Genomic DNA, 57,671 nt, shown 5'->3' on the forward strand with positions numbered 1-57,671 from the left:
GGATGGAGTGTTACGGGCACGATGATTAGTTCTTCATGTGGCATAGAAAAGCACCTCCTTCAATTGATATTTCTATCTTAGCAAGAGGTGCTTCATTTTTGTATGCGTTGTTTGATTACGGGTTTACCAGACTGTTTCAGTAAGTAATATACTTCTCCTGAATAATCAACTTAGATTCTGCTAAAATTTTTTCTATAACCTTATTATTTGAGTGATAAAAAGTTAATGAAATGTGTTCTTTAAATAGTGTACTGTCAAATTTTGATATTTCTAGGCCTATAAAATAATACAAATAAATTCAATAGTGAGTGGTCATTTACAAAAGAAAAGAAAAAACACTTGCAAAATGAAATCATAGGTTGTATGATGATAATCAAATAATAATTTGATCGACTTTCTCAACAACAAGGGAAAAACCCAAGAGGAAGTAGTGAAATATGCACATATTTTGTGTATATATTTTGCTACGTCTGTCTTGGGTTTTTCTCTTTTTTTTGAAAATCCTAAAAGCAGGCGTGGACGGGGAGATGATATTCAGGAAACCAAAGTTAATGAATGGAAAACATATTAAGTGAAGGGAGAATGATTCAATTGCCGAAAATAAAAATGGCTGTCATCAGAGAGGATTTGGTCGTACTAACAGGCAGTATGGAAGAGGCCGTAATATTAGGTCAATTAATTTACTGGATAAATCGTATGAAAGATGCTGGTAGATATAAACTTGAAGAAAGAGAGCGCTTAGAAAATGATTCAGCAGATTCTTTTAAACATGGTTGGATTTATAAAAAAGCAGATGAGTTGGCTGAGGAAGTAATGCTCGGTGTGTCGCCTAATACGATTAGAAAGTATTTGGGTAAAATAGTAGAAAAAAATTATGTTAAAAGACGAAATAACCCTCGGTATAAGTGGGATAAGACATTACAATATCGTGTGAACTTAGTGAAAGTAATCTTAGATTTAAGTAATTTAGGATATCCAATAGATTATTACAAACAGTTATTACAAATTGAAGAAACTGATGCTTCAAGTAAACAAACTGTTTCTCCGAATGTCGAAAATAGTGATTCGAAGCTCAATGGTTGCGCTGCAATACCAGAGATTACTTCAGAAATTACTCCAAAAATTAATTCAGAGACTTCTTCATCAAGTGAATGGATTGAAGATGACAATAATGTTTATGATTCAAATCAATTTGAATTAATTAGTAAGACCTACTTAGATCTTAGTAAAAACAAGCAGTTATCGTCTAATGACGAAAAGGCGATTAAGGATGTTGTTGGAGAGAATTGGGAGACTCATCGAGTTATTGGTTGGATAAAAGAGTGTTTCAATAACTTTAAACCAAAACACAAGTTAGATAATATCCGGTCCTTTCGGTATGTTGCTAATTATATATTTGATCAAGCTTATAAATTTGAACAGGAGGTACTAGAAGATGAACAAGCTACAGGATATATTGTCCAAGACGAATACTTCCAACGATACGGTTGAGTTATTATACAAGATGCCGGGGAAATTAACAAAGGCAACAGATGATTGTATGTACAGAGAATGTGATGGATCTGGACTAATTCATGTAATAAGAGAAGACGGTTCTGAGGTCATGGTGATATGTAAATGCAGAGAACATAAAGAACTGTTGCGAAGAATTAAGACTGCTAGAATTCCAGATGACTATTTAAGTAAAAGAATTCATGATTTTCATACGAAAATCTATCAGGTAAAGGAAAGTGTGGAAGTAGCGCAATATGCTAAGAGAATTGCAACACGCTATGTTGAACAATATGGGTAAAGGGCTATACTTTTACAGTAATAAAAAAGGGTCTGGAAAAACACTTTTATCAATTGCCATCGTCAATGAACTTATCATCGAGTACAAGATTAAGCCAATTTATATTTCCGTAGTAAATATGCTAAATGAGATGAAGCATTCATTTTCTAATAAAGACCCTAATAGAAACTTTTATAATTTAATAGAATCATTTATGCAAGTTCCAGTGTTAATAATGGATGATTTAGGTGTTGAGAAAACAACAGATTGGTCAGAGGAAGTATTAACACAAATCTTAGATGAGCGAATGAGTTATAAAAGACCAACTATTATTACTTCGAATATGCCAATACGGTTACTCCAAAAGAAGTATCCTGCTGGGAGGATAAAAAGCCGTATTGTTATGCCTGAAGAGAGTGTAAGAGAAATACTTGCTAATCAGGAAAATGAAGAAATAGCCAAGATGTTTTCTAAATGAAGTGGATTTATGTGTTTGATCTCTTAAAATATAGAAAAAGATTGTTAGAATATAGTTGTAACGGTCAAAAAATGGAATTGAATATGGGCTTAATAAGGGAAAACCCCATTTCTATAGAGTGACAGCATTGTGTGTGCTGCAGTCTTTTAAAGGTGGTTTTCTCTTTTTTATTTATATTGAAGAACACGCACTTAACAAAAGGAGGGAAAAATTTAAAAATGAAAATCGTTGTTAAAGATTCCGATAAACTACGAGCAATGTTAATTGAAAAAGGGTTTTCCCAACGTGAGTTTTCGAGACATACTGGATTAAGCGAAAATTACTTTAACCAAATTGTTAATCATAAGAAAAACCCTAGTCCAGCGGTGGCAAAGAAAATTTCTCAGCAATTAGATCTGGAATTTCATGATATTTTTCAGATTGAAAAGTAAAGAGAGCGAGAAGAGAATGTAAGTTCAATCTTATAGAGTGCATCTATAGATATACTAGATAAAAGTAACTGTTCTAAAATTAGTTAATTTAAAGGGAGCGATTTATATTATGAAATGTGCAGCATATGTAAGAATATCATACAAAGAGCATAGTAAGTATAGTTTATCAATACAGGTGAAAGCGATAGAGGAATATATCGATAATCAAAATTGGCAGTTGTGTAAGATTTATAAAGATGAAAATAGTTTGGGACCGGGATTAAATGTGGGACTCCAGAGAGCGATAAAAGATGCTAAAGAAGAGCAAATTGAGGTAATCATTTCTATGACAGCTACTCGTTTATTCAGATACTACGAACAAGCAATACCTTTACAGGATCTTTGTCAACAACAAATGGTTAATATTATTACATTAGATAATTGTGTTAATACTTTTGAAGGGAAATATGGGTTAATTCATAGCCCTTTATTCATGATTAACTTGGATATATCTAAATAATAAGAAATGGCCTTACAATGAAATGGGTAAAAGTGTAAAAATAAAATAACTCTAATAACTAATAACCAATCAATCCGTAGTAATCATTTAGTCAAAATTAAATAATTGCTACGGATTTTTGACTTTAAAACGATGCAACAGAACAAAATGGCAACCAAAGACTGAATTACTATTAATTTATTTATCCCACTAAATCTGTGTGGTTCAAATTTTACCGAAATACACTAGAAAAGATGGATGTCAAGCTATTTGCCTTTGTTTAACCACCATTTTGTGACATAATAGAATAGAGTATATCTACATATTTAAACATATTTCAGAGGTGGCTCAATGATGAAAAAAATTTACGATCTAATATTAAATAACATTGAAGATAGCGATATACAGGATCGACGTGTTTCAAAAAGAAATTTAGCAAAAGTTATTTATTATCGACTAATGATAGCGCGACTTGGTGAAGAAGACAATAACTTTTGGTGGGAATCCCGTATCTTAGGTACAGTAGGTAGAATGAATCTTATGCCTTTTTTACCACGCACTTTTTACCAACAAAGACTAGATATGGCTCAAAAAAGTGTTCGGCAGAAAGAACTTCATAGTATAAGTGTTAATAAGGTAATAACCCTATTTCACTTTGGATATGACTTTGAAAAAAAAGTATATGAACCAGCTGTGAAAATGCTCGCGTCAAGAAAAGAATGGAAGGATATCCTTCATGAAATAGAAACAATAGAAAATTATTCATTCGAACCACACTGGGCTAGGGACTTTTTTAATGAACCACGTTTGGATACATTTGATAATGTATCAGGGGAGTCATATGAATTAGGCTCGAAAAGAAGGCATTTTTATATACATAACGAAGAATTAGAAGAGGTTATCCATCAATTAATTTCTGTCTATGATTATGCTAAGAAAGGCCAAGTCACAATACCGTATTTTAAAAGGGTTGCTGTAAATTAATGATTAAGAAATATACTGCAGATTTAAAAACAACTGGAGCAGTTCTTGAGGATTCACTTAGAATTCTTATTAGATTGTCCGAATTGAATAGCATTGAGGCATTGGAAGATGAATTATTTGAGAATAATTTGTTGCTTAAAGCATCAAAACGCCGGATTGAGAATGTATACGGTTCAATTAAAAAGAGGTATTTACAGGACCTTCAAGATAAACCTGTATCTGAAGCTCCACTCTTATTGGCGATACAAAATATGAGTAAAGAAGAAGCCTTTTATCTTCTTTATTATCACATGTGTTTATCCGATAACGTATTGTATGACTTTGTTGTTGAAGTAGTTTTCCAAAAGTACATCAAGGGCTTTTTAGGAGTCTCAAGTGATGATGCGGGAGAATTTTTAATAACTTCTTCTATAGAGCATGAAGAAATGAAAAATTGGTCTGAAAGAACCTACAAGGATTTAAAAAGTGCTTTGATAACCGTTTTACTTGAAACAGGATTCCTATCAAATAGACGTAATCCAGTATTTAATGAAAATGTATATTTTTCAAATAGAATCTTTGGTTATGTACTTTATTTTAATCAAGATTCTATTTTGACACTTGACGACTATTATAACCACAATGATTTCAAATTATTTTTACAAGATAAACAACAAAGAAAGATGATGTTAAAGGAACTAGAGCTAAGTGGAGTCATTTACTTAGAAGAAAATAAAGAGACTGAAATACATTATAAGTTTCCATCTTTAAAGGAGTTTGTTGTCCAATATGTTGTCGGAGAAAATTAATCAAGTCAAAAATATGCTTCTTAATGATCAAATAGCATGGAGCCGCCAATCAGGTGTACCTTTTATGCTTGTTGCGATTAGTCCCAGTGAACAATTATATATAAAGCCTAAACTTGAAGAAATAGAGCAGGAAGGTAAAACGCAAGGATATACAGTCGAAGTTGTTAATCTGGAAAAATTACTTTATAAACTCTTATTAGAAGATGAGAACGGTGATTTAACAGAGCTTTATGAATTTGAAAAAGAAGATTATCCTGAATTTATGAAGGAATTGCAGAATACGATGCTTAACATCCTATATGAATGGATTTTAGAAAGAGCTGAAAAATTGGGTGAAAAAGGACGAATAATATTCACTCGTGTCGGTTGTACAGCACCACACTTTAGACTCATTCAATTACTTTCTAAACTAGAAAATAAGATATCGATACCGCTATGTTTTTTTGTTCCCGGTACAGTTAATTCAAGGAAGTTTATAATGCTCGATGATGTTGATATTAGTGGATCTAGAGCATTTTATTTATAAAGGGGTGAGACGATTGACTAAGATACATGAAATATTTCGGGAAAATATTAATCGTGATATTAATCCAGTAGTCAAAGTTCAAGATGAAAATTTAGCCCATATTCGTCAGGAGCTAAATGAGTATGTTATAACAGATCAAATACGAGATCACTTTAAAAAGGCTTTTACTAATTATTTGAATGGTAATGATTATTGTTATTGGATTTCAGGCTGGTTTGGGTCTGGTAAATCCCATTTCACTAAGCTGTTAGGACATGTTCTTGGAAATTATGAATTTGGAGATTCAACTAGTTCGGAAGTATTCTTAACAAGAGATGAATCAAAAGATCTTCAAACACTTGTTGAAGAAATCCGTACCAACTATGAAACAGAAATTCTAATGTTCGATATCTTGGAGGAAACTGCTTATGACAGTAATAATCAACAGCAAAGTATTTCTATTACTATTTACAAACAGTTTCTTTCTTATTTAGGTTTCTATAGTCATATTCTTTGGGTTGGTGAATTAGAGTTTGATTTATATGAGTCCGGGTTATATGAGGATTTTAAAAAAGAATTCGAAAAGATAAGCGGTAAGACTTGGGAGGATGCACGTAAAAAGCCTTCTCGCCAAAAAACTAAAATTGCAAAGACACTTTGCAAGATTAGACCGGATGACTATCCTTCTGAGACAATTGCGATGGACATTATTAATGATATTAAAGATGACTTTTCTATGTCTCCAAAAAGATTAATTGAAATATTCAAATCCTATATTGAAAAGGAAACCGATGATTCAGGAAAGGAGATTAGGTTATTTCTGTTAATCGATGAAATGGGACAGTTTATGGCAAGAGATGATCAAAAAATTAGTGAGCTTCAAGGGATAGCGCATCAGGTTGAGGTAACCGGGCAAGGAAAGATATGGCTTGGTGTTACTGCACAAGAAGAGTTAAAAGCCGTTGTTGAAGATGCAATTAAGTTTAATACGGAATTAGGGAAAATTGCTGACCGCTTTGGAGTGAAGATACACTTAACACCTGAGAACTTAGATACAGTTCTTTATGAACGTGTATTAAAGAAAACTTCAGAATCAAGTTCAATTTTAGAAAAAGAATATGAGGAGTATTCGGGAAAGCTTGTTTCTGTGTTACAATTTCCTGATGCTGATCGGAAGTTACCAGAGTTAACAAAAGAATACTTTGTGAAGGCGTATCCGTTTTTCCCTTATCAGTTAGGAATAATAAAAGATATTTTTGTAAAGTTTCTACAACGTACAGAATCAAATAAAAAACATGGCGGAACCAATCGTAGCATGATTAAAACAACTCAAGGAATAATAATAAACCCGGAGAATCACTTTGATGCAAGGGAAATCGGTAGTTTCGTAACGTTAGATCAGGTCTATGCTGAAGCAAGAGCTTCTGATTTTGTTCCTTCAACTGTTATTGATGCTATAAACGAAGTCGATAAAGCTGATCCGGAAAACCCTGATTTTACAAAAAAGGTGTTGAAAGTATTATATCTCCTTGATTCAATTAACTATTTACCGAAAACATTAGATAATTTAACGAAAATGCTTTTCAGTAGTATAGAACTTAATTTTCATGAACTTAAAAAAATGGTTGAATCTTCTCTTCAAAAACTCAGCAAGGCTGGTTTTGTGGAGAGAGAGGGTGAAGTATATAGTTTTCTATCACCGGAAGAGCAGAATTTCCGTCATGAAGTACTTGCGGAGCAGGAAGAAATTCGAACAAGAGATATTATGAAATATGTAAGGGATACAGTAAAAGATATATTTAACCAAAATAGAGTTTTATATAAACAAATACGTCCTTTTCCTATTAATCTGATTGCAGATGATGAAAAGTATGCCAATGGTACGGAAATTTCATTTGAAGCCCTAAGTCCGGTAATCTTATTTAATGATGAGACTCTACGTGATAAAAAGAAACGGGAATCAATTAGAGAAGAAAAACGCATTTATTGGTTATCTCATCCTAATGAAGAGATTGAAGATATGATTAAGGAATATCTAGCACGTCAATCTACAATAGGTAAACAAAGGGAAAAAGCAGATGAAGAAAGAATGTTCTTTTTACGAAAGGAAGAGCAAAAAAATCAAAATTTGGCTTTAGAAATTAAAAGGAAAACAAAGGTATCCTTTTTAGCGGGATCGTATTTATTCAGAGGAAAAGAATATGATTTACCAAACGGAGAAGAAGTTAAAACAATATTTGATTCATTAATAAGTATTGTAATTCCAACAGTTTATACGCGTTTTGACGATGCAGCAGTAAAAATTAATGTTTCACATATAGATGAAGTATTTAAACAAAATATACACTCGGCATCTGAAGTATTTAAGCAATTAAATATTTTGGATAATGAGCATCAAATAAATTCAAGTTCAAAGGTATTAAATGAAGTTTTAACAGAAATTAAGTCTCGCTATAAGCGATTTGGGGTTTGCACTGGAAGCGATATTTTGGATTACTTTCAAGGAAATCAATATGGTTGGGATAGTATGGCCATTAGATTTTTTGCTGCAGCACTGCTTCGTGGAGGTTTTATTGAACTAGAACTAAAGGGTAAATCAATCAGAAGTTATACTGAATCTGGTGTAAAAGAAATATTTGAGAAAGAACCACATTTTAAGTCATGCCAGTTCATAGAAGTTAAGAATGTTGATCCGGCAATACGTCAGCAATGCAAAAAAATATTAGAATCAGAATTTGAGGAAAACGTTTCGGCTGATACAATTCCGGAATACTATGATAAATGTATTAAAGTCTCGAACAATATTTTAATAAAAATTAGAGGTTTAATTGTTACAGCGAAGGAAAATCGGTTATCGATTATTGATCAACTACAGAAATTAGAAACAGCCTATAAGGAAATTGTTAATAAAAATCATTCTAGTGAAGTCATTATTTCTTTTGTAGATATGTATCAACAATTAAAAGATGAAATGAATTTCATGAAAAAATTTGACCACTTTGTTGAAAATGGTCAAATGGATTCAGTACAAGAAATGGTAAAGTTTATTTCAGATGTATGGTTGTCTCAACATTTTCCAAAGGGTGAGGAGCAAGAAAAAAAAGTCCAATCTATACTTAGTGAGTTATCATCAAATGGATTCATTGATAATTGGGTAAACATTCAAGGTGATTTTCTAAATATCAAAAGTTATTATGAAAAGCATTATAAAGAGCTTCATTCTAGAGTTATGAATAAAATTGAAAATATAATGAATGAAATTGAGCAATTTCCCAAATTTGATTCATTTGATGTGTTTCAACAGAGAGAAATTCTAAATCCATTAAGTAAGCATTATGAGAAGGAAGTTCGACAGAACCGTCGTAATTATGATTACTTAGAACAATTAGAACACGCATTACCAAGCTATAAACAGAATTCTATTGGAATCTATGGTGAGTATCTTGAAAAATTACGACAGCCTACTAATTTAACATCAGATGATGATGATAATAATCGTGTAGTAAAGAAACCTACTTTTAAACAGGTTGAAATTAGAGACATTATGAAAATGAGGAAAATCTCTTCGGAAGAAGAAATTCAGGACTATTTAAAATCATTAGAAGAGAAACTGAAGGAAGAATTGAAGCGTGTTGACTATTTCTTCTTATCTTAATTGAGATAGGAAAGGGTTGGTAAAATGAAACCAGAACAAAAAAAGGCAATCAATCGTACCATATTAAAATGTAGGGGTATTTTAGAAAGTGATATAGAAAATCGCCTTGTTACTTATGGTATTCTACTAGACGAACCTTGGATTGAAAAAGATAAATTATCACTTTCAGATGAAGAGGAGCAAATCTATAAGGACCTTCGTGATGCTATTTCTAAGGAGATGAAGGGTGGGCTTTCTGAAAGGGAGGCCCTTATCTCCTATATTCGTGAGGTTACTTATACATATTTAAATCGTATAGCCGCTCTCCGTGTTATGGAGGTTAGAGGGCTAATGGAAGAAGTACTTATTCAAAGGGAAGAATACAGTAATCGTTCATATGGACATCGGAACTTTTTTGAGGTTGCACGTGAATTTTGCAAGTCTCAATCAGACGAGGGGTTGTCTTATTTTATTTCTTTGATATTCAATGAAATTTCGTCCGATATAGGACTTTTATTTAATACGGAAGATGAATATTCAATAATTGGGCCAAGTAACCAAGCATTATTGGAAATCATTCATCAATTAACTACTGAAATTGATGAAGAGTCATGGAAACAAGATGAGATAATTGGTTGGATTTATCAATATTTCAATGAAGAAGAAAAAGATGATGTTTTTGACCGTCTATATAATAAAAAAGAGAAGATTAAAAGTATTGATTTACCGGCAGCGACCCAATTATTTACTCCTGATTGGATTGTTGACTGGATTATAAACAACTCATTAGGGAAATTACGTAAAGAAATAATAAATGGTGAAAGAGAGCATAAAAAGCTTGAGGAAATTAAACTATTAGACCCCGCATGTGGTAGTGGTCACTTTCTTATCAAGGCATATGATTTATTCTATAAATACTATGTTGAAGAAGGTTATCCAAAAGAAAAAATTCCGTTTTTAATATTAAGTAATAATCTTCATGGGATAGATATTGATGCTAGAGCAATTCAGCTCACAGCACTAATATTGTATATAAAAGTAAGGGTATCATTAAAAGAAGCGGGAATAAATGAAATAAAAGAAAATCACATTACAGTAAATCTTGTATGTGCCGATGCAGTTCTATTAAATGGCGATCGTTTGGCTAAAATGAGAAAACAATTTGAAAATAATCCTACAGTTCTTCAAATGATTGAAATTATTTATGATGAGTTTACTGATACACGTTTAAAGGGTAGTCTAATACAGCCTGAAAAGAGGTTGCTCCCTTTAATTGAAGAATATAAGTTGAAGAAACAAAAAGGATTAAAAGGAAAGAAAGCAAATGAAGATTTAGGGCTATTCGAGGGGCTTGATGAATTTAGTGAAGAACAAGAAATGTCAGTTCTTTCTAATAGTGAAAAAGAATTATTTCAGTATTTGGAGCAAATTTATACTCAGGCTACAAAAGCTAATGATATTAACAATCAGTTATTTGCAAATGAGGCTAAAAAGTCCCTTTCCTTACTAAATATCTTTATGACTAAATACGATGTTGTAGTTACTAACCCACCTTATATGGGTAAAAAGAATATGAATAGTAGTTTGATTAAATTTTTTAATGAGAATTATAAAGGGTTTGATGAGGATTTATACTCAGTTTTTATGAGGAGATGTCTTGATTTTTTATCACCTGAAGGTCTGCTATATATGATAACTCAACATACATTTATGTATATTAAATCATTTGTAAAGTTGAGGCAATATATTCTTGAAAATCATTACATAGAAAAAATCGTATCACTTGGTACAAGAACTTTTGACGATATATCAGGGGAAAAGGTTAATTCTGTAATTATAGGTATAAAAAATACAAAAGCAAATAGAGATTCTACTTTTATCCGCTTAGTCGATCTTAAAAATGTAGAGGAGAAAAAGAAAAGATTATATGAAGTTTCCAGAAATCCATCTGAATTTTTAGGGAGAAACTTTTTTAAGAAAAACCAAAATTCCTTTTATAATATTGAAGGTTATCCATTTATATACCAATTAAAGGACAAAGTTGTAGAATTATTTAAAGTGAAAGATAACTTAGGAAACTTAGGCTTGTCAAAAATAGGATTCCAAACAGGAGAAGATAAAAAATATCTCTTTAGGTTTTGGGAAGTTGATTTTAATAATGGAAATTGGGCTTGGTATACGAAGTCGGAGAACTTTGCTAACTTTGAAAACAAGTATTATAATTTCACTTCGCTAGTGATTAAGTGGGATCAAAAAACGCAAAATGAATTATCAAAGTCTAGTAAAGCTCGGACGAATTACCTCTCTAGCTATTTTACAACTGGAGAAAAACAATTTATCTTTAGAGATGCGCTTACATTTACGCTTTGGGGTGCTAAAGACTTTGAAGCGAGAAAATTACCAGAAGACAGTATTTTTGATGTAGCTGGGTCTTGTATCTTTTTACCAGAAGAATACTTTTATTATGTATTAGGGTTTCTGAATTGTACAATCGGAAACTACTTAATGAATACCCTAAATCCAACTTTTAATTACCAAAAATGGGATTTAGATAGATTACCTATAGTGCTAAGTGATCAAAATAATATTGATAAGATTAATGAGTTGGTTAAAGAAAGTATAGCTATTAGAATGAAAATCACTGAAAGCATTGAGATAAACCCAGATTTTAATGGTCCATTACTATATCGATTTAATAAAGATAATTTAAAATTGAGTTATTTAAATGCATTCAAGGAGATGGGTTCTAAACTAATTCGATTAAATAATATTAAGGAAGAATTAGATGAGATATTTTTAAAAATTTATGACTTGGATAAGCAGGATGTAATTCTAAACTATGATGAGGCTTTCACACAAGAAATTGACTTCATTTCAAACATTATGTATGGAGCATATCATGCCTTGATGATGGCCGGATTTAATTTCTTCGAGTCCTGGAACAAAAAACATAAACGCTGGCCAACAGGAAGGGCCATGACAGTGGTGTCTATCGTCATCACTTTCCATGTCGTGTGTTTCGGTTTCTATCTGTTTTCCGGCAGACCATTTCAATAAAAGGGGAATATAAATATGGATTTTAAAGAGAAAGTATTAGAAGTTATTGCAGAAGTTTGTGAAGATGATGTGGTGAAAGAAGAGCATGATTTGGATATATTTGAAGCAGGATTGATTGATTCATTCGCGACCGTGGAATTACTTGTTCAATTTGAGGAGCAGCTTGCTATTAATGTACCAATTACAGAGTTCGACCGAGAGACATGGAATACACCAAATGCTATCGTTGATCGTCTGAATGAGCTGAGATAATGAAGAAGAAGTATTTGTTTGGACCGATCATTCTGGCATTGGTCCTGTTTGCCGGGGTCGTATTCGTACCTGTATCATGGCTGGCTAAGTTAGTTCCAGCAGACCGTTTGGCGGAATCGGCTATCAGCTTGGAGCCGAATATGTTCCAGGGAACCTATTTGCAAAGTGAAATGCTCCGTAATTCAGAGTATGTTCCAATCTATGGTTCCTCCGAATTGTCACGCTGGGATCCATTCCATCCATCGAATTATTTCGAAACGAATGATGCTGCCTTTACACCCTACTTGGTAGGAAAAGGCGGAATGACCTCGATTATTCATGATTTAAACTTTGCAACACATGCCAATCAATTGAAGAACAAGAAGATGGTCATTATCGTATCGCCACAATGGTTTGTAAAGCATGGTACAGACGAACAGCATTTTGCACCAAACTATTCCTCACTCCAGGCGTACCAGCTTCCTTACAATGAGGAAGTGGACGAAGAGGTGAAGCGAAAGCTGATGCAACGCCTGATGACGTATGAGGCAGTTAAGAACGACACCATACTTTATCAGCTTTATGATGCATATTTGAATGACAATAAGATTATGTTTAATATCTTGTCCGTGCCTGCAGAGGCATATATATCCATACTGAAGAAAAAGGATCTATATTTCACTATTATGAAGGATAAACCAACGAATCGACATCAGTCAGATGAAGTGAAGGGCAAGACATGGGAGGAGCTACGGGAACAAGCGGATGCTTATGGCGAGAAGCGGACACAGCATTCCCAATTTTACATTGAAGACAGCGTGTATAAGCGTAAGAAGGAGTATATCAAGGGAATGGAAGGAAAGAATAAAACCCATTCCTATGCCGAATCACTGGAGTACGATGATTTCCAACTGATGTTGGATATTCTGAAGGAAGCAGGTGCTGAACCGCTATTTGTCATTATCCCTGTAAATGGGGCGTATTATGACTACACAGGCTTCCCGGAAAAGGGACGGCAAGACTATTACAAGCGAATAAAGAAACAGATTCGTGATAGCGGCTTTTCTTACGCCGATTATTCCGACCATGAATATGATCCGTATTTTATGCGTGACACGATTCATATTGGTTGGAAAGGCTGGGTTTATTTAGATGAGGATATCCAGAAGTTTGTAGAAAAACAATAGTAGGTGGGAGCGCTTTGTGTGATGGGCAGTCACACGTTCTCAAGCATTGGGGTATAAGATAGAAAAGGGCTGTGGCAGAGGGGGATAAAAACCCACTGCCACAGCCCTTTTCCTTTTATCATGGAGGCTTATTTCGTATTCGTAAACCCGCCATCAATACGGATTACTTCACCATTAATATATTCTGCTTTAGAAGTAAGTAAGAAAGTAACAAGCTCAGCCACTTCTTCAGGCGTTCCTAGACGTTTCTGTGGAATTCCACCTGTTGCATTTTCCTTCATTTTCGGATTTGCTTCGTAGAACTCTTTTACCATTGGTGTTTCAGTAGGTCCTGGAGCAATAGCATTAACGCGCAAGCCATCTTTTGCATATTCTGCTACCATACTCTTCGTTAGCCCAACAATTCCGTGTTTTGTAGCGGAATAGGTAACAACAGAGTCTTGTCCAATAACACCTGCACTAGAAGCGGTGTTCACAATGGAGCCTCCGCCATTTTCTAACATTGCCTTCGCTACATAATGTACACCGTAAAAGGCACCCATTAAGTTAATGCCAACGATATTATCAATTTCTTCAATAGAGGTATCTAAGAAATATTTTCCGCTACCTGATATTCCAGCATTGTTAAAGAAATAATCAATTTTACCGAAGTGTTCCAGTGTTTGATCGACATAATGTTTTACGTCTTCTTTTTTGGATACATCCGCTTTAATGAAAATGGCATCTACGTTATGTTTTTTCACTAATTCTACTGTTTCATTTCCACCTTGTTCATTAACATCTACTACCGCAATACTAATTCCTTCCTGTGCCAATCGGACAGCTGTTGATTGACCTAATCCACTACCTGCACCAGTAATAATTGCAACGTTACTCATCTATGAAAACTTCCTATATAATCAATTGGTAAACCAATTTTTCATCGGGTTCATTTCCACCGTATTACCTGTTAGCTTTACCATTGTATAACCAACTATGCGTCTAGCAAGCGTATATAGTCGAAAAATGGATCCGTACTTCAAGGGTAGAACTAATATTTCAATAGGTCAACTATAGTAAACTGTTACTTCTTTTCTGAGAATTTCTAAAAAATTGATTGGAAGTATGGAGCGGCTCAATAGATAACGTTCACCTGAAGTTCGTTTCTTTAGAATATCAGCGAAATAGAGAAGGCATGTTTCCGGAAATGGTACGTATACACACTTCCCTCTCCAAACAGATAATTTGTATTCTTTAAAAGCGAGTATTATAATTTCCAACACAATGGAATGCATTTCATTATCCAAAACTTGTTATGGAGGGAAATGTGACATGACAAGAAATGCTCGATTCAGCCTATCGCCGGATAGGATAATGAAGAATGTGGGAAAACGCTAGTGCGAGCATTTTCCTACAGTTGTACAACCTTGGACGTTCTGAAGGCTATTGCGATTCGATTGGCTAGGTGTAAGTTATATGTGTTTTATTGGTTAACTTATCAATACTAAAGAGGAAAAGCTTGCCCGGATAAGCGGTGCAAAAAGCCATTGGCCATGTTTAAACGCTCAACGCAAGGTCAGTTTAACTAAACATAGAAGGAGAGATTCTTTTCATGAAGGATTTATTTACCCCCTATCAAATAAAGAACTTAGAATTAAAAAACCGTGTCGTCATGCCACCTATGTGTCAATATTCCGTTACGAAAAAGGATGGAATTGCGAATGATTGGCATTATGTTCACTATGTTAGCCGTGCTATTGGTGGAGCGGGGCTAATCATTATTGAAATGACGGATGTGGAGCCAGACGGCCGTATTACAGATTATGATCTCGGATTATGGTCAGATGAACAAATCCCAGCAATCAAACGAATTGTGGATGCTTGTCATCAACATGGTGCCAAAGTGGCTATTCAAATTGCCCATGCGGGACGTAAAGCAGAGGATGCAGCGGTTCCTGTTGCACCATCACCAATTCCATTTGATGAAAATTCCAAAACTCCGAGGGAACTGACAACAGAAGAAATTAAAGAAATGGTTGAGAAATTCCGATTAGCAACAGAACGCGCGGTAAAAGCTGGTGTCGATGCAATTGAAATTCATGGAGCACATGGTTACTTAATCCACCAGTTCCAATCCCCATTTACTAATAAACGTACAGATGAATATGGACAAGATCTAACTAAGTTTGGTAAGGAAGTTATCCAAGCAGCGAAAAGTGTCATGCCTAGTGAGATGCCACTAATTTTGCGTGTCTCTGCGGTTGAGTATGTGGATAACGGCTACGGATTGAAGGAAAGTGTCGCATTCTCGAAGGTCTATCAAGAAGCTGGCGTTGATATGTTCCATGTTAGTGCTGGTGGAGAAGGACAAATTGCTGCTCACGGAAGACCAGGCACGCATGCTGCCTACCAAGTACCTTTCGCTAGAGAAATAAAAGAAAAACTAAATGTCCCAGTTATTGCGGTTGGAAGACTGGATGAACCAGCACTCGCCAACGCAGTGATTGGAAATGAGGAAGCAGACCTTGTCGCGGTAGGTAGAGGAATGCTACGTAATCCATACTGGACACTAGAAGCGGCAGCTACATTAAATAAGAAAAACACCGTTCCTACCCAATACTCACCAGCCTTTCCATCAAGATCATAAAGGAAACGGATAGTTTTAACGAAAGGGTATATATTAATTTTGAATTATAAGGAGGAATATAGCATGGCAAAAAAAGTATTGATGGTTGTGACAAATCATACAACAATTACAGATGATCACAAAACAGGTCTATGGCTAGAGGAATTCGCTGTACCTTACCTCGTTTTCAAAGAAAAAGGCTACGAGGTACAAGTGACCAGCATAAGTGGTGGTGAAGTTGCGCTAGATCCAAACAGTATTGAAGAGAAGCCAGAGTGGAAAGATGCTGAAGCCGAGCTAAAAAATACCGAAAAACTAACGAAAGACCATGCACACGGATATGACGCTATTTTCCTACCAGGTGGACATGGTACGATGTTTGATTTTCCAAATAGCGAAACACTTCTTTATGTATTGCAGGAGTTTGCGGAAGAAGATAAAATCATCTCCGCTGTTTGCCACGGACCTGCGGGATTGGTCAATGCAACCTACAAAGATGGTACACCAATCGTGAAAGGCAAGAAGGTTACCGCCTTTACTGATGAGGAAGAGGTTGAAATGGAGCTTGATGTTCACATGCCTTTCCTTTTAGAAACAAAATTACGAGAGAACGGTGCCGATTTCGTTGCTTCTGAAAAATGGACTGACCACTCCATCCGAGATGGCAAACTAGTGACTGGGCAAAATCCGCAGTCTAGCAGAAGTACAGCGGAGAAAGTGGTAGAGGCGTTAGAAGAATAGGATAGTGGATTGATGAAGGATACTTCCGAGCGTTTGGCTTGGGGGTATCCTTTTTGGTTTGAGGCAGTTGGGGTGTAAGCTTCCTCTGTAGGATGCTCAGGAGGGAATTCACCTGAACATCCGTATCACACTGGACTTACTTACACCTACATACTGAAGGACCCCTGAGTATATGGACGTGTTGCCATTGGCGTCTAGTAATCTCAGGGGATTTTTATTTTTAAAAGAAATAATCTGCTTCCTACTATCGGCTATCAAACTCTCAATAAACACGTCATATCAATTACTCCATAACAACCACCTAAGCTATAATACAAGAGTAATACATACAAACATGAAAGCTTCTCAAGTAGGTAGGCTTAATTATGAAAAAATAGGGTATTAACAAAAGGGAACTATTACTCTATTAATTTATTTTCGTACTGTTTCCTACTATGGAGCAATCAAACTAAGCAGAAAAGGAGTTTAATCATACGTATGTTCATTCTAATCTTAATCAGTACACTGCTAGTATATGGAGGACTCGTTTACTATATTGGCTGGAGGGGCTATCGCTTTCTTCAACCAGAATCATCAAGCAAACGATTTAAGATCATTTACAGCCTAGTCGTCATAGTAGTAGCAAGTTCGTTTTTCTTTGGGATGATGTCTGGAAGCACCTTTTTACAAATGGTTGGCGCATATTGGATGGCATGCTTCTACTTGCTGTTACTATTAGTGCCGCTTGCTCACATTACTGTTATTCTCTTGCGTCGTACGCGACTACCAAGGCATAAAACACAGAGATGGGCAGGGGTCGTGACACTCGTCTTAATGGTATCCTTCTTGGGATATGGCATATTTAACGCTTATAGTCCAGTCGTAAAAAGCTATGAGATTAAGATCGATAAAGGTGATTCCTCTCTTGATAGTCTTTCAATCGCCATGGCAGCAGATACCCATTTTGGACTATTGTCAGGTAAAGGTCATGCAGAGCGCTTTGTAAAGGAAATGAACAACCTAAATGCAGACATCATCCTCTTGCCGGGCGACATCATTGATGACGACCTGAAAATCTTCCTGGATCATAATATAGGTCAAATACTGTCCGAGCTCCATGCACCATATGGCGTCTATGCATCACTTGGGAATCATGACAAGCATGAGGGGACTATGCAGGAAATCATTGATGCGTTAGAGAACAGTGGAATCCAAGTATTGTATGATGAGACAGAGGAAATTGCAGGGCAATTTACGTTAATTGGACGGAAGGACAAAATCGATCCAAACAGGCTTCCTTTAGAGCAATTAATGGATGGAGTAGACCCTAACTTACCAGCTATTCTAATTGATCATCAACCATATGAATTGGATATCGCACAGCAGGAAGGGATTGACCTCATGATCTCTGGTCACACACACCGAGGACAAGTATTCCCAGGCAGCCTTATTACAGATGCCATTTATGAAAATGATTACGGCTACTTGCAGAAGGGACAGCTGCATTCTATTGTGACATCAGGCTTTGGTTTTTGGGGACCGCCAATACGTATTGGTACACGCTCTGAGCTCGTGAAAATCGATATTACGTTTGAGTAAATACATATCGATATAGGATTAATTTTGATATAATATTTAGATAAATAAAAAAACAATGCCGTTAGAGTGTGCTGGCATAGCAATGGGGGAATATACATGTTTCAATTTCCAAAGCCTAGTATCGAGAGCTTTTTCAGAACGATAAATATTGTTGATTTTGATGTGAATGCGACAGAGGAGGAAGTTCTTTTCTCCTCCAATTTAAATGGCTATTACAATGTATGGGCCATGAGACTTGATGAGAGGTACCCTTACCAGCTAACAACTGCCAATCAAATGAGTTCCTTTGTAAAATATACACCCGCGGGTAACTACTTCTTAACTGGTTACGATACAGATGGAGATGAAAACTATCACATCTATGCAGTCAAAAGCAGTGGAGGAGAACCAGTCGCAGTGCTAAAAGCTGAAGGGGAAAAGTTTTACTATGGTGATTTGGCGGAAAATGGCCAACATCTCTATTACATAACGAGCGTAGACAATCCCAACTTTTTAAATATAGGCCGAGTAAATCTGGAGACAGGTGACAAGGAGATTTTGATACAGGGGGAAAACGGGCCAAGTTATCTGTATTCCGTTAGTCCGGATGAATCGAGCTTTGCGTTCTCAAAAGAGCTAGGAAATACAAGCTCCTTCGGCTATCTTGCTAAGAGTCAGGAGATAATCCCACTTACCCCTTCACAGGAAAAGCCGCATCGAGTTCGTCAAGTGAAATATCTAACGGATGATCAGGTGTTACTTTTAACCAATTATGAAAGTGAATATTACTATTTAGCTAGCTTTGAGATTTGCACGAGGACATTTACGAAGCTAGTAGCGTTCGATGGCTACGAATTATCGAATTTAACCGTTGACCGGGAGCGAAATCGGGTCTACTTTGTCGCAGAGCGTGGTGTAGAGGACCGTTTATATAGGTTCGACTTAGCTACAAATGAAGCTACTTTACTCGATAAGCCATTTGATATGGTCAATAAAATCAAGATTGGAAAAAGTGGCGCCATCTATGCACTAGGTAGGTCAACAACCTTCCCAGCAAACTTATTCCAGTATACCGATACAAGCGGCTTGGAGCAGATAACCCAGCACCGAATCATCGGGGTGGATAATGAAGCATTAACAGAGCCTGAGGTGCTTACCTATGATAGCTTTGATGGATTAAAAATCGAAGCACTCTACTTTTCACCGAATCCGGAGCTGGATAATGGACATACCATTCTATGGCCACATGGTGGACCACAGCATGCGGTGAGAAAAACCTTTACACCACTCTTCCAATATTTATGCTCCCAAGGGTTCAGCGTATTCGCGCCGAACTTCCGTGGTAGCACTGGCTATGGGGAGAGCTTTATGAGATTAGTAAATAAAGACTGGGGAGGCGGACCACGCCTGGATATCATCGCCGGTATGGACTGGCTAGACCAACAAGGGAAATCTAGTTCGGATAAATGGTTCTGTATTGGTGGAAGCTATGGTGGATATATGACCTTACTTCTTCACGGTCGCCATGCAGATCGGTTTAAGGCATTTGTCGATATCTTTGGCCCAAGTAATTTATTTACAACCATTGAGACAGCCCCAGAACATTGGAAGGAAGCGGATAGAGAGTTAATTGGTGATGTCAACGAGGACCGGGAGAAATTAATAGAAGACTCGCCAATGACTTATATTGACCAGATGACCAAGCCCATGCTAGTCATACAAGGTGCCAATGACCCACGCGTTGTAAAGGTAGAATCCGATGTAATCGTCGATGCTATGAAAAAAAGAGGCCAAGACGTCGAATACCTCGTACTCGAAGACGAGGGCCATGGCTTTTCTAAAACAGAAAACGCCTTAAAGGTTTATTCGTTAATGGTGAGCTTTTTGCGGAAGTATGTGTAGGGTGGCATAATGAATTTCCCTAGAAGAGGCTGGGACAAAACGAAAACAAAGGTAATAAAAAACGAACAATCACCACATTAGCCCCGGAAATATACGGAGACTCCTGTGGGAGGCTCATCAGCAGCCCGCGGAAAAGCGTAGAATATTTCTGGGGCTGGTTTGATGCGCTAGCTTTCATGTTCGGTTTATCCTATGTTAGAAATAGTTTTGCCCCAGCCTCTTTCTTTCTTTCTTTCTGTCCCCAATAGAAGCTGCTGATTATGCGGGTATGCTACGCGCGAGATTTTACCAAATCCTGAAAAAGGTGCCCCAAATCCTGAAGAATATGTCAACTAGGCGGCCACGTTATATTTATCTGCTGTATTAGCGGGTAGAGGACTCTACCAAGCGTTACTCTCCACCAATTAACGAAATCGGTTTCTGCAAGCTCCAGCCATTAATTATCTAAACTTTACTGCTTTTATTAAAAATCCCTAAAAAAACATGTTGATTTTTAAAAAAGTAACCACTATAATTCTTTGTAAGCGGTTACTTACTAATTTTTTTGAAATTTAAAGAAACCGGTTTCCTTAATCGTGTATAGGAGGTGTCCATTTCTAAAGTGAATCAAGAGAGTTTTACAAACTATTAAATTAATTATAGGGGGTTATATCGTTGAAAAGTTTTAAACATATTGCTGTTCTTGGATTATTAGCTTTGCTTGTGGTTTCTTTAGTGGCTTGTAGTGGTGATGGTGATAAAGAGGCAAGTGGTGATAAGAATAGTAATTCGAACGAGGAAATTACGCTAGACTTCTGGACGTTTGGTGCAACTGGTTATGAGGATTTGGCAAAAGAATACGAGGATCAAAACCCAAATATTAAAATTAAAGTGAAATCATCGGAAACGGCAGATCATCATGATGCACTCTTTACCTCATTATCTGCTGGAAGTGGTGCACCGGATATTGCGATGCTAGAAATTGATCAATTCGATCGTTTTAAAGTTGCCCAGGATCGTTTCGAGAACTTATATGACCTTGGTGCGAATGATGTGAAGGATCAGTACTTAGATTGGAAATGGAAAAGTGGAGAGAATGTGGATGGCGATTTCTTGTTTGGCCTTCCAACCGATATCGGGCCGAAAGCATTATACTATCGAACCGATTTATTTGAGCAAGCAGGACTACCAACAGACCCAGAAGAGGTGGAAGCTTTAATTAACTCACCTAAGGAGTTTGAAGAGGCTGGGTTAAAGGTAAAAGAAGCAACGGGAATGCCTTTTGTGGATAGTATCGAAATGGCCTTTAGAGCGTATTTAGATGCAGCAGAAACAGCTTACTTAACGCCAGATAATGAATTGAATCTTGGAGCAGATAGTGAAGTGAAAAAGGCATATGACTATGCGGTTCATCTGAATGACCTAGGAATAGTTGGTAAATATGAAATGTGGAGCCCAGAGTGGGCAAATGCGGTGAACAAGGGTGAATTCGCTGCGGAACTAGGTGCAGGCTGGTTGAAAGGCTGGATGGAAGGAAATGCACCGGAAGCGGTTGGAAAATGGAAGGTAGCGACATTACCTACTGAGTTCGCTGCAAACTGGGGTGGATCATATATCGCAATCCCAAGTGAAACTAAGCATGCACAAGCGGCATATGATTTTATTGAATGGCTTGTTTCACCAGAAAATCAATTAAAATCATTCCAAAGCCATGGACTATTCCCTTCTGCTCATTCAGTCTATGAGATGGAAGAATTCACATCGAATGAAGATGAATTCTTTGGCTCTCAGGCAACAGCTCCAGTATTTGCTAAGGCTGCCCAAGACATTACAGGGATTGGATACAAAGGGGAAAAATACTTCCCTGTTCATAACGAAATCTTAAATGCACTGAAAAATGTGCAAAACAATAATGCAGACCCAGAGAAAGAGTGGGAAGCAGCTGTAAAACGTGCTGAGGATTTAATGAAACGTTAATCTATTAAACTCTGAAGACTATAATATTGAACGAAACAAATAGTGATGGTCGGCTTACCGAGACAAGCCTTTTGCCAAACAGGGATGGAAGAAGTAAGCCGGCCACTTTTTTACAAGACCCAGAAAAAACGACGTTAGGAACGCCTAAAGGCACGGTACTATTTTGAAATGGAAAAGAGGCGTGAACATGAATTCTGCCAGTAAGAAAGAAGCTATAGGGAAAAAGAAGAAATATAGGTCTGAAGAAAAGAAGGACATGATTTCGGGTTATTTGTATATAGCGCCTTTCTTTATTATTTTTGCACTTATTGGTCTATATCCTGCGCTTTTTAGCTTTTACTTAGCTTTTCAGAAGTGGAATGGCTTAAGTCCAATGACCTTTAATGGGTTAGCTAATTTTGAGCTCGTACTGACTGATCCGCTGTTTTGGAAATCGGTTTACAACACGATTATCATGGGGATTATGGGAACGGCTCCACAATTAGTTGTCGGACTTATTCTAGCCTATTTATTAAATTTGGCATTTCTTAAGTTTAAGAGCTTCTTCCGAGTAACGATATTTATGCCATATTTAACCTCAATGGTTGCCGTGGCACTTATATTTAGTGTGCTATTCAGTAATCATGATTCATCTTTTGCTAATTATGTGTTAACGAATCTTTTTGGACTTGACCCGGTCTCTTGGGCTGCCTCTGAATGGGGAACCAAGATTGCCATATCGCTTATGGTGTTTTGGAGATGGGTTGGATATAACACAATCATTTATTTAGCCGGGATTCAAAGTATACCGAATGACTTATATGAAGCGGCAACTGTGGATGGTGCTAATAAGTTTCAGCAGCTTTGGTATATTACGATTCCGATGATGAAGCCTTTTATTATCTTGACTGTATTTACATCAACCGTTGGCGCGATGCAGTTATTCTCTGAACCAACTGTATTCTTAGGGGCTGATGCTTTCACAAGGGATGAAGCGATGACAATTGTTATGTACTTATATCGTGATGCCTTTAGATTACAGTCCTTTGGAACGGCATCTGCAACAGCGATTATTCTGTTAGTTATCATCACGATATTTGCTGTCATTAATTTAAGATTGACGCAAGGATTTGGAAGGAAAAAGCGAGGTGTTCAAAAATGAGTAATCGCATAAACAAAAGTCGCAAAAAGCTATCGTTCAGTAAACTATCTATTTACTCATTTTTATTCATTGCTTCCATCCTTTCTCTTTTTCCTTTTTATTGGATGTTTGTTATGGCGACACGGCCAAGTGCTGCCTACAATTCTATACCACCAACCCTTACACCAGGAGATATGCTAGTTGAAAACTTTAAAAAGGTATTAAATCAAATTGATTTCTTCGGTGGGATGTGGAATTCCTTTGTATTGTGTGCAGTTGTTACGATTGTGGTTCTCTTTATTAGCTCTCTAGCCGGCTTTGCTTTTGCCAAGTTTAAGTTCCCAGGGAAGAATATTCTGTTTGTCGCGATTTTAGTAACGATGATTATTCCGCCACAGCTAGGGTTAATTCCGCAATACTTTTTAATTTCGAATGCAGGACTTCTGGATACTTTACCAGGGGTCATGATTTTGTTCTTTTTAAATCCGTTAGGGATATTCTTGATGCGCCAATATATTTCAGGAGCAGTTCCGGATGAACTAATCGAGGCTGCGAAATTAGATGGATGCTCGAATTTCCGCATTTACTGGAGAATTGTCCTACCGATTATCCTACCAGCATTTGCAACGCTTGGAATCATTGTCTTTACGGCGGTTTGGGGAGAATTTTTATGGCAGTTTACGATTTTAAGAGACCCAGACATGTATACGATTCAAGTGGCATTAGCACAATTAAGCAATACGAATAATGTGGACTTCGGAATGATTATGTCTGGCGTATTCTGGGCGACTGTTCCGTTACTAGTCATTTTCTTACTATTTAACCGATTATTTATTTCTAGTATTACGGAAGGATCGGTAAAATAATTTATTTTTCCTGCCTGGCTATTGTATCACTCTATGACTCTTAGTAATCTAGCAGTAGGAAATATATATCAAGGAATTAGAGGAGATTATACGATGGGGTTAACGATAAAAGACATTGCACAAATGGCAGGGGTTTCACAGGCAACTGTTTCAAAAGTAATCAATAATTATAAGGGAATAAGTGAGGAAACGAAGAATAAGGTCATGACCGTAATTAATGAAATGGGCTATGCACCTAATTTTTCAGCAAGGTCACTAGCAACGAAAAAATCAAACCTCATCGGTCTCATCTATGCCGGTAGGATTAATGTGGATATGACACACCCATATTTCAATGAGGTAATTTCAACCTTTAAGAAAAATATTGGCTTATTAGGGTATGACATCTTGATGTTTTCTAATGAGCATTTTCTACAGGATGAGGGAAGTTATTTAGCAAGGTGCAAGCATTTTAACGTAGACGGCTGTTTGATTATTGCTGGTGAGAAGGTCGAGGATGCTACGTTTGAGCTTGCGGAAAGTGGATTCCCTTGTATCGGTATAGATATCGAATTAAAAGGGCCTAATGCGAGCTATGTCATGACGGATAATGTGAGCTTATCAAGGAAAGTGGTGGAACACTTTTATTTGAATTCCCATCGGAAAATTGGTTTTATCGGTGGAATGCGTGAATCGGTCATTTCAAATTTAAGGTTAAAAGGGTTCAAGAATGCGATGCAGCAGTTCGACCTTGAGCTACGAGATGAATGGATTCAATACGGAGATTTCCAGGAAGAGAGTGGCTATCTCTCTATGAAGCGAATGCTTGAATTAGATGATGTCCCCGAAGCCGTTTTCGCTGCTTCAGACTTAATGGCATTAGGTGCATTACGGGCGGTTAAAGAGGCCGGATTACAAGTTCCAAATGACATCCGAGTTGTTGGGTGTGATGATATTCCAGCATGCCGTTATAGTAACCCGAAACTGACCACGGTAAAACAGGATAAGGAAAAGATCGGTAAATTATCAGCTTATATGTTAAATGATTTAATTGAGGGGCAATCGAAAATAAAGCCAGTGTTTACAGACTCTGAACTTATTGTCAGGGAGTCATGTGGAGCGGATAAAACCTTCTGGTAATATTACATCGATTTATTCTCGGAAAGTGTATAAAAACAATAGCAACTAGAATCTTGTATGGGGTGTTAGGAGGTTTTTTGGTGAACTATTATGCAGTTTTTGATGTGGGTGGTTCCGCAATCAAGTATTCCCTTATGGATGAGGCTGGGTCTTTTATAGAAAAATCCTCTATTCCAACACCGAAGGACGGTATAGACGCTTTTGTAAATATTATAGATTCCGTGGTGAAGGAATTTCAGACAAAACAGGTTCTAAGTGGTATCGCCTTAAGTATGCCAGGAGCGGTAGACGTAGAAACTGGATTCATTAAAGGGATAACCGCTCTTCCCTATATTCATGGTCCGAATATCAAACAACTCATCCAAGAACGAACAGGGCTTGTGGTTGAGCTGGAAAATGATGCGAATTGTGCCGGTTTGGCAGAAGGCTGGATTGGTGCTGCTAAAGGGATTAATGACTACATTTGTATCGTGATCGGTACGGGAATTGGTGGGGCACTTGTTTTAGATAAGAAGATCCGCCATGGTAGCAATCTTTTCGGTGGTGAATTCGGCTATATGATTCTTGAGGATTATTTGGACCAGCCGATTGGGGAAACATGGAGCTCACTTGCTGCAACTGGGGGCTTAGTGATGCAGGTTGCAAAACGCAAAGACATCGACCCTAACACGCTTGATGGGATAGCGGTGTTTAAAATGGCGGATGAGGGTGACCTAGAAGTACAGGATGAAATCGAAAAATTCATCAAGCGCTTAGCGGTAGGGATATACAATTTACAGTACATGATTGACCCAGAGAAAATATTAATCGGTGGAGCAATCAGTAAACGGGATGGGCTAATTGATAAGATCAATGAAAAGCTTAAGGTAATGAAACCGAATGATGAATGTTTAGATATTAGGGTGCATCCATGCCAATTTGGCAATGACTCTAATTTAATTGGGGCGCTCTATCACTTCTTACAACGGGCGAATTTATAGATAGTAGGAGCTGGGTATACATTGACGTTTACTTAGTCTCCATGTATAGCAAATTAAATTGAAGGAGGGAATATGATGATACATAAGAATTTAGAAGCCTTTCCTAGTCAGTTCCTATGGGGATCGGCTTCTTCTGCTTATCAGATTGAAGGAGCATGGGATGAAGATGGAAAGGGACCTTCCAACTGGGATCAATTTGTCCGAATTCCAGGGAAAACCTTTAAAGGAACAACTGGTGATACAGCAGTCGATCATTACCATCGTTATAAAGAGGATATTCGTTTGATGGCTGAGATGGGATTGAAGGCATATCGCTTTTCCGTTTCATGGGCTCGAATCTTTCCTAATGGGAAAGGAGAAGTCAATGAAAAGGGCATCCAATTTTATAGTAATCTAATCGACGAGTTAATTAAGCATCGTATAGAGCCGATTTTAACCATCTATCATTGGGATTTACCACAGGCACTGCAAGATGAATATGGTGGCTGGGAATCTCGCGAGATTATTCGGGACTTTACCAATTATGCGGTTACATTGTATAAGCATTTTGGTGACCGGGTGAAATATTGGGTGAGCTTGAATGAACAAAATATCTTCACCAATTTTGGATACAGAACGGCTCTACATCCCCCAGGAGTAAAGGATGAGCAGCTTTTCCATCAAGTCAATCATCATGCGAATTTGGCAAATGCCAGTGCGATTAAGGAATTCCGCAACTATGTACCAGACGGAAAGATTGGCCCTAGCTTTGCCTACTCCCCTTCGTATCCAGCATCTGCTAAGCCTGAGGATATCGTTGCTGCGGAAAATGCAGAAGAGTTAAATGCACATTGGTGGATGGATGTTTATGCATGGGGAACATACCCTCAGGTGGCATGGCGTTACTTAGAAAGAAAGGGCTTGGCACCAACTATTGAAGACGGTGACCTTGAATTACTAAAAGAGGGTAAGCCGGATTTTATGGGATTAAACTATTACCAAACGACTACCTTTGAGAAGAACCCGTTAGATGGTGTATCAGAAGGGAAAATGAATACATCCGGAAAGAAAGGCTCAACCGAGGATAGTGGTGTACCAGGTCTTTATAAAACCGTGAAAAATGAACATCTGGAGCGGACAAATTGGGATTGGAACATCGACCCAACCGGACTTCGCATCGCCCTTCGCCGGATCACGAACCGATACGAATTACCAATTCTAATCAGTGAAAATGGCTTAGGGGAATACGATAAGCTTGAGGAAGGCGATATCGTAAATGATGACTATCGTATTGATTATTTGCGAGTGCATTTGAAGGCGACCCAAGAGGCAATCAGTGATGGTGTAGATGTAATTGGCTATTGTACTTGGTCCTTTACCGATTTATTAAGCTGGCTAAACGGCTTCCAAAAGCGCTACGGATTTGTCTATGTGAATCAACATGAAGAAGGGGAGCATGACCTTCGCCGGATTAAAAAGAAAAGCTATCATTGGTATAAAGAAGTCATTGAGACAAATGGAAAAAATCTATAAGTCAGGCTTATAACAAGAGGAGTGTTGGTTATCAGACAGCCAAAAATCGGGATGGTTGGTCTAGGATCCATTGCACAAAAGGCGTATTTACCTATTTTAACAAAGGAAACCAAGTGGCAATTTGTTGGCGCTTTTTCACCGAATGCAGAGAAAAGACAGCGAGTTTGCAGGCAATATCGAATCCAAGACTTTCCTAGCTTATCGGCATTAATAGAGGAAAGTGATGCAGTGTTCGTCCATAGCTCAACAGAATCCCATTTTGAAGTCGTATCCGAGCTTCTACGAAATGGAAAGGACGTTTATGTGGATAAGCCACTCGCTGCGACAGTGGAACAAGGGGAGAAGCTAGTAGCGTTGAGTGTGAAGCATAATCGAAAGCTAATGGTTGGGTTTAACCGCCGCTTTGCACCGATGTATGTCGCTGCAAAAGAGCAGGCACAGGATCTTACTGCATTTTCCTTGGAGAAACATCGTGCACATGATATTGGTCCACACGATTACCGTTTTACCATGCTAGATGATTACATTCATCTCGTTGACTTGATGAGATGGCTTCAGGCTGGAGAAAGTAAGTTGGCATACCATAAGATGGATATCAACGCTGATAAGCAGATTACGTTTGCCCAGCATGTGTGGGAAGGGGAGCATGGTAATCCATTTACACTTTCCATGCATCGACATGCGGGAACCAACTTAGAAGAATTGAAGGTGTTAACGGCCGGTGCGCTCATTCGAGTGAAGAATATGAATGTAATGGAAACAGAGCAAGACGGGAAAGTAACGATACAAACCTCCCCATCCTGGGAGACAATTTTAAAACAAAAAGGATTTGTTGACGCGGTCAAGCATTTTGTAGATTGTATCATAAACGACAGCCAACCATTCGTAGATGGAGAAGAAGGGTTGAGATCACAGCTATTAGTGGAACAGTTGTTGAGAGAGCAAGGGTGAAGCGTGGAGCCATGCTTCACCCTTTGCATTTGTATTTATGGAAACACTCTTACATCATAAGAACTTTTCACCGTAGATTACGCCTCGATGATTTATCAAGTTAAATTTCTTACCACTTCTCATAATGAATTTCCCCTCAATTCCAAAAAAAGCAACCTAGAAGAATTTACGCACTGCTTAACGTGCTAGAATAGGATAAACTTGCTGTTTCCAACTACAGCAGGAAGCCTGCTTGTAAAAAGTGGAGGGATAAAAGAATGGGAAAAACAAATCTAAAGAATCTTGTGCAAGATTATTTTAATGCGTATGAAACAAAGGAAAGGGGAATTTTAGAGGAATTGTTAAGCCATGACTTCACGTTTAATAGTCCGGTCGATGACAAAATTAACCGGGAGGCATATTTTGAAAAGTGTTGGCCAAGTTGTAAAGACATAGAAGAATATCACATCCAAAATCTTTTTACAGACGGAGATGAAGCGGTCATTCGATACGAATGCGTATTAAAGTCTGGTGCTACTTTTCAAAATATGGAACATTTTTTATTTGAGAATGGGAAAATTAACGAAATAACCGTCTATTTTGGCTTCGATTTGAAGCACGATTCTGTAAATATTGCGAAAGTACAAAGGTTAAATGAGGCATTCGTGACAGGTGATATAGATTATATCGTCGATAACATTGCTGAGGATATTGAATGGAACTTTATTGGAGACTCCGTAATGGAAGGAAAAGAAGCTGCCAGAAATAACCTTGAGCCAATGCGTGGTGTTGTAGCAAAAGAACATACGGTTGAAAAAATCATCGTACAGGGGAATAATGCGCTCGTCGAGGGTACGATGAAATTGCCAAGTGAGCATAGTGAAGGAACCACGTATGCTTTTTGCGATGTATATAAATTTGACAAAGAGAACAATAACAAAGTTAAAACATTATCATCGTATCTGATTGAATTGTCGAGTGAGGACTATGATAGGTTAACAAAGGGTAATAAAACGAGTATTGAATAAAGCATCCCGACTTATGGCAAAAACATAAAATTGTTGGAGAGGTTGTGGAAGGAGCTAGGGTAAAGGGTAGGGTGGTTCTCGTGCTTTTCCCTTTGCCACTCCTTTCCTCATTGGAATATAAAACATCCCACCGGAAGTCTGTATCCTCCAGTAAGTTATAAATATATTTATGTACCAGGCAAATAATATGGGTTGAAGGGAGGATACTAACATGGAGTTTAAAGGTGCTGGAAACAAAATTGAACAAACTGCAGAAACGCTTATAAGAAAGGGTATCCCAGAAAGAGCAGCTGCTTTTGCTGCTTCAATGGGGTATTTGCGAGAGTTAAAAAAGAAAAAGTAAGCGGATGAAGCTTGGGGGGGCGGTGTTCGAGGGTTAGGGTACCATTTCAAAAGGGGCATTACCTGGCTGATTTTATGAAATCCTGAAAGATTGCGCTCAAATCCTGAACCCCCCCTCCAAATCCTGAAGAATATGTCAACTAGGCGGATTTGCTGCGAAATAAGCGCTACTCCTAGGTATAGTTCTCTTTACTGACCAAAAAATAGTAGCTAATCCATAAATAATGAGGATTATTCCCCATACAGTTGTCCCGATAACGATATTGTGCCTCTACTAACCCCTAAATCCTGATAAAGCTCATGCCACTTTGGAGAATAACCTTGGCATTCGGTTAGGGGATTGACAATGGATAGAATTATTGTATAATTCAAAATAGGAGAAACACGGAAGGTGGAATTCGGTTTGCCAGCTTACTTGTAATGGTTAAGCAATTAAATAGTACATTTCTTTTTTGAACTGTGTGTTCATTCTACGGGAGAAGTGTGCCTATTTTTAGCCATTACGGGGAACGCGGGATAATCTGTTGTTTTAAATTCCAAGCGGGATACCTATAAGGTGTCCTGTTTTTTTATATGGGAAATTTTCTCCCTTCAGCTATTATTAGCGTTCCTCTGGAAAATAGAGGAGCGGGTTATGAGTTTAAATTATGTAGTGAAATATGAGGTTATTGCACAGGAAAAGCCGAACGTCATACGACATTGTAGGAATTGTAAGAGAAGCACGGAATACGTTTGTAGTGATAAATTTAGGGTGAATGCAAATCAGAAAGTCGTTGATATTTGGCTTATTTATAAGTGCATGCATTGTGAAAGTACTTGGAACTACCCTATTTTATCCAGAGTACATGTAAATCGAATAGATCCAATACTACATCAAAAGTTCATGAATAATGATCAAGAGACGATTTGGTATTATGCGTTTCAAATCAACAAACTACGGAAATTATGTGATGATGTGAGTAAAAATATACGCTACGAGATTAGAAAGGAAAAGTCCGAATCAGTTCCTAATGAAATGACCATTAAGATTTGCTGTAAATATGATGTTGGTCTAAGAATAGATAAGCTCCTAGCAGAAATATTGGGTATTTCCAGATCTAAAGTAAATATTATGGCAAAGGCTGAAAGGTTTTTGCTATACCCAAATGTTACGATGAAGGACAAAGTGATAGATAATTTACAGATAACAGTCAAAGGTAATTGGATGCTTTAACTTCAAAATCTTCTATGAAGCAAGATTGTGGGGCTTTTCTTATAGGGTTTTTAGAGGGCGCTATCTGGGTGATTTTATGAAAACTGAAGAAGGTGCCTGAAATCCTGAAAGAGGTGCCCCAAATCCTGACCCCCCCTCCAAATCCTGAAGAATATGTCAACTAGGCGGATTTGTTATAACCATATGTCATAGGACAGTTACAGATAAGAGCAATTTAAGAGAAAATACGGTTCCCCATTAAGGGAACCGTCATTTTACAATCGGTATCAAATAATCAAAGCTATCTTCGTCTATACTTGAATATCTTTCTAGCTTATAATCCGCTGGTTCGAACCCGTAACGGATGACGATTTGAATATAAGAAAAACATAGAAACGCATCATCTGCCCGACAGTCTTCCAAAACGGCAAATAACGTAGGGGGAACTCGTTCCAGACGAATGTTATCGTCTTCTTCTAAAGAAAAGTTACTGTTTACCTCAAATCCAATATCCCCAATAATACTATTCGAAGTGATTGCCTCTGTTTTTACATACACATGCTCGGAAGCTACTTGTCCATTTAACCGATCTTTAGCTTGACCAAAGTATTGCTTAAATGGATGTGGGCTACGGTCTGCTTCAACTCGTTGCCAGACAAGGATTTTCTCCTTCTCCCACTTGGATAGTAATAAGGTGTGAGTGCTGTCTGCTCTTATTCCGCCCACATATTTACGGGCTGCCAAGATGGCTTCCATTCGTTTATCTAAATCTTTTTTCCATTGTTCAAGCAACGCCTTCTTTTCTTGTTCCGTTGCATCACAATATCGCCTGATATCATTCATCGCTATATCTGCTTGCCTCAATGAATCGATCATTTTCGCAAGATGAACTTGATCTGGGGTATACGCTCGATACCCATTTTCTAGCCGGGTAGATGGCTCTAATAAACCCTTCTTATCATAATACCGAAGCTTACTGGGAGGTAAACCGGTCTTATTCGAAAATTCCTGTATAGTAAAATGCATACTTGTCTCTCCTGACGCTAGTTAGCGATATATGACCAGACGTTAATACGATTATTGTCTGGATCATAAATATGGAAACCACCCCAACCATTAATTGGGTCCCCAGCAATTTCCGATGGTTTAACCCCATTCTTAATTAATTTATTATACTCCTGAAAGAATACTTCTGGACGAATATCATAATAGGTTCTGGCTTTATTATCATTCGGTTTTTCAACTACTTTGTTCGTTTGTAGTAGCCAAATATTATCCCAGAAGCATTGGTCTAATGCATTTCTATCATAGGCGTCCTCTGTTCGAAGATGTGCATAACCATTTTCGTTATCAACTTCTACGATATCAAATCCAAGATGTTTTTCATACCAGTCAGCGGACTGCTTTGGATCAGATACATGAATAATTGTATTCACGGTTCCAAATCCAACAATTCCAGATGGCGGATATTCCGCTTCATCCTCACCTCTTGGCTCTTCAGCAATAGCTAGTTTCGTATTATCAAAGGCGAATATATCACAATATCGCTGCCCATTTGGTAATGTTTTTATTTCAGTAAACTTCACATCTTTATCCGCTAAGTAACGTAACGTTCCATCAAGGTTGTATGTAGCAAAACCAAGCCTTACATTCCCCTCTGTTTTTGGAGATTGAAAATGTTCATACTCTCCTTCAAACGATTTAATGGTCACAACCCCAGAGCGTGGCATTTTCATAAAAGCCTTTCGACCAACCCATGAAGTTATTTTGTCTAAACACTTCCAGCCTAATAGCTCTTCATACCACTCAACTGCCTTGTCAAAATGCTCCGGGTCAACCATAATAAATCCCCCATCCCAACGATACATTATAAACACTCCTTAAAAATTTATTTACAACCTAAGCATAAAGGTTAAACCTAGTCTAATGTCAATAGTACTTCGAAAATTCTATATAATAAATATTAATGACGGATAGACTTGTTAAAATTAGGACTGGGGCAAACCTATGTACCAAGATGGGAAGCGCCACTACTTGGTATAACTCTCTTTACTTGGCCATAAAATAGTAACTATTGTAACTAATCCATGAATAATCAGGATTATTCCCCATATAACGGTTGTTCCATTAACGATATCACTGTCATAAAATTGGACTAGATTGCTTAGTGGAAACGTTTCTGTGACAAACCGCTCCCCAGAAGGATTCAAGCTAAAGATATGCCAGCCCTTATAACCATCAAAAATATAGAATGCCAACTGTCCAATTCCGAAAATGATAAGGTGGAAAACCCATAAAAGTCCCTTTCTCCACGAAGGACGGGTATGATTATTTGCTTTCAATTTTTCTCCCCCTATACTTAATTTTTCTTAAAAATGACTTCAAACTCCTTCTTAACTTAAGCATAAAGGTTAAACCTAGTTTAATACCAACAATTTGTTAAATTTTGGAACACCATCTTAGAAGTTTGGAATAGATAAGTACATCATATATGCAATCTGATAAACTCTTATTAGGATTAACTCGTCTTTTGTGAAATATATTTGATTAACTTGTAAGAAATGCCATAAAACACTCGTTACTTGATTTAGAAAGAAAAAAGGAGGTGGAGGAATTGCTTTATGGAGTTGGAATTTTTGTCCCTGTTACGGATTTAACTCGCTCCAAAAAATGGTATATGGATATGCTTGGATTTGAACTTGTCCATGAAGATGAACCAGATGCCTATACGATGAAATTAGGTAATCGAAGGGTAATGATATGTTTAGTTAAATGCGAGCAGATAGAACAGCCGAGGTTCCCTAAAAATAATTATGCGGTTGATGTTTACTATAATTTTCACACGGATAATGTGGATGCAGCGTATGAGGACCTGTTAAAAAAAGGGGCAAATATAGGTGAGATTCAGAATTATGATGGCATTCGTGGCTTTGATGTAAGGGATCCAGACGGAAATCGTTTTGGCGTTGTAACATGAAAAATGATGTGGGGTATAGCACTAAAAACTAATTAAGCTAGAAGGGAGATTTAAGGATGTTTCATAAGAATAACCAACAATTCAATGTGTTAGGGAAAAAGTACACAGGAAAATTTGAAGAATATCCTATCATAATACCAAAAGCAATTGAAGACTTTAGAGAGTCTTATCGGGGAGACGATTCATTTACCAGAGTGATAGTCTATGAACCGAAAAAAAGTCCTGAACATACAGTTGGGTATTTTTATTTAGGAGCACTTGTGGAAGGAGAACCAGCGGGAGAAGTACCGTAGAAGATGAATCTCTTTCAGTATGAGGGTGAATTTGCAAGCATATCGGTTCCTTTGGATTTAACGAAAATGGGCGAATACTATGACGAGTTAATCAACTGGATTGTTAAAGAAGGGGATCAAGCTGACCCTAATTATCATTTAATCGAAGTATATCGTCCTACCAATACAGGACAAGAACAGTTGGAGATCTATATGCGCATTAACACGGTTAAAGAGTAAGTATAAGTAACATAAGGAGGTGTTCCTATGTATCCCTATTCTAAAACAATTACAACTTTGCCGTTGCGACCATTGTTATCCTGAAGGAGAACAATCCATCTTGTGTTAGTTCCATGATTTATAATGGTGATTTCATTGGTGAAAAAAGTTAAGGGGATGGGTGTCACCTCCGCTTTATTAAAGAGAAATGGAATAAGTGTAATTTCAGAAGAGGATTTTGCTGAAACCTTTCTATAGCTTAAAATAGTAACTGTTTGTCCACAAATAACCCATGTAAAATGATCTAGAAAACTATAGTCGGTTTTCAAAGGCAAGTTTGGGAAATATTCTTCAATACGGTTACAAGGATGAAATAATCAAATTGAGAGGATCTTTATTTTTTGAATAAATATTTGATATATGAATCAAAAAGTAGCGTTAAAGATTTTCCTAACGGAGTATTATAGTGGAAAAACCTTCCTGTGGGAAGATTGTTATGATATGATAGGAACAAACGTTCTTGTTGGGGGGTAATCATGCAAATCTCAAAAGATAACACAATAAACATCAGACTAGCAATACCTTCAGATACTAGTGAGGTGCTAACATTCTTTGAAGAGAACATAGAAATCTCTCATGATCATATTTATAACCGGGAATTTGTTTGTCCGGATGGGGTTAAAGCTGCTATTAGAAGAAAACAAATGTTAATTGCCAAAAAAGAGTATGGTATAGTCGGCGCTCTTAGATTTTACAAGAAAAAAACAGACGGTAGTATATCACTTTATCAATTTGCTATATGTAAAAATCATAGAAAGCAAGGTTTACTAAAGCAGATGCTTTCTAATATAAATACAGGCCCGGTTCGTGTTAAATGCCCGAAGCATTCATCAATGAACCATTATTTTGATAAAACAGGTTGGATCTTGCATGATGCAATAGGTGAACTCAATTGCTGGCAATTATAAAATGAAAAAAGGGGAATGTTGATGACTACAAAAAAAGGAAATATAAAATTAATACAGGCTGTATCTCTTTTTACCCCAAACTTAGAACAGTCAGTTGATTTTTACAAAAGTACATTTGGAGCAACGGAAATGTTCCGCTCTAATCAAACAGATGGTTCTAATATGGTGGGGTTACAATTCGCTAATGGGGAAACAGAGTTTGTTTTACATGATAGTGAAAATTTGAAGGAACCTGACATTGAAGTGTTAGTTGATGATGTGAAAGACTTCTATCATACCCATAAAAGCAACGAGAATATTCATTGGATACAACCCCCGTTTGAAAAACCGTTTGGCGGGCACCTTGCTGTTATGCGCACGATAGCAGATGATATTGTGTTAATAGTTGTAGGGCCATAATAAAGATATTTTTGCGAACTGCTTGTATAACACTCACGGTCTTCTGGAATAAAAGTCCCCCCTTGGTATTGAATAACCAAGAGGGAAAACGCTAGAATATATGGTTAGCCTACCAATATTCAGTCATTGCAATGGTTTTGATTTCTGATACCTTCGTTGGCAGCCAGCCTACTAAACATCAATATTTCTCTACCGCAATAAACATATCAATCTCATTATCCGGCTGCTCCCGCTTATATCGTTCGTCCCATAGCTCGAGATCATACCCAACAGGCATATAATTATTTGCCTTTAACCATCTACCATATAAATAATCATACGATTGTTGCAGGTCACTTTCTGGTCCTTTGTGTGTGTAGGCTACATAGGTGTTCTTAGCTATAGTATGGAGGATAGCGCCATCTGGAACATCTTCATCAGCCACTTCGTAGCCAATAATATTGGTAAACGTATCCTCATTCACATCGAATTGGTCCTTCATTGGATAAACTTGTATTAAATAAAAGTGATTCCCTAGCTTGTGCTGGAATAGGTCTGCATTTTCCTTCAGCTTTGACAATGTTTTGCCGACCAAATCCTGTTCCTTAACCTGTTGTAAATTTGCTTCAAATTGATATCCTGCCACTCGAAACGTGTCTTTCTCTATAACTTTCGGTTCCATTTTCAAAATCTCCCCTTTATCTGTTCTTTTCCAAGACAAGGTCCCTCTCCAGACTAAGCTTCGGCCACCCTCCCCAAATATCAATAAGATTACCATCGGGATCTTCTAAATAAAAATTAATCCCACAATCCCCTTGATCCTGTAGTTCTTCCACCACCACTCCGCGTTCTGTCAATTGTTTGTGGAGCTCCTCGATATTCGTAACTTCCAATGTGAGGAAACACTGTCTATTGCCATCGACTTCCTGATAATTTAAATTCAGCTTCTCTTTTGTTTTGATTAAAAATAATTGCTGCTCTCGGTTGATTTGGAGTTGCGCTTGTTTGGATGACTCATCTACTTCATTTAACAAGGTTAAATGAAGGTTGTTAACATACCAATCTGCGGATCGTTTAATATTAGACGCAGGAACATAAATGCAGTTTATCCCGACAACAGTTGGTGAGCTTGCCTCCTGTTTCAAAATGCTTCACTCCTTCTTAAAGTCTTTGTTTTCTACCACTACGCCAAATTTATTGCCTTCTAAATCGAAAAAGTCAAAACCAATAATTGGTCCATGCTCCTCTACATCCGTAACGGTTACTCCTTTTTGCTGTAGCGCTTGGTGGTAGGAATAAATGTCCGTAGTTGTAAAGTTATAATAGGCGTTCTGATAATTAGTGCTATCAGGAAACGTGGTTGGTTGCTTTTCCAGAACTCTCACTAAGGTTAAATATTGCCTCTGCTCCGAAAAGTAAAAATCCGCCCCTTGATTTTCAGGCCAAGTGCCTACATGGTGAAGGCCAAGCTTCTCTTTATACCAGTGAATAGCCTTTTCAACATTTAAAACGGGTACAAATACTGCTCCAATCCTTATCACGTGAATTCCTCCTTTATTTGATTTCATTTAATAAACGGATAGGTCATTAAAAACCTTACATCATAGATAGAAAAAATTAACCCGAAAGCTGACAGACCATAAAAACATTTCCATCCGGATCTGTAAAACGAAAACAGATCGATGTTTTGTCTCTGTTTATTTTTTCTATCTGAATTCCTTGTTCCAAGGATGCTAGGTAGGCCTCGTATATTAGATTTACGCTCTTTGATTGAAACCCTTTCATAAAGCTTTCGAATAGATTACTAGTCATGCTTTGTTTACTCGACTGGTTGAGTTTATAGAATTTGGAAGTTTCATCTGGTGATAAATGTGCATAGCGATTTAGTTTTTTCCTGGAACGGTGTAGGGTTGTGTGTACATTGGATTCCGAGTCTTTTATCATCCCAGCGGTTTCTTTAGCGGTAAATTGAAATACATCGACTAATAGAATGATTACAAATTGCTTGATTGATAAATATTCAGCTAGAATTTCCAAGGTTTCCCTAACGTTTATTGGATGTGATTTATCTTCTAAGTCAGCGAGGTCAACATGGTGTTCGGATAAGGATTCTGTAGGAAGAATTTTCTTACGCCTCTGATCGATCAGTGTATGTTTGGCAATTTGATAGAAGAATCGCTTGGATAGAGGTCTCTTAGGATTTTTTTTCAATGCTATGTAACTTTTCATTAACGTATCCTGCAGGAGATCCTCTGCCTCCCAGGAGGAAGTGGCCAAACTAATACAGTACTTTTTAATGTCCTCATAAAAGGGGGAAATCAGGGTATCAAATAATGAGTGATCAGGATCTGTAGATTGGTAATGATTCATTTTTTCCTCCAGTTTGAATTGAAGTGTAACTTGCCCTGAGAAGAGAAAACAAAGAAGGTGGATTGCAAGAATGAGATGACTCTGATAAAGAGTGAATTGCTTCTTTATATAGTAACGCTACACCAACTAACTTCTCATTAAATGAATGTATCTATTAACATAAGATTGATTGAGCATTAATATAGCTTTAGTTCCATAATAATCGTAATGAGATTAGTTTTATAATATTCATTATAATGAAAAATTAGCCAAATAACTAGAGTTAAAAGGTCTAAGCTGTCATTTATTTGTTTCGTCACCATGTAGACTACTTGGAGAAAAGGCATGAGCAGCAATTATGGCTCTTACCCAATGCCCTAATCTTCTTCCAATATAACTTTTTATTATACCTTTTGATTGAATATTTGTATTTTAATTATCCGTAAATGTATATTAAACTAACATTAATACAGAAAAAGAGTTTTTATAAAGGGGGAAATTGAATATGATAACGTTAAATCCAATTGGGCTTGCTTACAATGAAAGATACGAAATGGAAGATGATTATTGGGGTGGCGTAATTAGTAAGATTATATTAGATCAAACTCTTCCAGAAGAAGCATTATACGAAATTGAATCATTTTCTCACTTAGAGATTATTTTTCACTTTCATATGGTTGATAAAAATAAAATTATTAAAGGCGCAAGGCACCCTAGAAATGACATAAATCTTCCGAAAGTTGGCATCTTTGCTCAGCGTGGGAAAAATAGACCTAATCAGTTAGGTCTTACAACTGTAAGGGTAATTAAAAGAGAAGGAAGAGAATTATTTGTATCTGGGCTGGATTGCATTAACGAAACACCGATTTTGGATATAAAGCCCGTTATGAAAGAGTTTCTACCTAAAGAGTCGATAATCCAGCCTAAATGGTCTCACGATATTATGAAAAACTACTGGAGTTAAATAGTTACCCTCTTGTATTCTCTAATAATGCAAGGATTGTGATAAAATATGCCTAAACTAACTTAGCAGGCCATTTTAACAAGAAGAAGATTAAATTGGAAACGGTATCATTAATGTAAATAATCGTAAAGAATAACCTGGGGGAGTATTTTATGACTGCTGAAATAATTTTTGCATCAAATAAATTAGGATACATAAAGGATGAACAGTTAGAATTAATGCTTACTAAATTTAATTTGGGTAAACTTATTTCATCTAAAAAAACTGACAATGGTGCAATGGGTCAAACCATGTTCGTCACATCAACGGAAGGGAATTTTGTTTTGAAGGGAAACCCACTTTATAAAGGGCAGTTGATTGAGGAACGGTTCTTTATAGAAAACCTTGAAGAAAGAACCAGTGTACCAGTCCCTACACCATATATAATTGACAATTCTGAGGATATCTTTGGCTGGAACTATTCTATTATGCCACTACTTAAGGGCGACCATATAAATTCAAATCATCTGAAGACAGTTCTTAAATTTGAAGATAAGATAAAGATAGCTGAATCGATTGCTAGAACCTTGTCATCTTTTCATAAATGGAAAGTGAATGATTTTGGTGAGCTTAACACGGAAACCTTAGAGATAACTCCTTTTAATAATTCTTATACTCAATGGCTTTTTAGGAGAATAATGTTTTGGGTAGAAGATGCAAAGAAGTACTCAGTAATAAATGATAGTGATATCGATTGGGTTAAGTCTTTATTAGATGAATCCGAAAAGGAATTTAATAACTTTTCTTCTCCCACATTTGTAATGGGAGATTTTAAGCCTGGGAACTTTTTGGTACATCTAGGAGAGAATGGCTGGGAAATAAGTGGTGTATTTGACTTTACAAATTCTTATTTTGCTGATCCGATTTCTGATGTAATAAAGATGGTTACGTATTATATAGATAACAACGAAAGAGAAATTGCAAAGCACTTAATGAATATGTACTGTAGTCAATTGGAAGAAAGAAATGCTATAAAAAAGCGTTTAAAGGTGCATATGCTTCATCAAAGAGTGTTAGATTGGGGGAGTGCAAAAGCAACTAAAATGGTTACTTGGGATGATGAACTTTCATTTTCTAAATGGACAGAAGCATACACTGATGTAATTGAAAGTCTTATAGAGTAATACAGCAAATATTAAATAGTTGAACCATTTAATCAGTAGTTATCGTGAATATGACATATTTCAAATCATCTTATAATATCTTTTAGTGTCGATAAATTTTAATGCTGGAGAGAGGGAGTGGGAAATATGGCAATCAGACCCCCTTTGTTACAAAGAGGAGATACAATTGGATTAGTTACACTTGGCAGCCCTCTTGATGCGAATATTATTAATACTAGAGTACAAGTCTTGAGAAATATGGGCTTTAATATCGTTTTTGGTAGGCATGTTTATTCTTATGATGGCATTGTATCGGCATCAGCTCAAGAAAGAGCAGATGATTTAATGAATATGTTCAGGGATCCGAGTGTCAACATGATACTTGCCACCCGCGGAGGGACTGGAGTTCAGACCATCCTTCCTTATTTGGATTTTGATGTTATAAGACAGAATCCTAAAGTTATATCAGGTTATAGTGACATAACAGTATTATTAAATAGTTTGTATCAATTTAGTAATTTAATCACGTTCCATAGTTTAATGCTTATTGACTTTAGACCAGAAACACCTGCGTATAACTTCAATCAATTTTTTGAAGCAACGTCTACGTTAACTTCCCCTAGGATAATTCAAAATCCCCCCAATTATGCCCTAAGGAGCTTAGTACCAGGAAATGTAACTGGACCTATAGTAGGTGGAAATATGACTTCGTTAGTAAATGCACTCGGTACACCATATGAAATTAACACACAAGGAAAAATACTATTTTTAGAAGAAACTCATTCTCCAACTACAATGGTCTTTAGGTATTTAACACAACTATTAATGGCAGGTAAATTTCGAGATTGTCTTGGTATTATTATGGGAGAGTGTACTAATTGTCCGGTATCGTATCGTACAACGTATGAAGATTTAATTAATGCTCTACTAGTTCCCTTAGGAAAACCACTTATTACCAACCTTAGTTCAGGGCATGGCTTATATAAAGCTGCCATTCCAATCGGTGCCAATGTAAATATAAATTCAACAGAAAGTACCTTGACTGTGATGGAACCAACCGTTTTTTAGTGGTTGGGAGTTTTTGTTTAGTGAGGACGTAAACAAAAAGCTGCTTTTCTTAAACACCATAGGCCAAAATGCTACATAAAGAGAAATAAACATTTCCTTCTGTCTTACTATCTTGCGCCTGTTTGACCAATACATATCTACCAGAAGTTCTTTAATCTTTTCTATATACAAGTCTAAAATCGTGATTCCAGTTTAAACCGTCATCTGATTTTTCCCATGTGCTTTTTATTGAATCGCCAGTCTCATTGATTCTCCCAACAAAACGCTGGTAAAAATCAAATGGAGAAAAATCAGCTGTATCCCGCCACAACTTCCAAATATCGTTCTCTAAACTCATGTGATATAGACGAGTTACCCCTCGTGAATCAAAGTAATGCTGTACGTAATTTCCAGTATTAGAATCGTAGTTATACACAATCGTGCTACTTGGGAACTCAGATTGTTTCATCGTAGTTCGCTGAACCATATACTTCTCATTTTCCATCCAATCAAATATTGTTTGTCCAAAAATCGATTTGGTTTGGAAATGTGGGTGAATAAGTTCTATTTTCTATCGCTATATTACGATCTAAATTGTTCATCAATAATCTCCCTTGATTTCTTAAGTTTTCTGTTCAAACTCAATAGTAAATTAATTCCTTGGCTTTCTTTATTAAGTTAATGTTATTCCAAAGTCTATTGATAATGCTACTAGCAAAAAAGTAATGGTATCTTTTTTAATTGGAGGCTACTAATGAAGTATTCAAAAGGTTGATTCCCATTAGTGTTAAAACAATTGGGGCTTATGATTAATACTAGCAGGAATGATAAACATCATAATTCCTATAGAAGTAATGATATGAACAAATTTATGAACTTTTTAAACGTGATTTTACTTCTTTTTTATTTTAAACATTCCCCAGAATAAGAGAAACTTAAACCATCCCCCAACTTATTACAATCCATTATTAGACCGCACATCCAAATTTAAAAATTATTCTGTATTTTCACCTTGCAACATATCACCCCTCTTTACACACTAGCCTCAATTCAAATGTAACATATATTCATATGCTGTTAATCCGTATACTTTTTTAAAATGCTTGTTTAAATGAGTTAAATCAACAAAATCACATTCCGTAACGGCTTGGTAAATATCTTTATGTTTATCGATCAATTGCTTTGCCCGTTCAATTTTACAGTTGAGAAAGTATTGATACGGCGTGATACCAGTATGAGACTTGAACAATCGAATAAACTGAAATTTGGATAGATGAAGCTCGGTACTAATCTCTTCCAGTTTAAGAACATTTCCTAAATCCGAACGAAGCATATCCTTCGCTTTATTAATTAGAGCATTATCCTTCGTAATAGCCGTTGAGAGATTGGTTTGAGTAAGTGTATCGGTGAGAGATATGAATAGTTCACTACATAACGCCTCCTCTTGTTCCTTTAATATCGCATTTGCTAGACTTAATACTCGTTGTTCCAGTGTATAATCATACACTACCGGGGTCTCGAAACTTATCCTATCTTTTTTCCCCGAAGCTTCTAAAAGTAATTGTGGATCAATATATAGGATGACATAATCAAGACCTGTCTCATCATGTGCCATTCCGTCATGTGCCTGTTCTGGATTAAAAAGCATTACGCCATTAGGATAGGATAATGTTAAATTGCCATCTAAGTTATAATGTTGAATACCACGTAGGGTTACACCAATTGCATACTCCATATGGCAATGCTTTTTATACTTGAAATCAGTGATACTTGCTGATAACGCGGTAATACCGGCAGCTTTTTTATAGATAAATTTATCCATTTTATTCACCTCGTTAAACATTACCTATACCCATATCATAATGGTCGCATAAACTAAACCTAGTGCCATAATTACATTAACAACTCTTGTATACTTATGTAAAAACCTTTTGAGAATGGTACCAAAAAGAACCCATGAAAGTAATGCGATAAAGCCAATGATAGTTATAGCGATCACACTTAACGTAACAGTAGGTGTATCGGTTTTGTAGGATAAAACAAAGCTAGGAATAACGGTCATGGTAAATACGATTACTTTCGGATTTAAAAACTGCATAAAGAAGCCCGTAGTAAACGTGCCAGTTTTGTTGTTAGTGGATTGTGATGTATCCATTTTATAGATTTGGTAAGAGAGATATAACATATAAATCGTACCGATAATCTGCATACCTATTATAATTTTAGGTACAACGGTTATCAGCACCGTATTCAACATTGCAGATATAGCTAGTAATAAACCGAAAGCAATGATCGATCCAAATGTATAATTCATAGCTTTTTTGGGCCCATAATTATGTACGGTAGATAAAATGACGATATTCGTTGGCCCTGGAGTAATAGTCACAATAAAGCAGTATAGAATAAAAGATGTCATATCCATGATGAAAACCCCTTTCAGTGTTTTCACCTAAATATACATCGAAAAATTGCATTGGATATAGTATATTATTGCAGGATTATAAGTCCCCATCCAGTCTTATTTTATTGCTAAGGCCCTTCATAACAAAAATCATCCTTTATTACTAGCTAAGTTTCCTTCAGTCAATCTGTTAGTGAAAAAATAGGGCACTTATCTTCCTAAAAGGAAAGCACCCATATGTTAACCCTGATATTCTATTTTCACTTATTTCCTAACGACAGGAATCCACATTTCACCAAACACAAAACCGTTTTGCTGTCCCATCTCTACAGTAGCATTTGGCCCACCAACATAAGCGACATCCTTTAATTCAGGTAGAACCTGACCAAAGGCAAGGCCAGTAAGTGTTTGACTTAACTCATCAGCAGTTTTCGCCTCTGCTTTAACAACGACATATTCTCCCTTTGGAAACTCAATCACTCTAGTTGCTTCAGGTAGGGTTTCATCCGTCATAACACCAGCATAATGCATCATCTTATTATTCACCGCCTCGTTTACGGCGAAAATGTAGTCGTTAGTCGCGACGGATTTTAATGTATCCAGTATGCCATTCTCTTTGACCTCCTGCCAGAAGTCAGACTTCTCCTTTGTTATCCCAGCATAGTCTGTGTAATCATTCTTTAGCTCCGTACCAAACCCTAGAACTGTGAAGCCTTCCTTTTCCTCTAACGTATAATTTGCCATAATCAAATCTTCCTCTCTTAATAAATTGATCAAATGATTTTTATTTTCACTTGATGGGTTTATAATAACTTTAAATCATGTCAAAAAGTGATACTGTTTATGGAGGTATCTTATGAAAAAAGTTGAACGGATTAATACGATTATGCGGTATATTAACAACCGTGTCCACTTTACTATTTCCGAAATCATGGAGGAATTTAATATTTCTCGTTCGACAGCGGTTAGAGATATTAGAGAAATTGAAGCCATGGGAATGCCTCTTATTGCTGAAGTTGGCAGAGATGGTGGCTATTTTGTTATGCAAAATTCGGTACTTCCGGATGTTCGCTTTACCGATAATGAGGTGAAAGCGCTTTTCATCGCGTTTATGGCCACAAGGAATCTACAGCTTCCGTATTTAAAGAGTCGCCTGTCCTTAGCTGAAAAGTTACTTGGCCTACTATCGGAAGACCAGCAGGATGACCTTGTTCTATTAAATCAAATCTTGCTTTTTGAAGGTACTAACCCTAATAATCCTGACCTACTAGACCTGTCAGACCTCCCCCATCCCATGTTAGAAAAGCTTATCCAAGTCCTTCTGATGGATCGCTATTTCGTGATTACTATCAACGAAGTGGAAGGTAGCAATACCTATCCAATTTACCTTATGCATCTTTACCGTGAAAAAAGTCGCTGGATGATGGAGTGCTTCGATATAAAGGAACGAAAGAAGCTCATGGTTCCTGTCGATCATCTTGTCAATATTGAACCTTACTCAGCGAAGAAAAGATTAAGTAAAAAGAGTATAGAGAAACTATCTAAGCAACAAGAAGTAGAGAATCTTATACTTGAATTAGGTCCAAAAGCGATAGCCCAGTTTAAAAAGTATCATCCTATAAAAGCTTCTCTATCCTATACGAACCCCTTCCAAACGACAGCCGTTCTAAAGACTTATATTCAAGTTAGTGACGAAGAGGAATTAATGGACATGATAAATTGGCTGCTTTTTCTAGGTGAAGATATAAAAATAAGAGAAATACCGAAAGAAGTCTTAGCTGGATTACGAGGGAGATTATCCTTATATTACCCTTAAGTGATGCCACTAATAACTAGTGCATCTGGAAAGTTAGTGTTTATTAACGAATGAACGTTAACAAATAAGGCGCTTCTCTTCTAAAAGAAAAGCCCCCCATTTGTTGAAAATCCGTTCCCGTTATTTTAATAGCTTATAATTGGAATGATATTTGGAATGAAACCTATATAAGAATGGAGTTATCGTAAAGGCAATAGCACTGATTACTAGAGAAACTATAAAAGAGATGAAAGTAGATAAAGTACTGGAAGTATCAAAATATGTAAGTACCAAATAACCACCAAAAAATGCAATAAAAAATAAAAACCCTATGCTGATGATTTTGGATTCCGTGCTTGTCATATGCTCTGTACCACATTTTCTACAATTCATCGTATTATTTTTGTTAAACGACGACTTCCATACAAATTTATATATTTCCATCCATTTGAATTTCGTATGACACTTCTCACACTTTTGCAAATGATTCCCCTCCTTTATATTCCTCTCCTGTTGGTAAATTGTGTGGTTGATCGTAATCCAACAAATTAATTCTCTTTTACCGAAACATAATAAGTTATCCCCAAAACAATTGGTATCAAAAGTACAAATGGTTTTAGGTTCTCAGGTAGGTAGAATAATAAAAATAGCCCGACTATAAATATAGGAATCATTATAAAATAATATTTCTTTTTACTCATTTTATCTCCTCCGTTAAACATAACTGCCTAGTTAGTTCAACAAGAAACCTTCCTTAAAAGTTTGCAAATCATCTTTTTTATTTTACTTGGAGAAACTGCAATTTCTAGTTAGCTTCTTGTATTTTGTGAAACCTCATAAAAAGGGCACCGTTCATGTTATTAACCTTCTGTATGGTTTGGATACTGACCTTGATAAGATATATTTTATACCACACGGAGTGAATATTAATTTAATGTTGCTGGTTTATCATATTCTTCTGCAACCGGATCTTCCGTTATTTCTCCATCAATTGAACGGTAAAAATATATTTTATTAGGTTCATTTCTGAAAATAACTTTAACTGAAATCCCATAATCTCCACCCTTAGAACCAGCTCCTTGTATTTCTTTAATATCACTTGGTTCGACTTGTTTTTCTTTTTTTAAGTACTCTTTTGTTTTTTGAGTAATGTGATCTAGCTGCTGATCGTATACGTGTTTAGCATATAAAAAAAATGCCTCCTGCAATAAGTACAATTGCTATTAAAGCACTAATAAAAATTTTCTTTTTCAAGAGATCTCATCCTTAAATATATAGTTTAAAAAGGATTTTTAAACTATATATAGAATAATACAAAAATAAGAAAAATCCAAAAATATAAATCTAAAACCCCTCAAATCCTAACCCCAAAAAGAACTCCCTAACATCCTCCGGTAACGCCTCTACCGCAAGAATTTTTAACCGTTCCGTCCCAGGAGATGTCATAATCACATAGGACGTTTCACCGAACTCCATAAGTGTGAACTGTCCTACTCTATTTGCTGTATTGGCTTGAATATAGGTGAAGTCCTCTTCTGTAAAGTTATTCTCATAGCCATTTAATATAAGGCTTTGTACATCCTCAAAGCTATCCGCAAAATGTAACTTTTGATACATTTCAAGTGAGTTCTTTGGTGTGAAAAATAATACATAGAATACAGAACCCCCAACGATGATGAAGAAAAAAACGAAGAACCATATCCAAACAGCTGGTGTTTTTCTTTTAATTAACATGAAAATATCCCTCATTATTTGTTAGTAGAAATCGTGATAAATGGCTCTTGTTCACTCAGTACATCAATCATAAACTCCGATGTTATATACAAATGATGTTCAACAGAGGGATGGATATCAAATAAAATAGGATTAATCCCATCATACCAGGATAAATAAGACGAATTCTTTACTTTATAAAAAGTTGGCTCGTAAGTTAGTTTACTTAATCCCTGTGTTACTCTCTCTTTCCCTACTCTTGAAATAAGCTTTTCAATATCTGCTCTGGCTATTTCATCAAGTATGCGAAACGTAATGACTGAATTAAGATTAGATTTATTTTTCCCGTAAGTGAAGGTATACTCTTTTGAACCATTGAATTCCTCAAATACGAGTATAAAATCTCCTTCGTAATGCATGTTTACTAAGTTCATTGGATTATCAAATCTACTAAAAGGATTATTCGTAAGAGGCTCCCAAACCACAAGTTGCCCTTTTTCCAACATATAACCTATCCCCTTTGTTTTTTGATCTTATTAAGATATTCGACTATTACTTCCAAATTCCTCTAATCTCATCGTGGGAATCGTAAAATCAACAAAAAAACATCAATTATTAATAAAATTTTATTGTAAAACGATAAACAAGATGGTAAAGTAACATTGATAATAGATAAGTGAGGTGCTTTTATGGAACGAGGGAAAACGATTTTTCTAAGGATAGCTGTTTATCTTATGGGGATTCTAGTACTTGCTTTGGCTATATTTTATTTGCCAAGGTTGGCAAACGATACGGCAGAAATGTATCCTGAGTTTGCTTATCTGAAGTTTCCTGTACTATTTGGCTTGTACATAACCGTGATACCATTTATATTTGCGATTTATCAGGCATTGAAGCTTTTAACTTATATTGATCATAACCATGCCTTTTCGGAAATGTCTGTCACGTCCTTAAAATATATACAATACTGTGCCATTATGATCAGCATCATATATGTAATAGGGATGATCTATTTCTTAACCCAACATGCTTTACACCCAGGAATTGCAATTATCGGATTTACCATTATGTTTAGTTCTCTTGTTATTGCAGTCTTCGCGATGGTTCTTCAGAAACTGTTGAGAAATGCGTTAGATATAAAAGCAGAAAATGATTTAACGGTCTGAGGTGAAAACAGTGGCAATTATAATCAATCTTGATGTGATGCTAGCAAAAAGAAAAATGAGTGTAACAGAGTTATCCGAAAAAGTGGGAATTACAATGGCTAACATATCTATTTTAAAAAATGGTAAGGCCAAGGCGATTCGATTATCAACCTTAGAATCGATTTGCAAGGTATTGGATTGTCAGCCGGGGGATATTCTGGAGTATCGACCTGATTAGGCAATGAAGGTCAGAATGAGATAGGAGAATAGGTACTTGTTTTGTTTAAAAGGAAAGGGAGTGGACGTCATGGGGATTTCTCTTCTATTTTTAGTGGTTATAAGCATCATTTTCATTTCAACCATTACTATTCCGATAATTATCGCTGCGAGAAAGAACGAGAACAGAATACCGCCTCGAAAGATTTCTTATGTCATAGTAGCGCTATTGCTGCTTCATTGGGTATTTTTCTTAACTAGTGGTTATGCTCTACTACCAACGAATATTGCAGATGCCATATTCATGCCTGTGTGGCTAGTTTTATGCGGGGCAGGTGCCATTACAGCTATTTATGAATTTAAAGGCAATAAAGTTTTTGCTATTCCGGTAGCGGGTTTAACCACCATTAGTTTGCTATTTAGCTTCTTCAGCTACGGACTCTCCAAAATGTAGAACAACAACAATGATAAAATAAGACACCGACTCCACCAATCTAAAAACCCTAATCCACTCACTAGACTTTAGTAAATGGATTAGGGTTGCTTTAAAAACCTATATTCTTCTGGTCACATTAGCTGCGTAATAAACATCGTCGCAATCCCAAAGTAAATCAGTAAGGATAAAATATCATTGATCGTTGTAATCAGCGGTCCTGATGCGACGGCTGGGTCGACCTTAAATTTATATAGAATTAATGGGATAATCGTTCCTGCTAAAGTTCCAATAATTAACGTGATTAATAACGAGCTTCCCACGACCAAGCCTAGTGTTAGACTACCTTGCCACAAATAGGCAATAATCGTAATCATGATGGCACAGATAATCCCAATCATGATACCTACCCACAACTCACGGGCGATTAGCTTGATAACTTGTCTAAAATTCAAGTCTTTTGATGCAAGCCCTCTTACGACTACTGCAAGTGATTGGGTTCCTGTATTACCGGTCATCCCTGCAATCATTGGCATAAAGAATGCGAGTGCAACTGACTTTTCTAGCGTTGCAGAAAAGCCATCAATGATACTACCTGAAATAAGCCCTATAAAGAGTAGTAAAATTAACCAAGGTAATCGCCGAGAAGCAGCGATGAGAGGCTTCGTATTGAAGTCAATCGCTTTACCAGAGGCAGATAATTTTTCAATATCTTCGTTCGCTTCTTGAATGACGACATCAATAATATCATCGACCGTAATAACCCCTACTAATTTATTCTCCTCTTCTACAACTGGAATGGAGACAAAGTCGTATCGTGAAATTAACTTAGCAACTTCCTCCTGGTCTGTTAGTGCATCGACCTTCACGACTCTACTATACATAATGTCCTCAATCTTATCTTGCAAATCAGCCAGCAATAAATCTTTATACGATACAACTCCGATAAGATGCTTATCCTCATCAATGACATAGAGATAGTTAAGGTATTCAGCCAGCTCTGCAAAATGCTTTAGCTTATCGACTGCCTCACGAACAGTATAGTTCCTTGGTATCCATACATAGCGGTTATTCATAATCCTACCAGCAGTCTCAGGAGGATAATTCATTAAGTTTTGGACGATTTGGTATTCTTCCTGCTTCATTTCTGATAACAGTTCTTCCATTTTTTCCGGCTCTACATTTGCTAGTAGATCCGCCAAATCATCATTTTCCATTAAATCCAGAACTTTCGTTGATGTTTCAATTCCTACTTTGTGTAGCACATCTAACTGATCTTCATTCTCTAACTCCTGGATAAAGTCTGTAAGTTGTTCAATGGACAAGTAGAGAATAAACTTATTTCGATATTTAGGAGCTAATTGAAGATATTGCTGCGCTAAATCATACGGCTGCAATTCATCAATAATTTCTTGGAATGTCTCTTTCTTTCCATCTTTTAAGGCTTGGATAATAGCCAATGTGATTTCGTTCTCTATATTTAGCGTCATCCATGTCCCCTCCTTTATGTAGGATGGCAATTGAATTAATTGTCCCTTACTTCATTATTCCCATAAACTAGCCCGGTGAAAAGTAGTATAAAAAGAAATGTGACCAATTCCTTGGAATAAGCAATGCTATAATGATGGAACCTAATAAAAATAACTCCTTATGTACGCATTAATTAGGATATAGACTAAATAGGGAAAATGCAAACCCCTTTAAAATACGTTTAGCGTAATAAAGGAAAAAAATACTAATTAACTAGACAGCGTGAAAACCCCTATGAATAAAGGGTTTGAAGCGCTCTGTTGAGCTGTTATTTGTGAAGTTTCTACCAATCAACTTTATTTTCTTTATCTAATCTTTACATGAAATTGATATAATTTTAATGTTTAAGTAGAATTTAGTGATTGGGGTTTATTAAGGTTAAACAAGGATGGGTTCTATGAAAGAAACAATATTAATTGTGGAAGATGAAGATATACTAAGAGAGATTAATAAGGACTATTTTGTCGATGCGGGTTATAAGGTGTTAGAGGCAAAAAATGGGAAGGAAGCATTAACTTTATTTGAAAGTTTAGCAGTTGATTTAGTCATTCTTGATGTGATGATGCCGGAACTGGATGGATGGTCCGTATGTAAGAAAATACGTGAGAAGTCCACCGTACCCATCATTATGCTAACAGCAAGGTCAGATGAAGAGGACACCCTATTAGGATTCGAACTAGGAGCAGACGATTATGTTACAAAGCCATTTAGTCCACGAGTTCTGCTAGCAAGGGCAAAGCGCTTACTCACCTCGCAAGGTGGACATAGCGTAACCGAAAATAATGAAGTCCTGAAGAGTAAGCATCTCGAAGTAGACCTCCGTTCCCATTCTGTAAAGGTCGATGATGAGTACATTACGTTAACCCATACTGAATTTGAAATATTAACCTACCTAATGAAAAATAAAAACATCGTCGTATCCAGAGAACAATTAATTATTAAAATTTGGGGATACGATTTTGCTGGGGATGATCGAACGATTAATACGCATATCCGTAACTTACGACATAAATTAGGGAAATGCGCCAATCAGATCAAAACCATTGTACGTGCAGGATATAAATTTGAGGAATTAGAATGAGAAATCGCATTGTAGTGAAATTATTCTTGCTCACATCAGGACTGTGTATATTAATATTGGCCAGTATTTTTATAGGTCAAACGATCCTATTTGAAGATTATTATGCGAACAATAAAATGAACCAGTTATCACAAGCCGTTGATTCATTCATCGTAGATTACCAAAAGCTAGATGAAGATGAAATCAGGCGGCAAGAGCTAGAGCAACAATTCTATCAAGAAAACAATGCATGGATTGCTGTATTAGACAAACATGGTTATATTAACGGAACGAAGGATTATTCCGTGCAATTAAATCAAGGGTTTGTGTTAGAAGACGATATGGTTACCTATACCGATCAACAGGTTGCCATCCCCATTTTCTACCTAGAGGATACGTATAATGAAAATGACCAGCTCGACTTTTTTGAAGGAAAAGAAAATCGTCTAATTGAAATTCACGGGATAGAAAAGGATAATGAGATTTATCCATATGAACTTATTTTAAGTACGGAAGAAGTTGTGTATGAACCGGAAAATCCTTTTTATCTACTAAATGGTGGAATTGAAAATGTAAGTTTTTGGAAAAATAATGCACTTGCTGCAGAAGCAGAAAAACATAAGGATTCCAAGAAAATCGTAAACCAAGTAATATATGGAAGTATTGATGACATACACATACCGAGCAATAATAGTCTTTTATATGCTTCAACCCTATCCAATCGACTATTTTTGGAACGAATTAAGCAATTTCAAATTGATTTGATTTTTAACCGTACACAGGTCCCTTTATCTGATGAGCTAGAATATGAGGAAAATGGAATAAATTATCGCGTGTTAATCAACGAGCAACAAGATACTAATGGCGAGACCATCTATTTCTTTACGATGGCTTCCCTACAGCCAATTGATGAAGCAGTAGAGATGATGAAGGATTACTACATTTATATTATTCTGGGCGTCCTCGTATTAATTTTGTTAGTGGCATTTTATTATTCGAAAAAAATAGCTAGCCCATTATTAAAAATTAATAATACAGCAAAGCGGATAGCTAATTTAGATTTTAAAGAAAGAGTACCTGTGAAGTCTAAGGATGAAATCGGTGAATTGGCTAAGAATATCAATTCCCTTTCCGATACGTTACATTCCTATATACGAGCATTACAACAGGATATCGAGAAGGAAAGGCAATTAGAACTAACACGTAAAAGCTTTATCGCCGGCGTGTCGCACGAGTTAAAAACACCTTTAAGTATTATGAAAAGCTGTATCGACATCCTACAAGATGGTGTAGCGAAGGATAAAAGGGAATATTATTTCGCAGCGATGAGTCAGGAAGTTAACCGCATGGATCGCTTAATCGTTGATATGCTGGAGCTGGCTAAGTTTGAATCAGGGACATACAAAATGAAAATGGAAGTCTTTCGTTTTGACGAACTAATCCATAATGTTTATCAGCAATTGCTAATTAAGGCGCGTGACAAGGATGTACATGTAAACGTGAACGTAGAGCCTATTGAGGTAGTTGCGAATGAACATTGGATCGAACAGGTAGTAATGAATTTCGTAACTAATGCGATTCGTCATACCCCTGAATCAGGGCATATCACGATCACTACGAGTGAAGAGGATAGTAAAGTAAAAATAACTATAGAAAATGAAGGTAGCTCCATTGATCCAGATCAATTGGAAAAGGTATGGGATCGCTTCTACCAGGGTGATAAGAATCAACGCTCGAAGGAAGGGACAGGATTAGGACTTGCTATTTCCAAAAACATCTTACTATTACATGATGTCGAGTATGGGGTTTATAATACCGACACAGGGGTATGTTTCTACTTTTATTTAAATAAATCATAATGTTTTAGACAGTCGTCTAACCGCCCTTTCTAGTTAGGGTTAGACGACTTGTTCCTTGGAAACTTATTCTAGTAATCTTTAAGTTAACTTCACGCTATCTTTTTTTTATCTTTATTTCACTATACTACTCTAGCATTATGCACCAACAGTAAAGGGTAAAGTGAAAGGAAGATCATCTTTATGTTAAAAAGTTACCGACCACTAATTATTTGTGTTGTACTAATTATCGTAGCTTTCGCGATTGTAACGAAATTTAGTTCGACCGCTGTTAGCTCAGAAACTAGTGAGAATAATAGCGAGCAATCGTTACCCATAGATTCAGAGAATGAAAAGGAACAAGATAAAGAGGAAGATACAGTAGCACCGGAAGCAGAAACGAATGAGAACGAAGAAGTGGTGGAAGAACTAGAAAAATCGATAGCAGATGAGACGGGGAAAGTCGTATACTTAACATTTGACGATGGCCCGAGCTCTGTTTCAGATGAAATTTTAGATACGCTTGATCAATTCAATGCGAAAGCAACATTCTTTATGCTAGAGCCTGCGATGAAGCAATATCCAGGGGCGGTAAAACGTACGGTTAAGGACGGCCATGCTGTCGGATTACATGGAGTGACCCATAATAAAGATATATTTTATAAATCCGAACAGGCTGCTTTAGGGGAAATGAAAACAGCCCAGGACACATTAGAGAGTATTTCGGGTGTCCATTCCTCCTTAATCCGTACACCGTATGGAAGCATCCCATATTTAACCGATTCATTTAGGGAAGTGTTTGATCAGAATGGATTCAAATTGTGGGATTGGAATGTCGATAGCAGTGATTGGAGTTTATCCAAGAATGAATACGTAAAGAATGTTATATCACAGGTAGAAAAATTAGAAGATGATGGGATACCCCCTGTTATATTAATGCATGATCGTGGCGAAACTGCCCATCATTTATCTACTCTGCTACAGTACTTGCAAGAGCAAGGTTTCCAGACGAAGGTAATTGATGAGCATATACAAGCATATCATTTCAACTGTTATAATCGCTGTTATCGTCTTCCCTAGTAATAGGATAGGTATGGACTAGTTCTATGTTACTAGCGTATTCATGCAAGATAATACGAAAGTGAGGGAGATTACATTGGAGAACCGAAAGCAAATTAGAAAGAGAAAACGGAGAAAATTAACTTGGAAGTTTTTATTATTAATTGTCGCCGCAGTCGTAGCATATAGTATTTATTTCTTTGTAAATGTTTATGCGGCTACAAAAGAGGCTCATGAGGAGATTGACCGTCCAGATAACAAGTCGGCACTTAGAGAGGAAGAGGTTGACTTTGGTGGCGACCCGATATCGATATTATTAATGGGAGTGGATGATGGGGCAAGTGGCCAAAATGGTCGTGCTGACTCGCTAATTGTTGCTACATTAAATCCGAATACCAAGCAAGTATCCCTAACAACCGTTCCACGTGATACAAAAATGGATTTTACGGCAGATGAAGTAGACCCTGCTTATGTTGGTTACCATAAAATTAACGCAGCATACTCCTATGGTTCTATGTTTGGCTATGGTGCCAATAAACTAACTGTCGAAAAGGTAGAACAATTGTTAGATATTCCAATCGACGAATATGTTGCGGTTAATTTTGAAGGATTTAGTGAGGTAGTAGATGCACTCGGTGGCGTTACGATTGATGTCAAAGAACCGTTCTCACAAAAAAGTCACATTAAAGGTGGCGAGACCTTCTACTTTGAAAAAGGTGAGCAAAAGATGAATGGTGAGGAAGCTCTTGCCTTTGTTCGTATGAGAAAACAGGCAACGAATAACATCTACTCACGTGAAGAAAGACAACGCCAATTTATCAAGGCGACCTTGAAGCAAGCCATTTCTACGAACACTTTGTTTAAAGTCGGAGAACTGGCAAATATTATCGGATCAAATGTGAAGACTAGCCTAAGTCCTAGTGAAGTATTCCAATTACAGAAGCTATATTCATCTATTGATGCTTCAGAAATCAAAACGTATGAAATAGAAGGTCAGGATGAAAAAATTGAAGGTATCTATTATTTCATCCCGTCAGAAGAAGGATTAGCTACTATTTAAAACAGGAATTGGAATTATAATGTGTAAAGTAGTCTATACTGAGATATTGGTATAGGCTACTTTTTACTATCTTTATGTCACCTTTACATCAAGGTGTTACACTATAGATGAAAAGGTGAGATACACTTTAAGGTGGATAAACAATCATTGCAATAAACATACAGCTACTAGATGTGAAACAAGGAGAATTAGCGCATGAAGAAATGGATTAGATTAATGGTTTTTGGTCTGTTAGTCGTTCTACTAATCGTTACTTGGAAGGAAAATGTACAGCTAAGTAAGGCATTAAGCCAGGCTAAAAAGGAAGCGCGACTGAGTAACCAAGACGTGGTCGTATCAAATCAACAGGAAGATAGCTCTTCAGGCCCGGTTTATAAGGTCGTAGTGGATCCAGGGCATGGTGGTGATGACCCGGGGGCAATCGGTGCTAGTGGTTCTTTTGAAAAAGACTTCACCTTAAGCTTGTCAAAGAAGCTAGCAGCACTACTGGGACAAGAATCAGCATTGGAAGTATACATGACTAGAGAAGAAGATGTCTTCATTTCAACGGAAACAAGAGAGAGACCGAACTTTGCGAATGACCTATCTGCGGATTTATATGTTTCGATACATGCTAATACATATGATAACCCTTCCGTATCGGGGACGGAAACGTATTATTACCATGACGATGCAGAAGTATTAGCCAATACGATTCATAAGCATTTGTTAAGTGCAACAGGCTATACCGATAGAGGGGTTAGAAAGGAAAATTATTTTGTCCTAACCGATACGACGATGCCTGCGGTCTTATTAGAAGTAGGCTATTTGACGAATCCAGAGCAAGAGCGAGAGATGATATCGGAGGAATTCCAACAAACGGCCGCAGAAGCTATTCGTGATGGTATAAAAGAATACTTGGATCTGTAAATGGACTTGCAATATGTAATCTCTTATCAGTATGTAACTTGAAAAGCCAGTTATTCTGTCATGAAGGAAGGGAAAAGCACGGTTACACTAGCGCCATACATCATCTACTAAAAAAACGGAATTCTCCCTTTATGGTACACCTTATAAGATTTATACTATATTATAATAAGCTAAGGTTATGGGGGAGTACATGATGCAACGTCTCAATCAAGTCATATGCGAGAGAAGAACGTATTCGAAGGAATTCCATTCACATCAACATGATTTTGGCCAATTTCTTTTCCCTTTACAGGGTACCTTAGACATACAAACAAAATGGCAAGCGGTAAACCTTACATCCGATTATTGCTTTTACCTTCCTCCAAATTGTAATCATCATTACCGATCGGTCGATAGGAATGAATTTCTAATCTTAGATATCCCGATTCGCTATTTGCCGGAAGATACGGACAGCATGTACATACCGTTAGATAAACAATGGAGCTCGATTCGTTATTTGCTATTGGAAGAGGCACGGAATGAGGATAACCTATCTTCTTTAGTAGATTTGACTAGATATGTAACGAATAAGCTGCAAATCTCCCATTCACCATCCATTGATTATATTCATAAACATTATAAGGAGCCTATTAAGCTAGAAGCATTAGCAGCTATTGAACACTATCATCCGGTATATTATTCAGCTTGGTTTAAGAAAAAGACTGGGAAGAGTCCGAAAGCATATATTTCCGAGCTTCGCTTGAAGGAGGCAAAGCATCTCCTGCTTGCAACCGATTGGTCTATGTCGAGGATTAGTGAGGAATTA

60 protein-coding genes and 3 pseudogenes (1 of these 63 running past the window's edge) are annotated in these 57,671 nt (G+C 36.8%); 46 read left to right on the forward strand and 17 right to left on the reverse strand.

The genetic code is table 11. The features are described from left to right. Positions 1 to 591: 591 nt before the first annotated feature. The 13 genes and pseudogenes from AAIB49_RS10295 to dltD all read left to right on the forward strand — a co-directional run bounded on the left by AAIB49_RS10295 (position 592) and on the right by dltD (position 13,544). Positions 592 to 1,491, forward strand: a complete 900-nt coding sequence (locus AAIB49_RS10295) for a hypothetical protein (RefSeq protein ID WP_343458029.1) — start codon at positions 592 to 594, stop codon at positions 1,489 to 1,491. Beyond that, a complete protein-coding gene (locus AAIB49_RS10300) occupies positions 1,436 to 1,792 on the forward strand; it encodes a hypothetical protein (protein WP_343458030.1) in 357 nt (118 codons plus the stop codon). Before AAIB49_RS10295 ends, AAIB49_RS10300 begins: the two co-directional genes overlap by 56 nt. After that, positions 1,749 to 2,249 carry an ATP-binding protein gene (locus AAIB49_RS10305; RefSeq protein WP_343458031.1) on the forward strand — a complete coding sequence of 167 codons (501 nt, stop codon included), beginning with the start codon at positions 1,749 to 1,751 and terminating at the stop codon, positions 2,247 to 2,249. The genes AAIB49_RS10300 and AAIB49_RS10305 overlap by 44 nt, the downstream gene beginning before the upstream one ends. Positions 2,250 to 2,467: 218 nt before the next feature. Next, on the forward strand, positions 2,468 to 2,680 hold the full coding sequence (locus AAIB49_RS10310; RefSeq protein WP_343458032.1) for a helix-turn-helix domain-containing protein: 213 nt from the start codon (positions 2,468 to 2,470) through the stop codon (positions 2,678 to 2,680). 109 nt (positions 2,681 to 2,789) lie between these two features. Next, positions 2,790 to 3,179: a recombinase family protein gene (locus AAIB49_RS10315; RefSeq protein ID WP_343458033.1), complete on the forward strand. Its 390-nt coding sequence runs from the start codon at positions 2,790 to 2,792 to the stop codon at positions 3,177 to 3,179. A 333-nt stretch (positions 3,180 to 3,512) separates the two neighbouring features. Then, positions 3,513 to 4,142, forward strand: coding sequence for a BREX-6 system BrxE protein (gene brxE, locus AAIB49_RS10320; RefSeq protein WP_343458034.1), 630 nt, complete (start codon positions 3,513 to 3,515; stop codon positions 4,140 to 4,142). Continuing rightward, the gene (locus AAIB49_RS10325) at positions 4,142 to 4,930 is read left to right on the forward strand and encodes a BrxA family protein (protein WP_343458035.1); all 789 of its coding nucleotides are present in this window, start codon (positions 4,142 to 4,144) and stop codon (positions 4,928 to 4,930) included. The genes brxE and AAIB49_RS10325 overlap by 1 nt, the downstream gene beginning before the upstream one ends. Beyond that, complete coding sequence (locus AAIB49_RS10330; RefSeq protein WP_343458036.1) at positions 4,911 to 5,456, forward strand: BREX protein BrxB domain-containing protein; 546 nt, start codon at positions 4,911 to 4,913, stop codon at positions 5,454 to 5,456. The genes AAIB49_RS10325 and AAIB49_RS10330 overlap by 20 nt, the downstream gene beginning before the upstream one ends. 13 nt (positions 5,457 to 5,469) lie before the next feature. Beyond that, positions 5,470 to 9,090, forward strand: a complete 3,621-nt coding sequence (brxC, locus tag AAIB49_RS10335; RefSeq protein WP_343458037.1) for a BREX system P-loop protein BrxC — start codon at positions 5,470 to 5,472, stop codon at positions 9,088 to 9,090. A 330-nt stretch (positions 9,091 to 9,420) separates the two neighbouring features. Then, positions 9,421 to 10,980: pseudogene (locus AAIB49_RS10340) on the forward strand (Eco57I restriction-modification methylase domain-containing protein); the annotation flags it as partial. 969 nt (positions 10,981 to 11,949) lie between these two features. Beyond that, positions 11,950 to 12,126 (forward strand): annotated as a pseudogene (locus AAIB49_RS10345) (D-alanyl-lipoteichoic acid biosynthesis protein DltB); the annotation flags it as partial. A gap of 15 nt (positions 12,127 to 12,141) precedes the next feature. After that, the gene (gene dltC, locus AAIB49_RS10350; protein WP_186867950.1) at positions 12,142 to 12,378 is read left to right on the forward strand and encodes a D-alanine--poly(phosphoribitol) ligase subunit DltC; all 237 of its coding nucleotides are present in this window, start codon (positions 12,142 to 12,144) and stop codon (positions 12,376 to 12,378) included. Beyond that, positions 12,378 to 13,544, forward strand: a complete 1,167-nt coding sequence (gene dltD, locus AAIB49_RS10355; RefSeq protein WP_343458038.1) for a D-alanyl-lipoteichoic acid biosynthesis protein DltD — start codon at positions 12,378 to 12,380, stop codon at positions 13,542 to 13,544. The genes dltC and dltD overlap by 1 nt, the downstream gene beginning before the upstream one ends. A 128-nt stretch (positions 13,545 to 13,672) precedes the next feature. Here dltD and AAIB49_RS10360 read toward each other — a convergent pair whose 3' ends face one another. Beyond that, on the reverse strand, positions 13,673 to 14,422 hold the full coding sequence (locus tag AAIB49_RS10360; protein WP_343458039.1) for an SDR family NAD(P)-dependent oxidoreductase: 750 nt from the start codon (positions 14,420 to 14,422) through the stop codon (positions 13,673 to 13,675). Between the two features lie 713 nt (positions 14,423 to 15,135). Here AAIB49_RS10360 and AAIB49_RS10365 point away from each other — a divergent pair. From AAIB49_RS10365 to AAIB49_RS10430, 14 genes are all read left to right on the forward strand, one after another. Then, positions 15,136 to 16,170 carry an NADH:flavin oxidoreductase/NADH oxidase gene (locus tag AAIB49_RS10365; RefSeq protein WP_339212378.1) on the forward strand — a complete coding sequence of 345 codons (1,035 nt, stop codon included), beginning with the start codon at positions 15,136 to 15,138 and terminating at the stop codon, positions 16,168 to 16,170. Between the two features lie 63 nt (positions 16,171 to 16,233). Beyond that, positions 16,234 to 16,890: a type 1 glutamine amidotransferase domain-containing protein gene (locus AAIB49_RS10370; RefSeq protein WP_343458040.1), complete on the forward strand. Its 657-nt coding sequence runs from the start codon at positions 16,234 to 16,236 to the stop codon at positions 16,888 to 16,890. Between the two features lie 477 nt (positions 16,891 to 17,367). Then, positions 17,368 to 18,468: a metallophosphoesterase gene (locus AAIB49_RS10375; protein WP_343458041.1), complete on the forward strand. Its 1,101-nt coding sequence runs from the start codon at positions 17,368 to 17,370 to the stop codon at positions 18,466 to 18,468. 96 nt (positions 18,469 to 18,564) lie between these two features. Further along, positions 18,565 to 20,349, forward strand: coding sequence for a S9 family peptidase (locus AAIB49_RS10380; protein WP_343458042.1), 1,785 nt, complete (start codon positions 18,565 to 18,567; stop codon positions 20,347 to 20,349). Positions 20,350 to 21,003: 654 nt separating this feature from the next. Continuing rightward, positions 21,004 to 22,305, forward strand: coding sequence for an ABC transporter substrate-binding protein (locus tag AAIB49_RS10385; RefSeq protein WP_343458043.1), 1,302 nt, complete (start codon positions 21,004 to 21,006; stop codon positions 22,303 to 22,305). A 187-nt stretch (positions 22,306 to 22,492) separates the two neighbouring features. After that, a complete protein-coding gene (locus AAIB49_RS10390) occupies positions 22,493 to 23,446 on the forward strand; it encodes a carbohydrate ABC transporter permease (protein WP_186867961.1) in 954 nt (317 codons plus the stop codon). Then, positions 23,443 to 24,291, forward strand: a complete 849-nt coding sequence (locus AAIB49_RS10395) for a carbohydrate ABC transporter permease (protein ID WP_343458044.1) — start codon at positions 23,443 to 23,445, stop codon at positions 24,289 to 24,291. Before AAIB49_RS10390 ends, AAIB49_RS10395 begins: the two co-directional genes overlap by 4 nt. A 93-nt stretch (positions 24,292 to 24,384) precedes the next feature. Next, the gene (locus AAIB49_RS10400; RefSeq protein ID WP_211740903.1) at positions 24,385 to 25,410 is read left to right on the forward strand and encodes a LacI family DNA-binding transcriptional regulator; all 1,026 of its coding nucleotides are present in this window, start codon (positions 24,385 to 24,387) and stop codon (positions 25,408 to 25,410) included. Between the two features lie 80 nt (positions 25,411 to 25,490). After that, positions 25,491 to 26,390: an ROK family protein gene (locus tag AAIB49_RS10405; RefSeq protein WP_343458045.1), complete on the forward strand. Its 900-nt coding sequence runs from the start codon at positions 25,491 to 25,493 to the stop codon at positions 26,388 to 26,390. A 75-nt stretch (positions 26,391 to 26,465) separates the two neighbouring features. Continuing rightward, entirely contained in the window at positions 26,466 to 27,902 is a 1,437-nt protein-coding gene (locus AAIB49_RS10410; RefSeq protein WP_343458046.1) for a glycoside hydrolase family 1 protein, read from the forward strand. 30 nt (positions 27,903 to 27,932) lie between these two features. After that, positions 27,933 to 28,853 carry a Gfo/Idh/MocA family protein gene (locus AAIB49_RS10415; protein ID WP_343458062.1) on the forward strand — a complete coding sequence of 307 codons (921 nt, stop codon included), beginning with the start codon at positions 27,933 to 27,935 and terminating at the stop codon, positions 28,851 to 28,853. A gap of 257 nt (positions 28,854 to 29,110) precedes the next feature. Beyond that, a complete protein-coding gene (locus AAIB49_RS10420) occupies positions 29,111 to 29,860 on the forward strand; it encodes a nuclear transport factor 2 family protein (protein ID WP_339212406.1) in 750 nt (249 codons plus the stop codon). Between the two features lie 211 nt (positions 29,861 to 30,071). Next, on the forward strand, positions 30,072 to 30,203 hold the full coding sequence (locus AAIB49_RS10425) for a hypothetical protein (RefSeq protein WP_255488041.1): 132 nt from the start codon (positions 30,072 to 30,074) through the stop codon (positions 30,201 to 30,203). 633 nt (positions 30,204 to 30,836) lie between these two features. Further along, on the forward strand, positions 30,837 to 31,415 hold the full coding sequence (locus AAIB49_RS10430; RefSeq protein ID WP_343458047.1) for a DUF1062 domain-containing protein: 579 nt from the start codon (positions 30,837 to 30,839) through the stop codon (positions 31,413 to 31,415). A 249-nt stretch (positions 31,416 to 31,664) separates the two neighbouring features. On the opposite strand, the gene AAIB49_RS10435 is transcribed toward AAIB49_RS10430, so the two are convergent. From AAIB49_RS10435 to AAIB49_RS10445, 3 genes are all read right to left on the reverse strand, one after another. Beyond that, positions 31,665 to 32,420, reverse strand: a complete 756-nt coding sequence (locus tag AAIB49_RS10435) for a MerR family transcriptional regulator (protein WP_343458048.1) — start codon at positions 32,418 to 32,420, stop codon at positions 31,665 to 31,667. Between the two features lie 17 nt (positions 32,421 to 32,437). Next, positions 32,438 to 33,262 (reverse strand): VOC family protein, encoded by an 825-nt coding sequence (locus AAIB49_RS10440; protein ID WP_186867969.1) that lies wholly within the window; start codon positions 33,260 to 33,262, stop codon positions 32,438 to 32,440. A 162-nt stretch (positions 33,263 to 33,424) separates the two neighbouring features. Continuing rightward, positions 33,425 to 33,736: a hypothetical protein gene (locus AAIB49_RS10445; protein WP_211740907.1), complete on the reverse strand. Its 312-nt coding sequence runs from the start codon at positions 33,734 to 33,736 to the stop codon at positions 33,425 to 33,427. A gap of 263 nt (positions 33,737 to 33,999) precedes the next feature. Here AAIB49_RS10445 and AAIB49_RS10450 point away from each other — a divergent pair, with 263 nt between their 5' ends. The 6 genes and pseudogenes from AAIB49_RS10450 (at position 34,000) to AAIB49_RS10475 (ending at position 36,229) form a co-directional block, all read left to right on the forward strand. Then, positions 34,000 to 34,371, forward strand: a complete 372-nt coding sequence (locus tag AAIB49_RS10450) for a VOC family protein (protein ID WP_343458049.1) — start codon at positions 34,000 to 34,002, stop codon at positions 34,369 to 34,371. Positions 34,372 to 34,427: 56 nt separating this feature from the next. After that, on the forward strand, positions 34,428 to 34,664 hold the full coding sequence (locus tag AAIB49_RS10455; RefSeq protein ID WP_343458050.1) for a hypothetical protein: 237 nt from the start codon (positions 34,428 to 34,430) through the stop codon (positions 34,662 to 34,664). Positions 34,665 to 34,667: 3 nt separating this feature from the next. Then, positions 34,668 to 34,883: a hypothetical protein gene (locus tag AAIB49_RS10460; protein WP_343458051.1), complete on the forward strand. Its 216-nt coding sequence runs from the start codon at positions 34,668 to 34,670 to the stop codon at positions 34,881 to 34,883. 65 nt (positions 34,884 to 34,948) lie between these two features. Further along, positions 34,949 to 35,120: pseudogene (locus tag AAIB49_RS10465) on the forward strand (2-thiouracil desulfurase family protein); the annotation flags it as partial. A 278-nt stretch (positions 35,121 to 35,398) separates the two neighbouring features. Then, positions 35,399 to 35,830 carry an N-acetyltransferase gene (locus AAIB49_RS10470; protein WP_339212426.1) on the forward strand — a complete coding sequence of 144 codons (432 nt, stop codon included), beginning with the start codon at positions 35,399 to 35,401 and terminating at the stop codon, positions 35,828 to 35,830. Positions 35,831 to 35,851: 21 nt separating this feature from the next. Next, the gene (locus AAIB49_RS10475) at positions 35,852 to 36,229 is read left to right on the forward strand and encodes a VOC family protein (RefSeq protein ID WP_343458052.1); all 378 of its coding nucleotides are present in this window, start codon (positions 35,852 to 35,854) and stop codon (positions 36,227 to 36,229) included. A 178-nt stretch (positions 36,230 to 36,407) separates the two neighbouring features. On the opposite strand, the gene AAIB49_RS10480 is transcribed toward AAIB49_RS10475, so the two are convergent. The 4 genes from AAIB49_RS10480 to AAIB49_RS10495 all read right to left on the reverse strand — a co-directional run bounded on the left by AAIB49_RS10480 (position 36,408) and on the right by AAIB49_RS10495 (position 38,578). Beyond that, positions 36,408 to 36,890, reverse strand: coding sequence for a GyrI-like domain-containing protein (locus tag AAIB49_RS10480; RefSeq protein ID WP_186867973.1), 483 nt, complete (start codon positions 36,888 to 36,890; stop codon positions 36,408 to 36,410). Between the two features lie 16 nt (positions 36,891 to 36,906). Continuing rightward, positions 36,907 to 37,353, reverse strand: coding sequence for a VOC family protein (locus tag AAIB49_RS10485; RefSeq protein WP_339212432.1), 447 nt, complete (start codon positions 37,351 to 37,353; stop codon positions 36,907 to 36,909). A gap of 6 nt (positions 37,354 to 37,359) precedes the next feature. After that, positions 37,360 to 37,749, reverse strand: coding sequence for a VOC family protein (locus tag AAIB49_RS10490; protein ID WP_339212434.1), 390 nt, complete (start codon positions 37,747 to 37,749; stop codon positions 37,360 to 37,362). 76 nt (positions 37,750 to 37,825) lie between these two features. Continuing rightward, positions 37,826 to 38,578 (reverse strand): RNA polymerase sigma factor, encoded by a 753-nt coding sequence (locus tag AAIB49_RS10495; protein WP_186867976.1) that lies wholly within the window; start codon positions 38,576 to 38,578, stop codon positions 37,826 to 37,828. A 484-nt stretch (positions 38,579 to 39,062) separates the two neighbouring features. Between AAIB49_RS10495 and AAIB49_RS10500 the strand changes: the two genes are divergently transcribed. From AAIB49_RS10500 to AAIB49_RS10510, 3 genes are all read left to right on the forward strand, one after another. Continuing rightward, entirely contained in the window at positions 39,063 to 39,521 is a 459-nt protein-coding gene (locus AAIB49_RS10500; RefSeq protein ID WP_186867977.1) for an SAM-dependent methyltransferase, read from the forward strand. Positions 39,522 to 39,673: 152 nt separating this feature from the next. Continuing rightward, positions 39,674 to 40,684, forward strand: a complete 1,011-nt coding sequence (locus tag AAIB49_RS10505) for a phosphotransferase family protein (RefSeq protein WP_186867978.1) — start codon at positions 39,674 to 39,676, stop codon at positions 40,682 to 40,684. Positions 40,685 to 40,810: 126 nt separating this feature from the next. Next, the gene (locus AAIB49_RS10510) at positions 40,811 to 41,731 is read left to right on the forward strand and encodes a S66 peptidase family protein (protein WP_339212440.1); all 921 of its coding nucleotides are present in this window, start codon (positions 40,811 to 40,813) and stop codon (positions 41,729 to 41,731) included. A 151-nt stretch (positions 41,732 to 41,882) separates the two neighbouring features. On the opposite strand, the gene AAIB49_RS10515 is transcribed toward AAIB49_RS10510, so the two are convergent. The 4 genes from AAIB49_RS10515 to AAIB49_RS10530 form a co-directional block, all read right to left on the reverse strand. Then, positions 41,883 to 42,197 (reverse strand): hypothetical protein, encoded by a 315-nt coding sequence (locus AAIB49_RS10515; protein ID WP_343458053.1) that lies wholly within the window; start codon positions 42,195 to 42,197, stop codon positions 41,883 to 41,885. Between the two features lie 558 nt (positions 42,198 to 42,755). Then, on the reverse strand, positions 42,756 to 43,532 hold the full coding sequence (locus AAIB49_RS10520) for a helix-turn-helix domain-containing protein (RefSeq protein ID WP_339212445.1): 777 nt from the start codon (positions 43,530 to 43,532) through the stop codon (positions 42,756 to 42,758). A gap of 24 nt (positions 43,533 to 43,556) precedes the next feature. Beyond that, a complete protein-coding gene (locus tag AAIB49_RS10525) occupies positions 43,557 to 44,132 on the reverse strand; it encodes a LysE family translocator (RefSeq protein WP_339212448.1) in 576 nt (191 codons plus the stop codon). Between the two features lie 243 nt (positions 44,133 to 44,375). Then, positions 44,376 to 44,855, reverse strand: coding sequence for a GyrI-like domain-containing protein (locus AAIB49_RS10530; protein WP_339212451.1), 480 nt, complete (start codon positions 44,853 to 44,855; stop codon positions 44,376 to 44,378). A gap of 112 nt (positions 44,856 to 44,967) precedes the next feature. Here AAIB49_RS10530 and AAIB49_RS10535 point away from each other — a divergent pair, with 112 nt between their 5' ends. Further along, complete coding sequence (locus AAIB49_RS10535; RefSeq protein WP_343458054.1) at positions 44,968 to 45,927, forward strand: helix-turn-helix transcriptional regulator; 960 nt, start codon at positions 44,968 to 44,970, stop codon at positions 45,925 to 45,927. A 120-nt stretch (positions 45,928 to 46,047) separates the two neighbouring features. Here the strand turns inward: AAIB49_RS10535 and AAIB49_RS20000 are convergent, their stop codons facing one another. The 4 genes from AAIB49_RS20000 to AAIB49_RS10550 all read right to left on the reverse strand — a co-directional run bounded on the left by AAIB49_RS20000 (position 46,048) and on the right by AAIB49_RS10550 (position 48,125). Continuing rightward, a complete protein-coding gene (locus tag AAIB49_RS20000) occupies positions 46,048 to 46,389 on the reverse strand; it encodes a TIGR04104 family putative zinc finger protein (RefSeq protein ID WP_339212456.1) in 342 nt (113 codons plus the stop codon). A 443-nt stretch (positions 46,390 to 46,832) separates the two neighbouring features. Next, positions 46,833 to 47,114: a hypothetical protein gene (locus tag AAIB49_RS10540; protein ID WP_339212458.1), complete on the reverse strand. Its 282-nt coding sequence runs from the start codon at positions 47,112 to 47,114 to the stop codon at positions 46,833 to 46,835. Between the two features lie 136 nt (positions 47,115 to 47,250). Next, entirely contained in the window at positions 47,251 to 47,640 is a 390-nt protein-coding gene (locus AAIB49_RS10545; protein WP_339212460.1) for a hypothetical protein, read from the reverse strand. Positions 47,641 to 47,654: 14 nt separating this feature from the next. After that, positions 47,655 to 48,125 (reverse strand): hypothetical protein, encoded by a 471-nt coding sequence (locus tag AAIB49_RS10550; protein ID WP_339212462.1) that lies wholly within the window; start codon positions 48,123 to 48,125, stop codon positions 47,655 to 47,657. A 183-nt stretch (positions 48,126 to 48,308) separates the two neighbouring features. Between AAIB49_RS10550 and AAIB49_RS10555 the strand changes: the two genes are divergently transcribed. Genes AAIB49_RS10555 through AAIB49_RS10565 form a run of 3 tightly spaced genes read left to right on the forward strand, consistent with a single transcriptional unit; the run spans position 48,309 to position 49,434 of the window. Continuing rightward, the gene (locus tag AAIB49_RS10555; protein ID WP_339212463.1) at positions 48,309 to 48,785 is read left to right on the forward strand and encodes a DUF2975 domain-containing protein; all 477 of its coding nucleotides are present in this window, start codon (positions 48,309 to 48,311) and stop codon (positions 48,783 to 48,785) included. A 10-nt stretch (positions 48,786 to 48,795) separates the two neighbouring features. Further along, a complete protein-coding gene (locus tag AAIB49_RS10560) occupies positions 48,796 to 49,002 on the forward strand; it encodes a helix-turn-helix domain-containing protein (RefSeq protein ID WP_186867990.1) in 207 nt (68 codons plus the stop codon). A gap of 36 nt (positions 49,003 to 49,038) precedes the next feature. Beyond that, the gene (locus AAIB49_RS10565; protein ID WP_339212466.1) at positions 49,039 to 49,434 is read left to right on the forward strand and encodes a hypothetical protein; all 396 of its coding nucleotides are present in this window, start codon (positions 49,039 to 49,041) and stop codon (positions 49,432 to 49,434) included. A gap of 113 nt (positions 49,435 to 49,547) precedes the next feature. Here AAIB49_RS10565 and mgtE read toward each other — a convergent pair whose 3' ends face one another. Further along, positions 49,548 to 50,903 carry a magnesium transporter gene (gene mgtE, locus AAIB49_RS10570; protein WP_339212467.1) on the reverse strand — a complete coding sequence of 452 codons (1,356 nt, stop codon included), beginning with the start codon at positions 50,901 to 50,903 and terminating at the stop codon, positions 49,548 to 49,550. A gap of 437 nt (positions 50,904 to 51,340) precedes the next feature. On the opposite strand from mgtE, the gene AAIB49_RS10575 reads away from it, so the two are divergent. The 6 genes from AAIB49_RS10575 to AAIB49_RS10600 all read left to right on the forward strand — a co-directional run. Next, the gene (locus tag AAIB49_RS10575) at positions 51,341 to 52,024 is read left to right on the forward strand and encodes a response regulator transcription factor (RefSeq protein WP_339212468.1); all 684 of its coding nucleotides are present in this window, start codon (positions 51,341 to 51,343) and stop codon (positions 52,022 to 52,024) included. Next, a complete protein-coding gene (locus AAIB49_RS10580; protein ID WP_339212470.1) occupies positions 52,021 to 53,862 on the forward strand; it encodes a sensor histidine kinase in 1,842 nt (613 codons plus the stop codon). The genes AAIB49_RS10575 and AAIB49_RS10580 overlap by 4 nt, the downstream gene beginning before the upstream one ends. 180 nt (positions 53,863 to 54,042) lie before the next feature. After that, positions 54,043 to 54,918, forward strand: a complete 876-nt coding sequence (locus AAIB49_RS10585; protein WP_339212471.1) for a polysaccharide deacetylase family protein — start codon at positions 54,043 to 54,045, stop codon at positions 54,916 to 54,918. 76 nt (positions 54,919 to 54,994) lie between these two features. Further along, positions 54,995 to 55,957, forward strand: coding sequence for an LCP family protein (locus AAIB49_RS10590; RefSeq protein WP_343458055.1), 963 nt, complete (start codon positions 54,995 to 54,997; stop codon positions 55,955 to 55,957). A 195-nt stretch (positions 55,958 to 56,152) separates the two neighbouring features. Continuing rightward, the gene (locus tag AAIB49_RS10595) at positions 56,153 to 56,866 is read left to right on the forward strand and encodes an N-acetylmuramoyl-L-alanine amidase family protein (protein ID WP_343458056.1); all 714 of its coding nucleotides are present in this window, start codon (positions 56,153 to 56,155) and stop codon (positions 56,864 to 56,866) included. A 190-nt stretch (positions 56,867 to 57,056) separates the two neighbouring features. Continuing rightward, positions 57,057 to 57,671, forward strand: the 5' portion of a protein-coding gene (locus AAIB49_RS10600) for an AraC family transcriptional regulator (protein ID WP_343458057.1). The gene runs 90 nt beyond the window's last position; the window shows 615 of its 705 coding nt (coding positions 1-615); its start codon is at positions 57,057 to 57,059; its stop codon lies off the right edge, out of view.

This window comes from Ornithinibacillus proteolyticus (assembly GCF_039581225.1).
Taxonomy (GTDB): domain Bacteria; phylum Bacillota; class Bacilli; order Bacillales; family Amphibacillaceae; genus Ornithinibacillus; species Ornithinibacillus massiliensis.

What these genes read in the sequence shown, in the direction of transcription:
- AAIB49_RS10300 (WP_343458030.1), top strand. Translation starts at nt 1,436, where the DNA reads ATGAACAAGCTACAGGATATATTGTCCAAGACGAATACTTCCAACGAT.
- AAIB49_RS10305 (WP_343458031.1), top strand. Translation starts at nt 1,749, where the DNA reads ATGCTAAGAGAATTGCAACACGCTATGTTGAACAATATGGGTAAAGGG.
- AAIB49_RS10310 (WP_343458032.1), top strand. Translation starts at nt 2,468, where the DNA reads ATGAAAATCGTTGTTAAAGATTCCGATAAACTACGAGCAATGTTAATT.
- AAIB49_RS10315 (WP_343458033.1), top strand. Translation starts at nt 2,790, where the DNA reads ATGAAATGTGCAGCATATGTAAGAATATCATACAAAGAGCATAGTAAG.
- brxE (WP_343458034.1), top strand. Translation starts at nt 3,513, where the DNA reads ATGAAAAAAATTTACGATCTAATATTAAATAACATTGAAGATAGCGAT.
- AAIB49_RS10325 (WP_343458035.1), top strand. Translation starts at nt 4,142, where the DNA reads ATGATTAAGAAATATACTGCAGATTTAAAAACAACTGGAGCAGTTCTT.
- AAIB49_RS10330 (WP_343458036.1), top strand. Translation starts at nt 4,911, where the DNA reads ATGTTGTCGGAGAAAATTAATCAAGTCAAAAATATGCTTCTTAATGAT.
- dltC (WP_186867950.1), top strand. Translation starts at nt 12,142, where the DNA reads ATGGATTTTAAAGAGAAAGTATTAGAAGTTATTGCAGAAGTTTGTGAA.
- dltD (WP_343458038.1), top strand. Translation starts at nt 12,378, where the DNA reads ATGAAGAAGAAGTATTTGTTTGGACCGATCATTCTGGCATTGGTCCTG.
- AAIB49_RS10360 (WP_343458039.1), bottom strand. Translation starts at nt 14,422, where the DNA reads ATGAGTAACGTTGCAATTATTACTGGTGCAGGTAGTGGATTAGGTCAA.
- AAIB49_RS10365 (WP_339212378.1), top strand. Translation starts at nt 15,136, where the DNA reads ATGAAGGATTTATTTACCCCCTATCAAATAAAGAACTTAGAATTAAAA.
- AAIB49_RS10370 (WP_343458040.1), top strand. Translation starts at nt 16,234, where the DNA reads ATGGCAAAAAAAGTATTGATGGTTGTGACAAATCATACAACAATTACA.
- AAIB49_RS10375 (WP_343458041.1), top strand. Translation starts at nt 17,368, where the DNA reads ATGTTCATTCTAATCTTAATCAGTACACTGCTAGTATATGGAGGACTC.
- AAIB49_RS10380 (WP_343458042.1), top strand. Translation starts at nt 18,565, where the DNA reads ATGTTTCAATTTCCAAAGCCTAGTATCGAGAGCTTTTTCAGAACGATA.
- AAIB49_RS10390 (WP_186867961.1), top strand. Translation starts at nt 22,493, where the DNA reads ATGAATTCTGCCAGTAAGAAAGAAGCTATAGGGAAAAAGAAGAAATAT.
- AAIB49_RS10395 (WP_343458044.1), top strand. Translation starts at nt 23,443, where the DNA reads ATGAGTAATCGCATAAACAAAAGTCGCAAAAAGCTATCGTTCAGTAAA.
- AAIB49_RS10400 (WP_211740903.1), top strand. Translation starts at nt 24,385, where the DNA reads ATGGGGTTAACGATAAAAGACATTGCACAAATGGCAGGGGTTTCACAG.
- AAIB49_RS10410 (WP_343458046.1), top strand. Translation starts at nt 26,466, where the DNA reads ATGATACATAAGAATTTAGAAGCCTTTCCTAGTCAGTTCCTATGGGGA.
- AAIB49_RS10420 (WP_339212406.1), top strand. Translation starts at nt 29,111, where the DNA reads ATGGGAAAAACAAATCTAAAGAATCTTGTGCAAGATTATTTTAATGCG.
- AAIB49_RS10425 (WP_255488041.1), top strand. Translation starts at nt 30,072, where the DNA reads ATGGAGTTTAAAGGTGCTGGAAACAAAATTGAACAAACTGCAGAAACG.
- AAIB49_RS10430 (WP_343458047.1), top strand. Translation starts at nt 30,837, where the DNA reads ATGAGTTTAAATTATGTAGTGAAATATGAGGTTATTGCACAGGAAAAG.
- AAIB49_RS10435 (WP_343458048.1), bottom strand. Translation starts at nt 32,420, where the DNA reads ATGCATTTTACTATACAGGAATTTTCGAATAAGACCGGTTTACCTCCC.
- AAIB49_RS10440 (WP_186867969.1), bottom strand. Translation starts at nt 33,262, where the DNA reads ATGTATCGTTGGGATGGGGGATTTATTATGGTTGACCCGGAGCATTTT.
- AAIB49_RS10455 (WP_343458050.1), top strand. Translation starts at nt 34,428, where the DNA reads ATGTTTCATAAGAATAACCAACAATTCAATGTGTTAGGGAAAAAGTAC.
- AAIB49_RS10460 (WP_343458051.1), top strand. Translation starts at nt 34,668, where the DNA reads ATGAATCTCTTTCAGTATGAGGGTGAATTTGCAAGCATATCGGTTCCT.
- AAIB49_RS10470 (WP_339212426.1), top strand. Translation starts at nt 35,399, where the DNA reads ATGCAAATCTCAAAAGATAACACAATAAACATCAGACTAGCAATACCT.
- AAIB49_RS10475 (WP_343458052.1), top strand. Translation starts at nt 35,852, where the DNA reads ATGACTACAAAAAAAGGAAATATAAAATTAATACAGGCTGTATCTCTT.
- AAIB49_RS10480 (WP_186867973.1), bottom strand. Translation starts at nt 36,890, where the DNA reads ATGGAACCGAAAGTTATAGAGAAAGACACGTTTCGAGTGGCAGGATAT.
- AAIB49_RS10495 (WP_186867976.1), bottom strand. Translation starts at nt 38,578, where the DNA reads ATGAATCATTACCAATCTACAGATCCTGATCACTCATTATTTGATACC.
- AAIB49_RS10500 (WP_186867977.1), top strand. Translation starts at nt 39,063, where the DNA reads ATGATAACGTTAAATCCAATTGGGCTTGCTTACAATGAAAGATACGAA.
- AAIB49_RS10505 (WP_186867978.1), top strand. Translation starts at nt 39,674, where the DNA reads ATGACTGCTGAAATAATTTTTGCATCAAATAAATTAGGATACATAAAG.
- AAIB49_RS10510 (WP_339212440.1), top strand. Translation starts at nt 40,811, where the DNA reads ATGGCAATCAGACCCCCTTTGTTACAAAGAGGAGATACAATTGGATTA.
- AAIB49_RS10515 (WP_343458053.1), bottom strand. Translation starts at nt 42,197, where the DNA reads ATGGTTCAGCGAACTACGATGAAACAATCTGAGTTCCCAAGTAGCACG.
- AAIB49_RS10520 (WP_339212445.1), bottom strand. Translation starts at nt 43,532, where the DNA reads ATGGATAAATTTATCTATAAAAAAGCTGCCGGTATTACCGCGTTATCA.
- AAIB49_RS10525 (WP_339212448.1), bottom strand. Translation starts at nt 44,132, where the DNA reads ATGGATATGACATCTTTTATTCTATACTGCTTTATTGTGACTATTACT.
- AAIB49_RS10530 (WP_339212451.1), bottom strand. Translation starts at nt 44,855, where the DNA reads ATGGCAAATTATACGTTAGAGGAAAAGGAAGGCTTCACAGTTCTAGGG.
- AAIB49_RS10535 (WP_343458054.1), top strand. Translation starts at nt 44,968, where the DNA reads ATGAAAAAAGTTGAACGGATTAATACGATTATGCGGTATATTAACAAC.
- AAIB49_RS10545 (WP_339212460.1), bottom strand. Translation starts at nt 47,640, where the DNA reads ATGTTAATTAAAAGAAAAACACCAGCTGTTTGGATATGGTTCTTCGTT.
- AAIB49_RS10550 (WP_339212462.1), bottom strand. Translation starts at nt 48,125, where the DNA reads ATGTTGGAAAAAGGGCAACTTGTGGTTTGGGAGCCTCTTACGAATAAT.
- AAIB49_RS10555 (WP_339212463.1), top strand. Translation starts at nt 48,309, where the DNA reads ATGGAACGAGGGAAAACGATTTTTCTAAGGATAGCTGTTTATCTTATG.
- mgtE (WP_339212467.1), bottom strand. Translation starts at nt 50,903, where the DNA reads ATGACGCTAAATATAGAGAACGAAATCACATTGGCTATTATCCAAGCC.
- AAIB49_RS10575 (WP_339212468.1), top strand. Translation starts at nt 51,341, where the DNA reads ATGAAAGAAACAATATTAATTGTGGAAGATGAAGATATACTAAGAGAG.
- AAIB49_RS10580 (WP_339212470.1), top strand. Translation starts at nt 52,021, where the DNA reads ATGAGAAATCGCATTGTAGTGAAATTATTCTTGCTCACATCAGGACTG.
- AAIB49_RS10585 (WP_339212471.1), top strand. Translation starts at nt 54,043, where the DNA reads ATGTTAAAAAGTTACCGACCACTAATTATTTGTGTTGTACTAATTATC.
- AAIB49_RS10595 (WP_343458056.1), top strand. Translation starts at nt 56,153, where the DNA reads ATGAAGAAATGGATTAGATTAATGGTTTTTGGTCTGTTAGTCGTTCTA.